This is a genomic window from Streptomyces sp. NPDC058001 (assembly GCF_042886315.1).
In the GTDB taxonomy this organism is placed as follows: domain Bacteria; phylum Actinomycetota; class Actinomycetes; order Streptomycetales; family Streptomycetaceae; genus Streptomyces.
On the sequence record NZ_JBHVQT010000003.1, the window covers coordinates 339,591 to 396,162 of the forward strand.

Genomic DNA, 56,572 nt, shown 5'->3' on the forward strand with positions numbered 1-56,572 from the left:
GGGCGGAATGATCGCCGAGGGCAAGGACACCATCGCGGACTCCCCGCACATGGTCTTCGTACCCTCCCTGGTCATCTTCCTGACCGTCTTCGCGCTGAACCAGACCGGCGACCATCTGCGCCACCGGTTCGACCGCGCCCTGCGCGACTGATCGCCACCCCTCGCTCCCTCTCGAACGCTGCGCTCACGAAGGGCCGACGATGATCCACACAAGGCGCTACAGACATCTGGCGGGGGCCTGCGGAACCGCGCTGCTGCTGCTTCTGACGGCATGCGGCGGGGGAGGCTCCGGCACCGACCCGTCGGACGGGTCCACCACCGCGGGCAAGCCCGTGTCCGGCGGCACCGCCCGCGCCCTGCAACTGAGCGAGCCGGTCAGTGTCGACCCGGCGCTCATGGGCAACGAATGGGTCGTCACCGCGTTCCTCGGCAACGCCCTGTACGGGACGCTGATGGTCAACGACACGAAGACCGGCGAGGTCCGGTACAAGATGGCGACCGCCTTCACCACCGAGGACGGTGGCAAGAGCTTCGAGCTGAAGCTGCGGCCGGGGCTGACGTTCTCCGACGGCACCCCGCTCGACGCCGAGGCGGTGAAGTTCAACTGGGACCGCACCCGTGACCCGGCCACCGGCTCGTACGGTCTGGCGGAGGCGTCGATGATGGCCTCGACCGATGTCGTGGACGCCACCACCCTCAAGGTCACGATGGCGCAGCCGGTTCCGTACTACGCCCAGGCCGTGATCACGACCTCGCTCAACTGGATCGCGTCACCGAAGGCGTTGAGCGCGGGCCGCAAGGCATACGACGCGAAGCCGGTCGGCGCCGGCCCGTACACCCTCAAGAAGTGGGCGCGTCAGGACTCCATCGCCCTGGCCAAGAACCCGAAGTACTACGACAAGCCCAAGCCGTATCTCGACAGCATCACCGTCCGCACCGCGACCGACGCCAAGCAGCGGTACGACACGGTGTCCAGCGGCGGCGCCGATGTGGCCATCGAGACCAACTGGGAGAACCTCTCCAAGGCCGAGACCGCCGGACTCCCCGCCTCCGTCGTGCCGCTCAACGGCGGCCAGGTCCTGACGATGAACACCCGCCGGGCCCCTTTCGATGATGTGCGGGCGCGCCAGGCCATCGCGGCGGCGCTCGACCTCAAGGCCATGAACCAGTCCGTCTACAACGGCACCGGCAAGGCGTCCGACACCCTCTTCGAGAAGACCTCGCCCTTCTACGAGGACATTCCGCTGGCGACGACGGACAAGGCGAAGGCGCAGGGCCTCCTGGACGAACTCGCCGCCGACGGAAAGCCGTTGTCCTTCTCCTTCAAGTCGTTCGCCACCACCGAGAACCGGGCGATGGCGGAGAGCGTCCAGACGCAGCTGAGTCAGTACAAGAACGTCAAGGTCAAGATCGAGGTGATCGACTACGCCGATCTGGCGGCCCTGCGTTCGAAGTTCGACTTCGACATGACCGTCAGCTCCGCCAACTTCATCGACCCCGAGACCCGGCTGCTCAGCGCGTTCTACGGCGAATCCCGCATGAACCTGTCGGGCATAGACGACGACCAGCTGAACACCGCCCTGATGAAGGGGCGTTCCGCGACCACCGACGCCGAGCGCAAGGCCGCGTACAAGACGGTGCAGGAGCGGCTTGCCGAGCTGGTCCCGGCGGTCTTCATGACCCGCGCGGCACCCTCCGCGCTGACCGGCAAGAACGTGCACGGCGTCGTCCAGTACGGCGGCGGTTCGCTGCTGCCGGAAGAACTCTGGATCAAACGGTGACACCCCGCTGATGATCAACGACAGCACTGGCGAGCAGGGAGGCGCGGCATGAGTCGACCCGTACTGGAGGTGCGTGAGCTGCGGGCTCATATCGGCACCCCGCGCGGGACCGTACGCGCCGTCGACGGTGTGTCCCTGACGGTCGGCCACGCCCAGGCACTGGGCGTGGTCGGCGAGTCCGGGTCGGGGAAGTCGGTAATGGCACGGGCCGTGATGGGCCTGCTGCCGCCGACCGCGGCGAGTTCGGGCGCCGTGCTGTTCCAGGGACGCGACCTGCTGACGCTTTCCCGCAAGGAGCGGGCACAGGTGTGGGGCAAGCAGATCGCCATGGTGTTCCAGGACCCGGGCCGCTCCCTCAACCCCGTCGTACGGGTCGAGCGGCAGCTCACCGAGGGCATGCGCAAGCAGTTGGGCGTCGGCCGATCCGAGGCCCGTACCCGTGCGCTCGACCTGCTGCGCGAGGTCGGCGTACCCGATCCGGAACGCCGGCTGCGGGCCTACCCGCACGAGCTGTCCGGCGGTATGCGCCAACGCGTCATGATCGCGACCGCCCTGGCCTGCGAACCGGACCTCCTCATCGCCGATGAACCCACCACCGCGCTCGATGTGACCGTGCAGCGCCAGATCCTCGACCTGCTGCGCCGCGTACAGCGCGACCGGGGCATGTCGCTCGTCCTGATCAGCCACGACCTGGCCGTGGTCGCCGGGCGAACCGACCGCGTCGCGGTGATGTACGCGGGGCGGCTCGCCGAGACCGGCGCCACCCGCAGCGTCTTCGACGCGCCCCGGCACCGGTACACACGCGCGCTCCTTGAGTCCACGCCCACCCTCGGGCACGAGCGGCACACACCGCTGCGGCTGATTCCGGGAGCGCTGCCGGATCCGACCCGGCCGCCCGAGGGATGCCGATTCGCACCACGGTGCGCGTACGCGGCCGTGGACTGCGGCCGACTCGCCCCGCAACTGTCGCCGGCCGGCCCCGACCACCACGTCGCCTGTGTGCACCCCGCCCATGAGGCGACCCCGCCCGCTTCGGCACCCGTCTCGGCACCCCCTTCGACGCTCGCTCCGGGAGGCGAACCCCATGGCCGGTAGCGGCACCGCGCATCTGCGCGGCGAGAAGGCGCTGCTCAGCGTGGAGGACCTGGTCGTGGAGTACCCCGGCGGCCCGTCAGGCGCCGTCGTCCAGGCGGTGTCCAAGGTCAGCTTCGATGTGCTGCCGGGGGAAACCCTCGGCATCGTCGGCGAGTCGGGCTGCGGCAAGTCCACGACCGGCCGCGCCGTGCTGCGCCTGGACCGGCTGACCTCGGGGCGCATCGGCTTCGCGGGCGAGCCCATCGAGGAGGCCGACGAGCGGCACATGCGGGCGCTGCGCCGCCAGATGCAGATGATCTTCCAGGATCCGGTGGCATCACTGAACCCGCGTCGTACCGTCAAGGACCTCGTGGTCGAGGGGCTGGCGGTCGCCAAGGTCCCGGCGGACGAGCGGGCCGCCGCCTCGGCCACCGTCCTGGCCCAAGTCGGCCTGGACGGGGAGCGGTTCGCCGACATGCTGCCCCGGCAACTCTCCGGCGGCCAGGCGCAGCGCGTCGCCATCGCCCGCGCGCTCGCCGTGGGACCCCGGCTGCTGATCTGCGACGAGCCGGTGTCCGCGCTCGATGTGTCGGTACAGGCCCAGATCCTCAACCTTATCGAGGACATGAAGGCCACCTACGACCTGACCGTCGTGTTCATCGCCCACGACCTCGGGGTCGTGCGTTCCGTCAGCGACAACGTGCTGGTCATGTACCTGGGCAAGGTGTGCGAGTACGGGGACGCGGTACGGGTCTACGATCGCCCGGCCCACCCCTATACGCGGGCGTTGCTCGACTCGGTGCCGCTGACCGACCCGGACAAGGGATTCGCCGGACCCGCGTTGGAGGGGGACGTGCCGTCGCCGCTCGCGCCGCCGTCGGGGTGCCGGTTCCGCACCCGTTGCCCGCTGGCGAAGGACCGCTGCGCGGAGGAGGAGCCCGAGGTGCGTGAGGTGCGGCCCGGTCAGTTCGCCGCCTGTCATCTGGCGTGACCCCGATGAGGGCGGTGACCCCGGTGACCCGGGTGAGCCCGACGAGACGCTGAGATTTACATTCTCGCGTGTGGAAATATTCTTCTCCGAAGTGCAGACTGTTGCCTACGGGGCCGAGCTTCCGGCGCCGGTCCGGTGACGAAGGGAGCCGTGCCCACGGTGAAGGACTACGAGGCGGTCGATTTCTTCCGGGACGAGGAACTCGTCACGGACCCCTACCCGTACTTCGACGCACTGCGCGCGCGGTGCCCCGTACAGCGTGAGAACCACCACGACGTGGTGATGGTGACGGGGTACGAGGAGGCGGTGCAGATCTACAACGACACCGACACGTACTCCTCGTGTGTCTCGGTGACGGGCCCCTTCCCCGGGTTCCCCGTCCCGCTGGAGGGCGACGACGTGAGCGACCTGATCGAGGCGCACCGCGACGAACTCCCCATGAGCGACCAACTGCCCACGATGGATCCGCCCACACACACCGACCACCGGGCGCTGCTGATGCGTCTGATCACCCCGAAGCGGCTCAAGGAGAACGAGGCGTCCATGGGGCGCCTGGCGGACGGCCTTGTCGACGCGTTCCTCACCGAGGGTGACGGTGAGTTCATCGACGGCTTCGCGGGCCCCTTCACGCTGCTCGTCATCACCGATCTGCTCGGTATTCCGGAGGAGGACCGTGCGGAGATCGCCGAGGCCCTTCGGCACGGGCCGCCCAGCGGTGCGGGCATCGGAAGCACCGGGGAGGGCAGTCTGGCGCACACTCCCCTGGAGTATCTGTACGGCAGGGTCACGCGATACATCGAGGACCGTCGCCGCTCACCTCGCGAGGACGTCCTCACCGGCCTGGCCACCGCCACCTTCCCGGACGGGCGGGTGCCCGAGGTCGCCGACACGGTCCGCGTGGCGGCCAACCTCTTCGCCGCCGGTCAGGAGACCACGGTCCGGCTCCTCGGCTCCGCACTCAAGGTGATCGCCGAACGCCCCGACGTCCAGCGCCGGTTGCGTGCCGAACCCGAGCGCATTCCCGCCTTCGTGGAGGAGGTGCTGCGGATCGAGAGCCCCGTCAAGGGAGACTTCCGGCTCTCCCGGGTGCCGAGCACGGTGGGCGGCGCCGACCTGCCGGCGGGCACGACGCTGATGGTCCTCAACAGTGCCGCGAACCGCGATCCGCGTCAGTTCGACGACCCGGGCGACTTCGACATGGACCGTGCCAACGTCCGGCGCCATCTGGCCTTCGGGCGCGGCGCCCACACCTGCCCGGGAGCACCACTCGCCCGTGCGGAGGCCCGCGTGGCCATCGAGCGGCTCCTCGATCGCACCACCGACATCCGCCTCGCCGAGGACAAGCACGGCCCCGAGGACGCCCGCCGTTTCCGCTACGTCCCGACCTTCATCCTGCGTGGACTGACCCGCCTGCACCTGGAGTTCACGCTCGACAAGGAGGCGGCCGGCCGATGAGGGTCAGCGTTGACGACGACCGCTGCCGGGGACACGGCATCTGCTGCCTGGCGTGCCCCGAGGTCTTCACCCTGACCGACGACGGCTACGCGGAGGCGACGAGCGCCGAGGTGCCGGCCGCGTACGAGGAGGCGGTGCGCACGGCGGTCGCTTCCTGCCCCGAGCGCGCCATCACCGTCGCGGCGAGCTGATCACCCGGACGACCCGGACGACCCGGACGACCTGAAGGAGACCGACCGATGCCCAAGGCATACGTCATCGTCACCGAGGCCATCAAGGACCCGGCGGGCATGGAAGCGTACGGAAGGGCCGCCGCACCCTCGATGACCGAGAGCGGCGCCCGCGTGCTGGCGGTCGACGCGCGGCCCGACGTCCTGGAGGGCGAGTGGCACGGAGACCGGACCGTCGTCCTCGAATTCGAGTCGGCGGACGCGGCCCGCGCCTGGTACGCGTCGGACTCCTACGCACAGGCGAAGCCCTTGCGTGAGGCGGCGGCCGAGTCCCACGCCGTCATCGTCCACGGCATCGGGCAACCGCCCCGGCGTGACTGACCTCGCAGCGCCAACTCCGCGCCGGTGACCTGGCGTTAGCGGAGGGCAGCCTGGCCCTTTGCCCCTCGCGGACAGCCTCACCGGACCGAGCCCCGTCGGGTCACCGGTGGGGCTGGGCGTCGTGGGCCTTCGGGGCTCGGACCTCGCCAGTCTTGAGGGCCGGCGCCGTTTCGGCGCGCGACCGACTTCTCGCGCTGACTTCTCGCGCTGACTTCTCGCGCCGAGCCCATCCAGCCCGGCGCGAGGAGTCACCCCGACCGGCTTCTCACGCCTTGCGGTTCGTCACCGCGTCCACCGCCTGCCAGTGCTCGTCGGCCACCCACAGCCCCGCGAAGGCGTTCACCGCTTCCTCGGCCGAGGTGCCGCCGATCACGCGTTTGATCTCGCGTGCGGGACGGTTCGCCAGTGATCTGGCGAGCAGGCGCCATCCCTCGTCGAACGAGGCGCGTGGCAGGACCTCGTCCACCAGGCCGATCCGTTCGGCCTCGGCCGCTTCGAGTACGCGACCCGCACCCGCGAGCAGCAGCGCCCGGCCCCGTCCCACCAGGGCCGCGAGGCGTTCGGCGCCGCCCCACGCCGGCATGATGGCGAGGTTCACCTGGGTGAAGCCCAGGCGGATGCCCTCGGCGGCCACCCGGATGTCGGCGGCCACCGCCACCTCGGCCCCGCCGCCCAGCGCATGCCCGTTGAGGGCGGCCACCACCGGAGCCGGGAACGCGGCGATCCGGTCGCAGACCCGCCGCATCCGCCACGCCATCGCCGCCGCCTCCTCGTGGGTGCGCAGCGCGGCCAGCTCCTTGAGGTCGCCGCCGGAGACGAACGCGCGGTCACCCGCCCCCGTGATGACCAGGGCGTCGGCGCCCTCGACGGCGTCAAGGGCTTCCTCCAACTCGGCCATCGTGTCCAGGCCGATGGCGTTGCGGGCGTGCGGGCGGTTGACGGTGATCACTGCGACTCCGGAGTCCAGCTCGACCTCGACCATACGGATCCTCCGTCGGGGATATTGGCATTCTCGCCAGGCGGAAATAGCATATCCGCCACTGGGGCGGGTGAACCGCCCGGTGGACAGCGGCAGGGCCTTGTCGAGCCCTGGAGTCCTGGAGCCGTCGAGTCAGGGGAGCGCTCACCATGCGAAAGATCCCTCCGGATCTGGTCGAACGCTACGAAACCCGGGGCTGGTGGACCCGGGACACCATCGGGGACCTGCTGGCCAGGGGGCTGGTCGCGGCCCCCGACGTAGAGTTCCAGGTCCACTCGGCCGCGAGGCCGTGGTCGGGTACGTTCCGCGATGTCGAGTCGGTGGCCCGCCGGCTCGCCGCGGGGCTGCGCGCTCGGGGCGTGGGGCGCGGCGACACGATCGTGTTCCAGCTGCCCAACTGGATGGAGGCCGCCGCGGTCTTCTGGGCGTCGGCGTTCCTCGGCGCGGTCGTCGTGCCCGTCGTCCACTTCTACGGGCGCAAGGAACTGGAGTACATCCTGCGCGCGGCGCGTCCCAAGGTCTTCGTCACGGCCGAGCGCTTCGGGCGGATGGAGTTCAGGCCCGAGGTGTCCGCCGACGTCCCGGTGGTCGGCGTGGTGGGCCGGGACTTCGACGCGTTGCTCGCCGCCGAACCGCTGACCGGCACCGCCGAGGTGGACCCGTCGGCGCCCGCGCTCATCGCCTTCACCTCCGGAACCACCCGGGACCCCAAGGGCGTGGTGCACAGCCATCAGACCCTCGGCTTCGAGACCCGCCAGCTCGCGGAGAGCTATCCGCCCGACCGCGGCAAACAGCTCACTGCGGCGCCGGTCGGCCACTTCATCGGCATGGTGAACGCCTTCCTGATCCCGGTGCTCGGCGGGACGCCCGTCCATCTGACCGATGTGTGGGACCCGGACGAAGTGCTGAACTTGATGCGGCGGCACGGCCTGCATGTCGGAGGCGGCGCCGCGTACTACGTCACCAGCCTGCTGGACCACCCCCGCTTCACCCCGGAGCACCTGCGGCACATGAGGCACACGGGTCTGGGCGGCGCGGCGGTCCCGGCCGCCGTCACCACCCGGCTCACCGAACTCGGCGTCCATGTGTTCCGCGCCTACGGCTCCACCGAGCACCCGTCGATCACCTCGTCCCGGCACTGGGCACCCGTCGAGAAGCGGGCGTACACGGACGGCGACGCGCTGCCCGGCGCGGAGATCCGGCTGGCCGAGGACGGCGAGATCCTCAGCAGGGGTCCCGACCTGTGTCTCGGTTACACGGACGACGCGCTGACCGAGGAGGCGTTCGACGGCGAGGGCTGGTACCGCACGGGCGACATCGGCGTCCTGGACGAGGACGGCTTCCTCACCATCACCGACCGCAAGTCCGATGTCATCATCCGCGGTGGCGAGAACATCAGCGCTCTGGAGGTCGAGGAGACCCTCCTGGATCTGCCCGCCGTCGCCGAGGCCGCGGTGGTGGCCGCCCCCGACGCGCGCCTCGGAGAACACGCCGCCGCGCTCGTCCGGCTGCGCCCCGGGCAGCCCATGCCCACGCTCCAGGAGATGCGCGCCCACTTCGAGAAGGCGGGCCTGGCCAGGCAGAAGTGGCCGGAGGAACTGCACCGCGTCGACGACTTCCCGCGCACCGCGAGCGGCAAGGTCAAGAAGTTTGTTCTGCGCGAGAGCATTGCGGCCAACGCGGGGCGAGAATAGCATTCTCTGAAAGAGCTAAGGAGGATCTCATGCCCTCGCGTGAGCTGTCGTATCCGCTCTTCGACGCGGACAACCACCTCTACGAGACCGAAGAGGCGCTGACCAAGTACCTGCCCAAGGAGTACGCGGGCGCCATCAGGTACGTACAGGTGGACGGACGTACCAAGATCGCCGTCCGGGGCCAGATCAGCGAGTACATCCCCAACCCGACCTTCGACGTGGTCGCCCGCCCCGGCGCGATGGAGGAGTACTTCCGGGTCGGCAACCCGGACGGCAAGGACCGCCGGCAGATCTTCGGCGAGCCGATGCGCGCCGTGCCCGCCTTCCGTGAACCCGGCCCGCGCCTGGAGCTGATGGACGAACTGGGCATCGGGCGGACCCTGATGTTCCCGACCCTCGCCAGCCTCATCGAAGAGCGGATGCGGGACGACCCGGAGCTGATCCACGCGGTCATCCACGCGCTCAACCAGTGGCTGCACGAGACCTGGTCCTTCGACTACAAGGACCGCATCTTCACCACCCCCGTGATCACGCTGCCCATCGTGGACAAGGCGATCGAGGAGCTGAACTGGTGTGTGGAGCGCGGTGCGCGGGCGATCCTGGTCCGACCGGCTCCCGTACCCGGGTACGGCGGCTCCCGCTCCTTCGGGCTGCCCGAGTTCGACCCGTTCTGGAAGCGCGTGGTGGAGACCGGGGTCCTGGTCGCACTGCACTCCTCCGACAGTGGCTACAGCCGGTACGCCAACGACTGGGAGGGCTCCAAACGGGAGTTCCTGCCCTTCGCGCCCGATGTTTTCCGGATGGTCGGTGAGTGGCGCCCCATCGAGGACTCGGTGGCGGCCCTCATCTGCCACGGCGCGCTGTCCCGCTTCCCCGAGCTGAAGATCGCCGTCATCGAGAACGGCTCCTCCTGGGTGCAGCCGCTGCTCAAGACGCTCGCCGACCTCCACAAGAAGATGCCGCACCAGTTCCTGGAGGACCCGGTGACGGTCCTTCGGCGCAACATCCATGTCAGCCCCTTCTGGGAGGAGGACATGGCCGAACTCTCCGGCCTCATCGGCGTCGACCGGGTGCTGTTCGGCTCGGACTACCCGCACCCGGAAGGTCTCGCCGACCCGATCACGTACGTCGACGAACTGAAGAACCTCAGCGAGCCCGACAAGGCGAAGATCATGGGCGGCAACATGGCCCGGCTGATCGGCACATGAGCTGGGCGGACTGGGGGACCGTCCCCCGTATGGTGCTCAGCGCGGCCGACCGCTTCGGTGACGCCGAAGCGGTGGTCGACGGGCCACTGCGCCTCACCTTCGCCGAACTCGCCGACCGGGTAAGGGTGGCGGCGGGCGCCTTCGCGTCGAACGGCGTCGGCAAGGGCGACCGCGTCGCGGTCTGGGCGCCCAACTCCGCGCAGTGGATCGTCGCGGCCTTTGGCATCCTCACCGCCGGCGGAGTACTGGTCCCCGTCAACACCCGCTTCCGGACGGAGGAGGCCGAGGACGTCGTCCGCCGCAGCGCCGCCAAGCTCGTCCTCGTACAACAAGACTTCATGGAACGGGAGTTCACCGCCCCCGACGGGGTACCGCTGATCGACCTGAGGTCGGACTTCCTCACGACGGGTGCGCCGTACGAGCGTCATGTGGACCCCGACGACATCGGCGACATCATCTTCACCTCGGGCACCACCGGCCGCCCCAAGGGCGTCATGATGACCCACGCGCAGAACCTGCGGCTGTACGAGGAGTGGTGCGACCTCGCCGATCTGCGCCAGGGCGACCGCTATCTGATCGTCAACCCGTTCTTCCACACCTTCGGCTACAAGGCCGGCGTCATCGCCTCGCTGATCAGGGGCGCCACCATTCTCCCGGTACCGGTCTTCGACGTGGACCGTGTCCTGGAACTGGTTGAGCGCGAGCAGGTCACCATGCTGCCGGGCCCGCCGACCCTCTATCACTCGCTGCTCGAAGCGGTGGGCGGGGAACGCGACTTGTCGTCGCTGCGGGCCGCCGTGACCGGAGCGGCCGACATCCCTGTCGACCTCGTCCGCCGGATCAGCACCGAACTGCCCTTCCGGTCGATCATGACGGGATACGGCCTGACGGAGGCGGGCACCGCCACCGCGTCACGCCCCGGCGACTCCTTCGAGGACATCGCGACGACGGTCGGCACACCGTGCGACGGCGTAGAGGTGCGCATCGCCGACGACGGTGAGGTACTGCTGCGCGGCTACAGCGTCATGAAGGGCTACCTGGACGACCCGGCCGCGACCGCCGAGGCGATCGACCCCGACGGCTGGCTGCGCACCGGGGACCTCGGCACCCTCGGTGAACGGGGCCACTTGCGGATCGTCGGGCGCAAGAAGGACATGTTCATCGTCGGCGGCTTCAACGCCTACCCGGCCGAGATCGAGAGTTTCCTGCTCGAACATCCGGCGGTCGCCCAGGCCGCGGTGATCGGCGTGCCGGACCAGCGGCTCGGACAGGTGGGAAAGGCGTTCGTGGTCCCCAAGTCAGCAGTATCGGCAGACCAGTTGATCGAGTGGAGCCGGGGCCGGATGGCCGGGTACAAGGTGCCCAGATCCGTGGAGTTCCTCGCGGAGCTACCGATGAACGGCACCGGAAAGATCATGAAGGACAAGCTCCGGTGAGCGGGAACCCAGGGGCCAAGCTGTCCGGCAAGACGCTGCTCCTGTCCGGCGGCAGCCGCGGGATCGGCCTGGCCATCGCGCTCAGGGCCGCCGCCGACGGGGCGAACGTGGCGCTGCTCGCCAAGACGGCCCAGCCGCACCCCCGGCTCGAAGGCACCGTGTACACGGCGGCCGAAGAGATAGAGAAGGCCGGAGGCACCGCGCTGCCGATCGTCGGTGACGTACGCGACGACGAGGACGTGGCAGCGGCGGTGGAGGCGACCGTACGGACCTTCGGCGGCATCGACATCGTCGTCAACAACGCCTCGGCGATCGACCTTTCGAAGACCGACGCACTGCCGATGAAGAAGTACGACCTGCTCCAGTCCGTCAACGCGCGGGGCACCTTCCTGCTGTCCAAGACATGTCTGCCCTCGCTGCGCGCCGCCGAGAACCCGCACATCCTCACGCTCTCCCCGCCGCTGAACCTGCGCCCCGCCTGGGCGGGACGGCACCTCGGCTACACCATCTCCAAGTACGGGATGAGTCTGGTCACCCTGGGCCTGGCCGATGAGCTGAGGGACGAGGGCATCGCGGTCAACTCGCTGTGGCCGCACACCGTCGTCGCGACGGCCGCCGTGCGCGTCCTGTTCGGTGGTGACACGGCCCTGGCCAGGGCCCGCACACCACAGATCATGGCCGACGCCGCGTACGCGGTCCTGACCCGCGACGCCCGCTCGTGCACCGGGAACTTCTTCATCGACGACGAAGTGCTGGCGGCGGAGGGGATGAGCGCGGCGGACCTCGACCGGTACCGGTACGCCGGGGCGGAGACCGACACCGACCTGGAGACCGACATCTTCCTGGACACCTGAAGACCCCCGGCCGACAAGCCTTGTGGGGCCGGGCACTTGGAGAACGGAGATTCCCGTGACGACGAACGCGGTCGACAGGTTCGAGCAGCGGACCGGCCGGGGTGAGCGGTGTGAGCGACTGGAGCGGCTCGACGAGGACATCATCGCCCTGCTGATGCGACGTCAGGAGCTGGCGGAGGAGCTTGCGGGGGAGCTGCCAGTGCCGCCCGGCCCGCGCGCCACCGATCCCGCCTTCACCGGCGCGGTACGGGACATCACGAGCCGGTACCGCGAACGGCTTGGCGGCGGCGGGGAACTCGTCGCCCGCGCGGTACTCGTGCTGTGCCATCCGGGCGAGCGGACCGCATGACGGGGGTGCGCGGGCCGGCCGCTTCCTGTGTGCGGCGGTCGGCCCGGTGACCTGAGAAATCGAGGAGGAAGACCGACCGTGGACTTCGAACTGACCGAGCAGCAACGGGACATCAGGGCGGGCGTCCGCGACCTGGCGCGTTCCTTCGACCCGGACTACTGGGCCGAGCGGGACCAACACGCAGAGTTCCCCTGGGAGTTCTACGACGCCTTCGCGAAGGCGGGCTGGCTGGGCATCGCCGTCCCCGAGGAGTACGGGGGCGGTGGTCTCGGCGTTCTGGAGGCATCGCTGCTGCTCGAAGAGGTGGCGGCGTCGGGCGCCGGAATGAACGGCTGCTCCACCATGCACCTCACCATCTTCGGGCTCAACGTCCTCGCCAAGCACGGCAGCGAGCACCTGCGGCGCGAGATTCTGCCCCGGGCGGCCACCGGCGAACTGCACGTCTGCTTCGGTGTGACCGAACCGGACGCGGGCACGGACACCACCCGTATCTCCACGTTCGCGCGCCGGGACGGCGATCACTATGTCGTGCACGGCCGCAAGGTGTGGATCACCAAGGCGGGCGACTCGCAGAAGATGGTTCTCCTCGCCCGCACCACGCCGCGCGAGGAGGTCGCCAAGCCGACCCACGGCCTGTCCGTGTTCCTCGCCGACGTGGACCGCTCCGCGATGGACATCCGGCCGATCCCCAAGATGGGCCGCAACGCGGTGGCGTCGAACGAGATCGTCATCGACGGACTCAAAATCCCGGTGAGCGCTCGGATCGGCGAGGAGGGCCAGGGCTTCCGCTATCTGCTCGACGGCCTCAACCCCGAACGCATCCTGCTCGCCCACGAGGCCCTCGGCCTGGGACGGGCGGCGCTCGACGTGGCGACCCGCTACGCCGGCGAACGCGTCGTCTTCGACCGCCCCATCGGCCAGAACCAGGGCATCGCCTTCCCGCTCGCCGAAGCGCTGACACGGCTGGACGCGGCCCGTCTGATGGCCCGTAACGCCGCATGGCGCTACGACCGCGGACTGGACTGCGGCCGGGAGGCGAACATGGCCAAGTACCTCTGCGCGGACGCCGGGTTCCAGGCCGCCGACCGGGCGGTGCAGACGCTCGGCGGCATGGGGTACGCCCGCGAGTACCACGTGGAGCGCTACTTCCGTGAGTCCCGGCTGCTGCGGCTGGCCCCCGTGAGCCAGGAGATGGTCCTCAACTATGTCTCCCAGCACGTGATGGGCCTGCCGCGCTCGTACTGAGCGCGCCGGCTCGGCGCCGTGGATCACTCGTACTCGACCGTCACCGACGGGGTCTTCGGCACCCCCTGGCAGGTGAGGACGTAGCCCTCCGCCACCTCGTCCTCGGTCAGCACGTCATTGGCGCGCATCGTGACGGAGCCCTCCGTCACCCTGGCCATGCAGGTGGCGCAGTTGCCCGCCTCGCAGGAGAACGGCGGGGCGAGCCCGGCCCGGCGGGCGGTCTGGAGCAGGGTCTCGTCCGGGTGACGGGGGACCGCGACCCGCTGGGTGCCGAGCCGGATCGTGATGGTGCCGCCCGGCTCGGCGGCGGGGGCGGAAGTGGGTGCCGGTACGGATTCGGCTGCGGGTCGGCGTGGTGCCGCGCCGCCGAACCGCTCACTGAAGACCTGCCCGCCCCCCGGCAGCGCTGACTCCACCAACGCCATGAAGGGCTCGGGCCCGCACACATACGCGTCCGCCTCGCCGTCCGCGCCGACGAACTCCTTGATGCCGGCCGGGTCCAACAGGCCCTTCTCGGCGTCGAGATGGCGAACGACGGTCAGTCGGCCGGGGTAGCGCTCGATCAGCCCGCTGAGTACCGAGTCGAAGAGCACCATGTCCCTGGTGCGGTCGGCGCACAGCAGCCGGACCCGGCGCCCGGTGCCCGCCAGGGCGCTCTTGGCAAGGGACAGCACCGGAGTGATACCGCTGCCGCCGCTGAACCCAAGGAGCGGAATCTCGGTCTCGCGCAGGCAGAACGTGCCTCGCGGTTCGGTGAGGTCGAGTTCGTCCCCCTCGCTCACATGGTCGTTGAGCCAGTTCGAGACCTTGCCGTCCGGGACCCGCTTCACGGTCGTCATCAGCTCGCCGTCCGTCTCAGGGGCGCTCGACATGGAGTAGGACCGCAGCAGGACCCGGCCGTCCACCTCGACCCGGAACGTGCAGAACTGGCCGGCGCGATAGGAGAAACCCCCGCCGTGCGGGGCGAGCACGAAGGTGCGGGTGTCGGCGTTCTCCCGGACGATCCGCGTGACGGTCGCACGACGGAACAGCGAGGGGGTCGGCACAGGCGGCCTCCTTCTGGTATGAAAGTTCTAGCTACTAGAGAATACTGTTCTCGCCGTCGAGATGGGACCCTCTCACATGTACTCGTGCGACTCCGGGGAATCCGACGACACAGGCACCGGCATCGACACCGACGCAGGAACCGGCATCGGCACCGGTACCGATAAGGGCACGGGCACGGCGACCGATACCGACATCGCCCTCGTCTTCGAGGACGAGGAATACAGCCCGGCGCGGCTCGACACCCTGTCGACCGGCCTCGCCGCGACGCTCGCCCGCCGCGGTGTGCGGGCGGGCGAACGCGTCGCGCTCATGTCCTCGAACCGGCCGGAGTTCGTGGTGGCCGTGCGCGCCGTCTGGAAGGTCGGCGCGGCCGTCGTCCTCATCAGCCCCGCGTGGAAACACGGCGAGGTCGAGCATGTCCTCGCCGTCACCCGCCCCGCCGACGCCCTCGGCGACCAGCGGGTGCTCGCGGACCTGATGCCGATGCTGCACCTGGACGAGCCCGTGTCCCCGGCGGACCGCGCCTTCCCCGCCCCCGACCCGGCCGCCGACGCGGTCCTGGTCTTCAGCTCCGGCACCACCGGCCTGCCCAAGGCCGTACGCCACACACACGCCTCGTTCGCCGTCGCCGTCGACCACTGGCGGCACGCGCTCGGGCTGACCGACCGCGACCGCATCCAGGTCACCACGCCGCCCTCGCACATCCTGGGCCTGCTCAACATCGAGACGGCGCTGCGGGCCGGCGCCCGGGTGCGGCTGCACCGCCGCTTCGACCTGGACCGGTTCCTTGAGCGCATCGAGAAGGACCGCGTCACCATCGAGATGGCCGTCGCGCCGATCGCCCTCGCGATGGCATCGCACCCGGGGCTGGAGTCGTACGACCTGTCCTCGCTGCGCTACATCATGTGGGGCGCCACGCCGGTCACGCCGAGCGTCGCCGAGGAGGTCACCCGGCGCACCGGCGTCGGCTGGGTCCCCGCCTACGGGGCCAGCGAACTGCCCGTCATCGCCTGCAACCCCCTTGACGGCGCCCGCCTCGACAGCGTGGGTCGCCTGGTGCCCGGAGTGCGCGCACGCGTCGTCGACCTGGAGACGGGCGCGACGCTCGGACCCGGCGAGACCGGTGAGATCGAACTCAAGTCCCTCTCGCTGATGGCCGGTTACCTGCCCGCCGACGCCACCCACGACGCGTTCCGGGACGGCTGGTACCGCACCGGAGACGTCGGACACCTCGACGCGGACGGCTGGCTGTTCCTCACCGACCGCTCCAAGGAGATGATCAAGGTCAAGGGCTTCCAGGTCGCCCCCGCCGAGGTGGAGGCAGTACTGCTCGGACACCCGGCCGTCGCCGACTGCGCCGTCTACGGAGTGCCCGACGCAGCCGACGGCGAGGCCGTGATCGCCGCCGTCGCACCCCGTACCCCGGCCGAGAAGCCCCCCGCAGCCGTCGGGGCCGACCTCGTCGCGTACGTCGGCGAGCGCCTGGCCACGTACAAAAGGCCGCGCCACGTGGTGTTCGTGGACGAGATACCCCGCCTCCCCTCCGGGAAGGCGCTGCGCCGAGTCCTGAAGGAGCGTCATGGACGCACGACTGACGAGTGAGCAACGGCAACTGCGGGACGCCGCCGCCAAGCTCGCCGACGACCTGGGGCCCCGCTCGGTCCACGATCTGCATGACTCCGACCGTGTCGCACGGCTGGAGCGTGCCGTCGCCGCGACGGGCTGGCGGACCCTGCGCTCGGACGGCGCGTCGGGCGTCGAAGTCGCCCTCGTCGCCGAGGAGTTCGGACGCGGCCTGATCGACGTGCCCTACCTCGGTCCGGTACTCGCCGACGACCTGCTCGCCCCCGGCACCGAGGAGCGCGACACCTGGACCCTCGCCGTGGACGATGAGGCGGTTGACGCCCGCGCCATGCGCCGCGCCGTCGAACTGCGCGGCCGAATCCCCTACGCGGCAACCACCGGCGACCCGGTCCTCACCGCCGACCTCACCCGCGCCCGCACGGAACTCGTGGGCGACCCGGCGCCCCTGCCGGAGCTGACGGAGGACGAGTCCGGCCGCTGGCGGGCCCTCGCCACCGTCGCCACCTGCGCGGACCTCCTCGGCGCCGGCCGCGCCGCGCACACGCTCGCCTGCGACTACGCGAAGCTCCGCGAGCAGTACGGGCGGACGATCGGCTCCTTCCAGGCCGTGTCGCACCCGCTCGCCGAGGGTCTCGCCCTGATCGAGGGGTCGACCAGCGTCCTGCGCTACGCCGCGTGGGCCGTGGACGAGACGGAGCCCGCCGAGGCGCTGCGCGCCGCCCGCGTCGCCAAGGTGTACTGCGCGCGCGCCGCCCGCACGGTGTGCGAGACCGCGATCCAGGTGCACGGCGGCATCGGCAACACCTGGGAGTGCCTGGCCCATGTCTGTCTGCGCCGCGCCCTGACGTCCACCGAACTGTTCCCCGTACGGCTGGAGGAGATCGACCGTGGACTTTCGTGACGCACCGGAAGAAGCCGCGTTCCGCGAGCGACTGCGCGCCTGGCTCGCCGAGAACGCGGGGAGGTTCCCCACCTCGTCGGCCGCGGGCGACGACTACTGGGCCCGCCAGGGTGACTGGCACCGCGCCCTGCACACGGCCGGATTCTTCGGCCTGTCCTGGCCGCGCGCGTACGGCGGGCACGCGCTGCCGCCCGTCTACGACGTCATCCTTGACGAGGAACTCGCCCTCGCGGGCGCCCGCCCGCGTCCCAGTCTCGGCTATCTCGTCCAGGGGCTCGGCCGACACGGCAGCGAGGAGTTGCGGCAGCGCTTCCTGCCCGGACTCGTGGACGGCACCGAACGCTGGTGCCAGGGGTTCAGCGAACCCGGCGCCGGATCCGACCTCGCGTCCCTGACGACATCGGCGACCCGGGACGGCGACAGCTACGTCCTGAACGGCCACAAGATCTGGACCAGTTACTCCGATGTCGCCGACTGGTGCCTCCTCCTCGCCCGCACCGACCCCGACGCACCGCGCCACAAAGGCATCTCCGCGTTCGTCGTGTCCATGGGTCAACCCGGCGTCGAACAGCGCCCGTTGCGCATGATGAACGGCGTGACCAGTGAGTTCGGGCAGGTCGTCCTCGACGGCGCCCGGGTCCCCGCGGACCGCATGGTCGGCGCGCCCGGTGAGGGCTGGGCGCTGGCCATGACCGTCGTCGGCCACGAACGCGAACCCGCCGAACTCGGCTTCTCGGCCCGCTACGGCAAGCTCGTCCGCGACCTCACCGCCCGTACCGAGGGCACCTCACTCCCCGCCGAGCTGGCCTGGGCCGCGGTGCAGACCGAGATGCTGCGGCTGCATCTGCGCAGACGCCTGTCCGAGCGGCTCGACGGGGTACGCCACGGGCCCGAAGGCTCCCTGGACAAACTCCTGATGACCTGGGTCGAGCAGGACGTCGGCCACGCGGCACTCGCCGTCGGGACCACCCGCGACGCGGAGCTGTTCTCCGACTACCTCTACAGCCGTTCCCAGAGCGTGATGGGCGGCACCTCGCAGATCCAGAAGAACATCATCGCCTCGCGGATCCTGGGATTGGGAGCCTGACGCCATGGCAGACACGAGCCGCCTCTACGACCTGCCCGCCGAGATCGACGTCAGCGCCGACGGACCCCTGCGCGTCATCACCCTCAACCGCCCCGACGCCCTCAACGCCGTCAACGACGGACTCCACACCGGACTCGCCCGCCTGTGGCCCCAGTTGAACGACGACCACGAGGCGCGGGCCGCCGTGCTCACCGGCAGCGGCCGGGCGTTCTCCGCGGGCGGCGACTTCACCTACCTGGACCAACTGAGCCGCGACGACGAGCTGCGCGCCCGCACCATCGCCCACGGCCGCGACCTGGTCCTCGGCATGGCACGCTGCCGGGTGCCGGTGATCGCCGCCGTCAACGGTCCCGCGGTGGGCCTCGGATGCAGCCTCATCGCGCTCAGCGACATCGCGTACATCGACGAGCACGCGTACCTCGCCGACCCGCACGTACAGATCGGACTCGTCGCCGCGGACGGCGGACCGCTCACCTGGCCCCTGCACACCAGCCTGATGTTCGCGAAGGAGTACGCGCTCACGGGCGCCCGTATCCCCGCCGAGAAGGCCGTCGCGATGGGCCTCGCCAACCATGTCACCAGCGACCCCCTCGCCGACGCCCTCGGCTGCGCCCGGCGGATCGCCGAACTGCCCCGGCAGGCCGTCGAGTCCACTAAACGCCTCCTCAACCTCCACCTCGAACGCGCCGTCCTCGCCACCCTCGACTTCGCCACCACGGCCGAGTACCAGTCCTTCCAGACCGACGAGTTCCGCGCCACCCTCGCGGGCCTCCTCGCGAAGGGCTCCTGAGCGACGACGAGTGCCGATCGTCCCTGGCCGACGCCGGACGGCGGACCCGCCGCCACGTCACCGCCGCCATGTCCTTGGTGCTTCCCGTCAGACTGGAGATTTCCTGTGCGAAAGATCCCCCCGGAACTGGTCCAGCGTTACGAAGCCGCCGGCTGGTGGACGCCACAGGGCGTAGGGCAGTTACTGGCGGCCGGGCTCGACGCCGCGCCGGACAGCCCCTTCCGCGTGCACTCAGAGGTGCGCCCGTACGACGGGACATTCCGGGACGTCGAACGTGTCGCGCGCCGGCTGGCGGCCGGGCTGCGCGCGCGAGGTGTCGGCCCCGGGGACCGTATCGCCTTCCAGCTCCCGAACTGGATGGAGGCCGCGGCCGTCTTCTGGGCGTCGGCCTTCCTCGGCGCGGTGGTGGTGCCCGTGGTGCACTTCTACGGCCGCAAGGAACTGGGCTACATTCTGCGGGCAGTTGAGCCCAAGGTGTTCGTCACCGCCGAGCGCTTCGGCCGGATGGAGCACCAGCCGGACCTCTACGCGGGCGTCCCCGTGGTGGGTGTCGTGGGCCGGGACTTCGACGCGCTGCTCGCCGATGAACCGCTGTCCGGCACCGCGCCCGTCGACCCGGCGCGCGAGGTCCTCATCGCCTTCACCTCCGGCACCACACGCGACCCCAAGGGTGTCCTGCACAGCCACCGGACCCTCGCGTTCGAGACCCGGCAGCTCGCCGAGCGCTATCCGCCCGAGTGGGGCCGGTTGCTGACCGCGGCGCCCGTGGGGCACTTCATCGGCATGGTGAACGCGTTCCTCGTCCCCGTACTCGCCGGAAATCCGGTGAACCTGCTGGACGTCTGGGACCCCGCCAAGGCGCTGGAACTGATGCTGAGCGACGGGCTCGTCACCGGTGGCGGCACCGCCTACTTCGTCACGAGCCTCCTCGACCACCCGGCCTTCACGCCCGACCACCTCCGGTACATGCGGTACGCGGGCCTGGGCGGCGGCACCATCCCCTCCGTGGTCGTGGACCGCCTCGCGGACCTCGGGATCAAGGCGTTCCGCTCGTACGGCAGCACCGAGCACCCCTCGGTCACCGCGTCCCCGCACACCGCGGCCGAGCACCTGCGGACGCGGACCGACGGCAAGGCCCTGCCCGGCGTGGAGATACGGCTCGCCGAGGACGGCGAGATCCTCAGCCGGGGGCCCGACCTCTGCCTCGGCTACACCGACGCGGCCCTGACGGAGCAGGCGTTCGACGGGGACGGCTGGTACCGCACCGGCGACATCGGCGTACTCGACGAGGACGGCTACCTCACCATCACCGGACGCAAGGCCGACTTCATCATCCGCGGCGGCGAGAACATCAGCGCACCGGAGGTCGAGGAGGCCCTGCTCGCGATGGACGGGGTCGCGGAGGCCGCGGTGGTCGCCGTCCCCGACGCACGCCTCGGAGAGCGGGCAGCGGCCGTCGTACGGGTCAGGGCCGGAAGCCGTATGCCGACGCTCGACATCATGCGGGCCCACCTCGAACGGACCGGCCTGGCCCGGCAGAAGTGGCCGGAACAACTGCACGAGGTCGAGGACTTCCCACGCACCGCGAGCGGCAAGATCCAGAAACACCTGGTCCGCCGGGACGTCGCGGCCCGCGCGTGAACCCACCGCCGGCATCCGGCCCGCGTATGCCCCCACCCGGCCACCGCGAGAACCCCGAGGAGGACCACATGCCCACACCCCGTGCCCGCCGCTCGGAGCTTGCCACCCCCGCCAGCAGTGAGCGGATGTGCGAGAAGGCGGCCAAGTCCGGAGCCGATCTCGTCTTCCTCGACCTGGAGGACGCCTGCGCGCCGTCGGCCAAGGAGGCGGCGCGAGGGATCGCCGTGACCGCGCTGAGGGAGCTGGACTGGGGACGCACGGTCCGTTCCGTGCGCGTGAACGGCCTCGACACCCCCTGGTGCCACGGCGACATCATCGACGTCGTCACCGGCGCCCGCGACGCGCTGGACGTGCTCATCCTGCCCAAGGCCCGCTCGGCGCGCGACGTCTGGTGGGTCGACGTCCTGCTCACCCAGCTCGAAGCGGGACTCGGACTGACCCGCCCCATCGGCCTGGAGGTCCTCATCGAGGAGGCCGAAGGTCTCGCCAACGCCACCGAGATCGCCCGGTCGAGCCCGCGCGTCGAAGCGGTGATCTTCGGCGCGGGCGACCTCTCGGCGTCGCTGCGCGCACGGGTGGACGGCAATTTCGACCCCGTGGGCGCCTACCCGGGCGACTTCTGGCACTACGCGCGCTCCCAGGTACTGGCCGCGGCCCGTGCCGCCGGTGTCGACGCGATCGACGCGCCCTTCCCCGACTACCGGGACACCGAGGGATACCGGACCGCCGCCGGGCACGCGAGCCTCATGGGCTTCGACGGTAAGTGGGCCATCCATCCCGCGCAGGTGGCCCTCGCCAACGAGGTGTTCGCGCCCACCGTCCAGGAGGTCGCCGAGGCTTATGAGGCGATACGGGTCTACCGCGCCGCCGAGTCCGACGGCGTGGGCGCGATCGGCCGCGACGGCAGACTGGTCGACGCCGCCCATATGCGCCTCGCCATGAACGTGCTGCACCGGGCCTCGCTCACCGGCGCGGAAGCGTAGGAGGAATCGGCATGGGCTGGTTCGAGGAACGCGCGGGCCTGGCGGGCACGGTGGCGGTGGTCACGGGCGGGGCCGGCGGGCTCGGTGCGGCGGCGACGCTGGACCTGGCGGCCAACGGTGTACGGCCCGCCCTCATCGACATCGACCACGCGGCGGTGCGGGACATGCGCCGTACTCTCGCCGCACGCGGCTGCGACGCGATCGTGCACCACGGTGACGCCCGTGAACCCGCCGCCCTGGCCGCCCTGTTCGAGGCCGCCGACGAGCGGTGGGGCCGCCTCGACACCCTGGTCAATGTCGTCGGCGGCACCTTCCGGGCCCCGTTCACCGACACCTCTCCCAAGGGCTGGGACGCCCTCTTGCGCGCCAACCTGCTCCATGTGCTGCACGCCTGCTCCCTCGCCGTGCCCAGGATGCGGGCGGGCGGACGCGGCGGCAGCATCGTCAACCTCACGACGGTCGAGGCACATCGGGCGGCGCCCGGCTTCGCCGTCTACGCGGCGGCCAAGGCGGCCGTCGAGCACTTCGCCCGCACGCTCGCCGTCGAGGTCGCCCCGGACGGCATCCGGGTCAACAACATCGCCCCCGATTGCACCCCGACACCCAACATCGCGAAGTTCGCCCAGGACGACGGAGCACTGTCGGACCCACGAGGGGTGGGCGCCGCGATCCCCATGGGTCGGGTCGGCGAGGTCGAGGACGTGTCCGGGTGCGTGGTCTTCCTCGCGTCGCGCCTGTCCGCGTACGTCACCGGGACGACGCTGCATCCGGACGGCGGCACGTTCGCGTCGTCGGGCTGGTTCAACTGGCCGGGGTCGGGGTGGGCCAACCACGTCCCGGCGGCCCTGCTGGAGCATCTCGATGAGTGAGGGAGTGGTACCCCGATGAGTTCGATGAGTGAGTCCCTGGACGCGTCCGGCCGTGCGCCACGGCTCGCGGGCAAGGTCGCGGTGGTCACCGGCGCCGGCTCGGGCATAGGACGCGCGACCGCCCGGCTCTTCGCCGAGGAGGGCGCCCAGGTCGTCTGCGCGGACCTGAGCGGCAAGGAGAAGGAGGCGGCGGCGTCGATCGGCGCCGCCGCCGTCCCTGTCCATGCCGACGTCTCCAGTGCCGAGGACGTGTCCCACATGATCGACACGGCTGTACGGGAGTTCGGCCGACTCGACGTGCTCTTCAGCAACGCGGGCTTCGGCGGTCCCCACCAGTCACTGGTCGACACCAGCGAGGAGTCCTTCGACCGGCTCGTCGCGGTGAACCTCAAGGGAGTCTTCCTCGGCCTCAAGTACGCCATCCCCGCGATGCTCCGGACCGGCGGCGGCTCGGTCATCAACACCGCGTCGGCGGCCGGTCTCGTCGGCTGGAAGGGCCTGGCCGCGTACTCGGCGGCCAAGGGCGGTGTCGTGCAGCTCACCAAGTCGGCGGCGCTCGACTACGCCACGGCAGGGATCCGGGTCAACGCCATCTGCCCCGGGATGACCTGGACGGGCCTGGCGGGTTCCCAGGACATCGACTCCGAGCCCCCTGCGGGCTCCGGCGACAGGCTGCCGATGCCGATGAAGCGGTTCGGCCTGCCGCGCGAACTGGCAGCCGCCGTACTGTTCTTCGCGAGCGACGAGTCGTCCTTCGTCACCGGAACGGCCCTCCCCGTCGACGGCGGCTACGTGGCCCGCTGACACCGTACGAAGAGGGCCGGGCCCGAGCCGATCGACGGCTCGGGCCCGGCCCTTCGTACGGCCTCCGTCAGGTGTTGCGTCCGCCGTTGACGCCGATCACCTGCCCGGTGACATAGCCGGCCTCCTCGGACATGAGGTACGAGCAGGCCGCCGCGATGTCCGCCGGCCGTCCCGCGCGCCGTACCGGTGACAGCCGGGCGTGTTCGTCCACCGAACCGCCGAGCAGTCCGCGCCGCTCCGAGCCGCGCAACATCGGGGTGTCCACGAAGCCGGGCGGGATGGTGTTCACCGTGATGCCCCGCGGGCCGAGTTCGAGCGCGAGGGACTTGGTGAGGCCGACCAGACCCGACTTCGCCGCGACGTAGTGCGCCATGTACGGCTGCCCGGAGTGTGTGCTGGACGAGGAGATGTTGACGATCCGCCCCCACCCGGCGTCGACCATGTCGGGCACGGCCGCCTGGCAGCAGTAGAACGGGCCGCTGAGATTCACGGCGAGCTGCCGGTCCCAGTGCTCGTCGGTGATCCTCAGGAACTCCTTGAACCCGGTGACGCCCGCGTTGTTCACGAGCCCAAGCACGGGGCCCAGCTCCGTACGCACGCGCCGCACCGCGGCGTCGACCTGTGCGCGGTCGGACACATCGACGCCGCCGACCGCGATCGCCTCGTACCCCTTGTCGTCGCACTCCCCGGCCACCCGCTCGGCCGCCTCCGTGTCCAGGTCGAGGACGGCGGTCGCGAAACCGTCCTCCGCCAGACGCAGGGCGATGGCCCGTCCGATGCCCGATCCGCCGCCCGTGACGAGCGCGGCGCGCCGCCGGCTCACACGACCGGTTCGACGACGGTGTCGAAGAACGCGGCGCCGGAGTCGGGGATGCGGGGCTGCTTGAACACATTGACCGGGTACGACACCAGGACCATCGCGTACATGAGGTGCAGCAGACGGGTGGCGTCCTCGGGCAGGTCGTTCAGCTCAAGGCGGTCGAGGTAGGCGATGGCGTCCTCGGCCAGCGGGGCGATGGTGTCGTAGAACTCCATCAGCTCCTCGATGGTCTTCGACAGCCGCATGTCGTACCGCTGTTGGCGGGTGGGCAGCGCCCAGTCGCGGACGTACGGCTCCAGGGCGCGGAAGGGCTCGGGCAGCAGGGCGACGGAAGTCGTCATCGCCGCTCCTCCTTGCTGTCGGCGTGGGCCGCGCCGGTGCCGGCCGGCCGGTGGGCGGCCACCGCGTCGCGGATGACCTTGTGGAAGTTGCGGATGAGCAGTTCCTGGTCGGAGAGGTGGAACTGTTCGTTGGCGCGGGTGGCCAGCGCGGAGTACGTCGCCTCGACGGTGTTGGAGTCCTGCATCGCGAACTCGACGGTGCTGTCGGCCACCAGTTCCTGCGCGAGGCGCTGCTGGGCGTTCGCCGGCTCCGGGAAGTAGATGTCCAGCTCATAGCTGTGCGAGTCGACGGACTCCGGCCAGTACTGGTAGGTGATGTAGAAGTTGCGCGCCCACAGTTGGACGGAGAAGTTGGGGAACAGCCAGAACGAGTCGTTGCCCCAGGAGCGGATGTCCCCCTTGTTCAGCGCCTCGGGCAGCGGGCCCAGGTCGGGCACGTCGTCGGGTCCGAACAGGCCGGCGCGGAAGAGCCGGTACACCCACTTCTGGTCGCGGCGCGCGGGCCCGAGCTGACCTGGTTCGCGGGGCGGCAGCGGGCTCGGACCCGGTACCGAGGTCAGCATGTGCGGGTCGAAGATGTCGTAGTGGTAGGCGTCGACGGGCGGTACCAGCTTCTCCGCCTTGGCCACGTCCGGATCGATGAACCGCCCGTGCACGTACGGCGGGTGGTACCACTCCAGGACGGCGTCGATCGACAGCTTCCAGTTGCCCTTGATACGGGTCCGGTAGCCGAAGCGCTGGGTCATCCTGTCGAACGGATAGCTCTCCAGCTCCAGCATGCGTTCGCCGAGGAAGCTGCGCAGCGGTTCGGCGTCCTTGCCGAAGTTGACGAAGATGAATCCGGCCCACATGTCGCAGTGGACGGGCGGCATCCGCAGGCTGTCCTTGTCCAGGCCGAAGAACTGGTCCTCGTTGGTGACATGGCTGACCTTGCCGTCGAGGCCGTAGCGCCAGCCGTGGTACTTGCAGGTGAAGGCCCGGCAGGTGCCCTTGCTCTCCTCCTGCGGGTGCTCCTGCCAGACGAGTTTGTTCCCCCGGTGGGCACAGACGTTGTGGAAGGCGTTCACGGTGTCGTCCGTGGAGCGCACCACGACGATCGAGCCGAGGCCCGGCAGCTCCCGGGTGAAGTAGCTGCCCTTCTTGGGCAGTTGCTCGATCCGGCCCACCTTGAGCCAGGACCGCCGGAACACGGCGTCCCGCTCGGCCTCGAAGAACTCCTGGGAGACCGAGTCCTCGTAGTCCACGGGGGCCGTGCCCAGATACGGGTACTGGGTGGTGAACTTCCCCTTCCCCGTGGCCAGCCGTTCCTGAATACCCGGCATACTCATGCCCTTCTCTCATAGGTGCAACGTCGTGATGGGATGCGGAGAACGGCTCTTCCTAGATGATCCCGGCCGCGCGCAGCCCCGCGATCTCCTCGGGGGTGCGGTCCAGGACCTCCCTGAGCACCTCCTCCGTGTCGGCGCCGAGTTCGGGTCCGAGCCAGCGGATCTCACCCGGGGTCTCGGAGAGCGAGGGCAGGACGCCGGGTACGGCCAGCGGGCCGATCCGTGAGTCGTGCAGCGCGATGTTCCCGCGGTGCGCGTACTGGGGGTCATCGAAGATGTCGGCGATCGAGTTGAGCGGTCCCGCCGGGACCTCGGCCGCCCCGCACCGGTCCAGGACGTCGCGCCGGGAGAGCGACCCCACCCAAGCGGCGACGAGCGCGTTCACCTCGTCCCGCGCGGCGAGCCTGGCCCCCTTGGGACCGAAGCGCTCCTGGTCGGCGAGTTCCGGGCGGCCCATGGCGCGGGCGAGCCGGGCGAACATGTCGTCGCTGGAGCACGCGATGGCGATCCAGTGACCGTCCTCGGTCCGGTAGTGGCTGTGCGGGACCACGTTCACCGTGTCGGTGCCCATGCGCTCCCGGACGAACCCGAACGTCTGGTAGGCGGGGGCGAGTTCGTCCAGGAGGCGGAACATCGTCTCGTACAGGGCCAGCTCCACGCACTGGCCCCGGCCGGTGGCGTCGCGGGTGCGCAGGGCCATCAGTACGCCGATGACCCCGTACAGCCCGGTCGTGTAGTCGGCCAGGGCGGTGGAGCCCGGGGTGACCGGCGGGCCGTCGGGCTCGCCGGCCAGATAGGCGAGACCGGAGAAGGCGTGGGCGACCCGGGCGAAGCCGGGCAGATCGCGCATCGGGCCGGACTGTCCGTAGGCGGAGACCCGGAGCAGGACCGCTCGGGGGTTCAGCTCCTGGATCGCGGTCCAGCCGAGGCCCCACCGCTCCATCACACCGGGGCGGAAGTTCTCCACGACCACATCGGCGGCGGCGATGAGTTCCTTGAGGAGTCCGATGCCCTGGGGGGTGCCGAGATCGAGTGTCACCGAGCGCTTGTTGCGGCTCTCACTGAGCCACACCAGCGTGTCGCCGCACTCCGTGTCGGTGCCGAAGCGGCGCAGGCTGTCCCCGGTCCCCGGCCGCTCGACCTTGATCACGTCGGCGCCGAACTCGCCCAGGACGGTGGCGCAGAACGGCCCGGCGATGAACGTACCGAGGTCCAGCACGCGGATGCCTTCGAGCGCGTGCACCGGCCTCAGCCCGACCAGGGCTGGTCGTCCCACGGGCGGTCCAGGGGCTCCATCTCGCCGCCGAAGGGGAAGAACGCGCGCTGGGCGTAGGTCTCGCGGGCGAGGCCGTGGCCGAGTTCGTTCAGGAAGACCCGCTTGAGGTCCTGCGTGAACAGTTGGCGGGTGTACCGCAGTACGAGCGGTGGCCGCTTCGCCAGCTCACGCGCCAACTCCCAGGCACGGTCGAGAAGGTGTTCCTTGGGGAGCACCTCGGCGACAGCGCCCCAGTCCAACGCCTCCTGGGCGCTGAGCTTCTTGCCGGTCAGCAGCAGATACCGGCCGCGGTTGTGGCCGACGAGGAAGTTCCAGATGACGTGCTGGCCGTCGCCGGGCACCTGGCCGCGTGGGAAGTGCGACACATCCTGGAACCAGGCGTCGTCGGACGCGAGGACGATGTCCCCCATCAGCGGGACCTCGGAGTGGATGTTGCACGGGCCGTTGACCGCGCTGATCATCGGGACGTCCACATCGAGCACGTTGAAGATCAGATTGCGGGAGTACCACGCCTTCTCGTCCAGCTTGTGGAGCCCGCGCTCGCCTTTCATCAGCCGGTACTCGGGCCGCTCGGGATGCTCGCCGTTCGGCAGCCGGCCCCAGTCGGCGTTGTAGTTCTCGCCGGTGCCGGTGTGGATGAGAACCTTGATCTCACGGTCGCCCGCGATGTCGGCGAAGACGTCGGCCATGTCGTCGTGCGCCTGCCAGTCCCACACCAGGCTCTTGCCGTTGGTGTGGCACTGCATGAACAGGATGCCCTCCTCGCTCAGCTCGAAGCGGTAGTTGGCATACCGGTTCTCGTACTCGGCGAACCTCGTCCTCTTGGCCACCCTCGTGTCCCTTCGGTGTCCGGTCTGTGGTGTCCGGCGCTGTCCCGGTCCTTGTAGAAGAATGCCCTCTCTCCATTAGGAGAACCATATATCCGTCAGTCAAGACCTAGGTTGTCGATTATCGCGCATGTTATTTTCATCGGATGCAGACGAGGACCGTACGACCCTTCCGCTTCGCCGTGCAGGCGACCAGGGCGACCTCGGCCGCCGAATGGCGTGACCTGGCGCGAAGGGTGGAGGGCCTGGGCTACTCCACCCTGTTCACGGCCGATCACTACCTGGGACCCGGACCCGCGAGCCGTGCGGCGGGCCAGCCCCCGCAGCACCTCGCGCCGATCGCGGCGATGGCGACCGCCGCCGCGGTCACCGAGCGGCTCCGCGTCGGCTGCCGGGTCTTCTGCGTCGACTACCACGTGCCCGCCGTCCTCGCGAAGGAGGCGGCGACACTCGACCTGCTCTCGGACGGCCGGCTGGAATTCGGCGTCGGAGGCGGCTGGAGTGCGCCCGAGTACCGGGCGATGGGCCTGGAGTTCGCGCCGGCGCCCCAGCGGATCACCAAACTCGCCGAGGTGGTCGCCCTCGTGAAGGCCCATGGAGCGGGCCACGAACTGGCCGAGAAGGGCGAGTTCGTCCAGGTGTCGGGCTACTCGGGACTGCCGCTCCCGGCGCAGCGCCCGCACCCGCCCATCATGATCGGTGGCGGACGCAGAAGGGTGCTGTCGCTCGCCGCCCGCGAGGCCGACATCGTCAGCATCTCCAACGTGCCGTTCCAACCCGTGAACGCGGACGGCCTGACACCGCGCGAAGAGGCCCGCCGCAGACTGGGCTACGTCCAGGAAGCGGCGGGCGACCGCCTCGGCACCCTCGACATCGAGAGTTCCCCGTACTTCACGGAGATCACCGGCGACCCCCGGGCCGCCGTCGCCCGGATCGCCCAGCGGATGCGCGTACCGGCCGACGGTCTCCTCGACCACCCGAATGTGCTCATGGGCGATGTCGACGGCATCGTGGAGCGTCTGGAGGAGCGCCGCGAGACACTGGGCGTGAACTATGTCAGCGTCCAGCAGGCACAGGTCGACGCCTTCGCACCGATCGTGGACCGACTGAGTGGCCGCTCCTGATCCGTCCAGGGGCCGGGCCGCGCAGGTCAGGCCGCCGCGCCCATCGGCGGGCCGCCAATTTCGGTTGCCGGTCCCGGTGCCGTACGCCACCATGCGGGCATGCGCTTCTCGGTCAACATTCCGAACTTCGGTGACTTCGCCGACCCCAGGACCGTGGCGAAGGTGGCCGTGGCGGCGGAACAGGCAGGGTGGGACGGGCTGTTCGTCTGGGATCACGTGCTGCACCGCACCCACGCGGGCAGGCCCTTCGGGGATCCCTGGATGCTGTTGACCGCCGCCGCGCTGGCGACCTCCCGGATCAGGCTGGGCACGCTGGTCACCCCGGTCGCCCGGCGGCGCCCGGAGCAACTCGCCCGCCAAGTAGCCACGTTGGACGCCGTGAGCGGCGGCCGGGTCACCTTCGCCACGGGTCTTGGCGGACCCGTCGAGGACGAGTACGCGAGTTTCGGTGACACCGCCGACCCGAAGGTCCTGGCCGAGCGGCTGGACGAGGGCCTGGGCCTGTTGGAGCGCTACTGGTCGGGCGAGCCGGTGAACCACAGCGGGCGGCACTACCAGGCGTCGGACGTGACTTTGCTGCCCGCCACCGCGCAGCGCCCCCGGCCGCCGGTCTGGGTCGCCGGCTTCTGGCCCCACCGCCCGCCCATGCGCCGGGCCGCCCGCTGGGACGGCGCGGTCCCGTTGTTCACCGACGCCAGGCACGGCCATGTGCCGCCCGTCGATCAGGTCCGCGACCTGGTCGCCTACGTCCGTGAGCAGCGCGATGACCGGTCCGGCACACCCTTCGAGATCGTCCTCGGCGGTGCCACTCCGGGCGGTGACGCCGCCGCGACCCGCGATCTGATCGGCCCGTTGGCCGATGCGGGGGCCACCTGGTGGGACGAGCGACAGATCCAGACCGGCCAAGCGCTCGACCGGCTCACCCCGGTGCTGCGCCGCGTCGAGCAGGGCCCGCCGGTCCTGTAACGGCCCCTGGTTCCCGATACATTCAGAGGCTGACCGGCCTCGCCGCGGGTTCCCGCGCTCCCCCTGCGGCCGGGGTGAACGGCAGGCCCCGCCGACCGGCTCAGCCGAGCGGTTCCCCGCCCAGGGCGCCTCCCGAGATCGCCGCGCGCCGCTCGTTCAGGAACTCGTGCGGGTAGCCCGGTCTGACCCGTGCGGCGGCGTCGAGCCGTTCGAGCTGTGCGCCGTCCAGCCGTACGTCCCGGGCGCCGAGGTTGTCGCGGATCTGCGTGACGGTACGCGCGCCCAGCACCGGCACGATTCCCTGGCGCAGGACCCAGGCGAGGGCCACCCGCGCGGACGTGGTGCCGAGTTCGGCCGCCACGTCCGCGGCGACCGCCGCCGCCCGCTGTCCCGGCGGCGAGACGGTAGCGAGGGACGTACGGCGGCGCGTGTCCGGTGTGCCCGCGCCGCCCGCGTACTTCCCGGACAACAGTCCGGCCGCGAGCGGACTCCAGGCGGTCACCGCGAGCCCGAACTCCCGTGCCATGGGCAGGAGTTCACGCTCCGCCGACCGGGCCGCCAGCGAGTACTCGACCTGGAGGCCGCAGAAGGCGGTCCAGCCGCGCAGCTCGGCGATGGCCTGGGACCGTGCGACGACCCACGCGGGTGTGTTGCTGACACCCACGGCGAGCACCTTGCCGGTCCGCACGAGGTCGTCCAGGGCCCGCATCGTCTCCTCGGCCGGAGTGCACTCGTCCCAGGCGTGCACCCACAGCACGTCCACGTAGTCCGTGCCGAGGCGGCGCAGACTCGCCTCGACGCTGCGGCGCAGGCTCTTGCGGTGACTGCCCCCGGAGTTGGGATCGTCCTTGTCCGACGGCAGCGTGTACTTCGTACCGAGCACGACGGCGTCGCGTTCCGCCGCGACCAGACGCCCCACGATCGTCTCGCTCGCACCCGATGTATAGACGTTGGCGGTGTCGACAAAGGTGCCCCCGGCCTCGCGGAACGCGCCGTAGATCTCCCGGCAGGCCGACTCCTCCGCGCCGAATCCCCAGTCCGTGCCGAACGTCATCGTGCCGAGGCACATCTCGCCGACGCGAAGTCCGGAGCGGCCGAGTACCCGCACCCGCATGCTCATCCCGTCACCCCGTCCCCGCATCCATACGTTGCCCGATGAAACCCGACGTAGTGTCACGCATCGTCGTCCACCACCCAGTTCACGAAGCGGTGCAGCGGATACATGGCGTCGTGCGGGTTGCCGATGCTCCCGGTGAGGGCGCTGCCGAGCTTCACCACGCGCTGCACGCCGGCGGTGGCCAGACGGTCCCGTACCTCGGCCTTGCGGTGCGCCGGGTAGACACCCACGGTCTGGGTCGCCACCGTCGCGTACGCGGCGGCGTCGGTCATCGCGGTGACGGGTACGACGTTGACCGTCTTGTGCGTCGGGTGGAAGTCGACCGGCTCCGGCGACCGCACCACCAGACCGCGACCGTCGTAGGCACCCCAGACCCGGTAGTCCGGCGCGAGGAAGCGCACACCGTCGACGGCCTCGCGGATCTCGCCCGGGGGCTTCGGACCGGTCCCGGAGGCGAACTCCCGGTCCACACCGAGCCGTTCACAGAGCAGCGCGCAGAAGCGGTCGACCTGCTCGATGCCGCCCTCCACACAGATGTGGCGGGCCGCGACACAGGCGTCCTGGTTGAAGACGGTCGCGTCCGCCGCCGCCAGTTCCGCCGCCTCCGCAAGGCTCAGCTCGGACGCGAAGGCTTCCCTGCCGATGACCGACATCGAGACCTTCGGGTCGAACGCGATCAGCTGGAAACCGGGCCCGACGTACTTCGCGGCGTTCGCGATGGCGTCACCGCCGCCCCAGGCGACCAGCTTGTCGAAGTACTGGGAGCGGTACAGCACGCCCTCGACCGTCGCGTCACCGCCACGCCAGTACACGGCCGACATGGACCGCAGGACCGGATGGTCCGGGTCGACGTCGGCCATGGTGCGAAGCACCGCGACGGTCGTGAACGGGTCCGCCGACGGCATCTTGAAGACGTTCACCGCCTTCACCAGCGCGGCGTCCGCGATCGACGTCATGGCCGCGCTCGGCGAGTTCCCCGCCAGCATGTGCACCAGGCGGGGCGGAAACGCGCGGACCCGGCTGCGCCGACCGCCCGGGTCGGTGTGTTCGACCCACCCGTCGAGGACGTCGGCACCGCCGAAGGTCCGCTCGATCCGGTACTCCAGCGCCTCCCGGGTCAGAAACTGCCCTGGCCGCTTGTAGGTGTTCTCGATGATGCGGCGCGGCAGCGCGCTCACCCGCAGGGTCATCTCCAGCGACTCCTGGAGGTACGGGTTCTTCGCGAGCGTGAGCCGGCTCCCCGCCTCGACCAGGTAGTCGATGATGTCGGCGACCGGGACGTCGAAGGCCGGCCCCGGTTCGGTACGGGGTGCGAACAGTTCGTCGAGCCTGAGCTGTGGCGTCACGAACGGCACGCCGAAATCGCGGGAGAGGTACGCGGTGTCCTCGCCCGAGATCAGGCGCCCGCGGACGAAGTGGGGGACTCGGATCGTGGTGGCCGTCGAAGTGGCGGCGGTTGCGGGGCTCATCGCTCCTCCTCTTTCCATGGCGATGTCCTTGGCCGGTCTTATGACTCGATGAAGCCGCGCACATAGGCGTCGATCGTTCCGGCGCAGGTGATCTTGTCGCCGTCCGGCAGATCGGAGTAGCGGGTGATGTCGTCGAAGACGGTGGGCCCCGGCCGCCCGCAGGGGCAGGTGCCGAGGTCGGCGAGGATCCTGTCGCCGGAGATCGTGCCGCCCCACCGCCCGTCGATGGTCAGGTCGAAGAAGCCGGCGCGGCCCTCCACCTGGCCGTCCGAGACCGGCGCGAGCGTCTCGCCGTCCTTGTCGAGTACGAAGAGGACGACCTGCGGCGGCACGTGGTAGCGGCCTTCGCGGCACTTCGGGAGGCGCAGATTCAGGTCCTGCATCGAGTAGTAGTGCAGGAACCGGTCCGGCGTGATGTTCAGCAGGGTGAAGATCTGCGACCGGTGGTCGGGCGGCAGGGCCATGCCCTTGAGGCCGCCTCCGGTGTTCAGCGCGTTCTCGCCCGAGAGGTCGCCGGGCGAGGCGCCCAGCTCGCGCAGGATCTCGCACAGCCGGAACAGCAGCGGGAACATCGCGTGGAACAGCAGGCGTTCGTGGCGGCGTTCGAGGATGTGCTCCGCGAAGTGACGCAGACGCTTCTCGACCTCCTGCCCGCGCCGGGCGGCCTCGGCCTCGAACGCGGCGACCTCGTCGGGCCGCGCCGTCCCGTCGGCCATGGCCCGCCGTACGGCCGCGAGGCGCGCCATATAGGCGTGGTGGCCGCCGGTCGCCGTGCCGGGCGGCAGCGGGATGGCGTCGGGACGGCCGTAGTGGTCGATGATCAGGTCGCGCATGACACCGTGGGCGTGGACACCGGTGTCCGGGCCGATGGGCAGCACGTGCCACACCGGCTCGGGCGGCAGGCCCAGCGCGGTCAGGCAGTGCAGCATGTCCCGGGTCGAGGCGTCGCGGTCGTACGGCGACTTGTTGAGGAAGGACGCCTTGCCGCTCGTACCGCTCGAACTCGACACGAGATGCCCGGCGGCCTCCAGACGCTCGATCCAGCCGTCGACGTCCTCGACACCGGACACGTCGACACCGCTCACGCGATGTGTCGACAGCGAGTCGAGCCACCGGTTGAGCTGGGACCACCGCCCCTTCGCGACCAGCGACTCCGGATAGCTCTTGTACGTCGTGTGCGGGAACAGCAGCGGGACCATGTCCTGGCTCGCCCCGATCGCCGTGATGCCCTGCGCCTCGGCGCGCCGGGCGAGTACGGGAACCTGCCGACGCCGCTCCTGGAAGCGCGCGTCGAGTGATGCGAGGGTGTTCCGCTGATCCGTGATGGACGACATCTCGCCTCCGGTCAAGGTGGGAACGGGAACGCGATACTCGAATCCGAATAACTAGACTCGTGAGTATGGTTATTGCGTTCCGGAGTGTGGCAGGCTTTCGCAGATGACGCCACCCCCTCGACCGCACCCGGCTCCGCGCGACCCCCGGCCCCGGCGGGGCGGCCGGCCCACCCTGGAGCAGGCCGCGCGACTCGACGGGGACATCCGCGAGGCCGCTCTCCGGCTCTTCCTGGAGCAGGGGTACGAGAGCACGTCGATGGACGCGATCGCCGTGGCGGCGGGCACCACCAAGGCATCGCTGTACGCGCGCTTCCGGGGCAAGGAAGCCGTCTTCAGCTCGGTCCTTGAGTGGGCGGTACAGCGTCCTGACTGGCCCGTGCCGGAGCCGCCCGCGCCCGATCTCGATGACCTGGAAGGCGCGTTGACCGCCATTGCGACCACTGCCGTACGCCGGGCGCTGCATCCGTCGATGGTCCAGCTCGGGCGGATCGCGATCGCGCACGCGTCACGCTTTCCCGAGATCGCCCGGGGCACGTACGGGGCCGGGTTCTGGCCGCGGCGGCAGCTCCTGGTCGACCTGCTGAACCGGCACGCGGCCACGGGGGCGATCGTCGCGGACGACCCGGAGATGCTCGCCGAGCACTTCCTCGGCATGGTCTCGGGCGCACCGGCGCGCCTCGCCTCCTACGGCATCGTCCGCGACGCCGCCGACCAGGAACGCCACACCCGCACGGCGGTACGGCTGTTCCTGCGGAGCCTGCGCCCCGACTGAGCCGAGATGAGGGCGCCGAGGGTCGGCGGTCCGCTCGGCGCCGTCGCCGGGGCGCCGAGCGGGTCAGCGCAGGACGGTTCCGCCGTCGACGTTGATCACCTGGCCGTTGATCCAGGCCCCTTCGTCGGACAGGAGGAAGGCGACCATGCCGGCGACGTCGCCTTCCTGACCGTGGCGGGGGCTGCGGGTGCGCGCGAGCATGTTCCGCAGCATCTCGGGCGGTGCGCCTTCCTGGATCGCCGGGGTCAGGATCAGCCCTGGCGCGACGGCATTGGCGCGGATGCCCTCCCTGCCCCAGCGCGAGGCGACATGGCGGGCGAGGGCGTTGATGCCCGCCTTGGTCGCGGCGTAGGCGGGGCGTTGGGGTTCGCCCGTGAAGGAGGCGATGGAGGAGGTGTAGACGATCGCTCCGCCGCCGCGCGCCAGGAGTTCGGGCACGGTGTGGCGGGTGACGAGCATGTGGCCGCGCAGATTGACGGCGAGGGTGCGGTCCCACACCGCGAGATCGATGTCGACCACGTCGGTGTCGTGACGGACCGCGCCCATGTCACCGGCGTTGACGTGGACGGCGTCCACACCTCCGTAGGTCCGCACGGCGTACCCGACCAACTCCCGCACGGACGCGTCGTCGGAGATGTCGAACTCTGCCGCGACCGCCTGACCGCCGGTGTCCCGGACGGCCGCGGCCGTCCGTTCGGCCCCCGGAAGGTCCAGGTCACCGACCACGACCCGGGCGCCCGCCCGCGCCAGCCGGTGTGCCGATGCGGCGCCCAGTCCGGTGGCCGCGCCGGCGACCAGGACGACCTTGCCCTTCACACCCTCCACGTCGTCGCCCTTCCCCGAAGGGGTACGGGGTGCCGCCGCGCGTGAGCGGCACCCGGGCCGCCGCTCATCCCGCGTACCGTGTTGTCCCGGCCAACTCGGCGGCCGATCGCATGAGATCGAGCACCATCGGTCCGAACGCCCGTAGCCTCGGGTTGTCCCCGGCTCGCTGGAAGCCCTGTTCGAGCACGATGGCGAGTTTCCACTGCGCGAGGACGTCGTAGTAGTCCATGTCGTCCACCTGTCGGCCCGAGACCTCGGCGTAGTGCGCGATGAGTGCCGCGCGGGACGGCATGCCGGTCAGGTCGACGTAACTGGCGTCCGCCGCCTCGGGTTCACTGGTGTCCTCGGGCCAGCCCCGCAGCATCCAGGCGAGATCGAGCTTGGGGTCGCCGACGGTGCCCATCTCCCAGTCGACGATCGCGGCGAGCCGGGCCGGTGCTCCATGACGGAACATCACATTGGCGAACTGGTAGTCACCGTGCATCAGTCCGGGGACGTAGTCGAGCGGCCGGTGTGCGCGCAGCCATTCGGCGGCCACGTCGAAGCCCGGCAGCTCACGGCTCTTGACCCGGGCCAAGTAGCCGCTCCAGCGGTCGACTTGACGCTCATGGAAGCCGTCGGGACGACCGAGGTCGCCCAGTCCCTTCGCCCGCCAGTCCACCCGTGAGAGCAGGGCGATCCCTTCCGTCATCCGGAGTGCCAGCCCCGCCCGCGCGGACAGGTCCGTGTCGAACGGGGCGGGCCAGCCGCCCGGGTCCATCGGGGACCAGCCGTCGACGAAGCCCATCACATAGAAGGTCCGGCCGAGGACACCGGGATCGGTGCAGACGGCCAGCGCCTCGGTGTGTGGCACGTCGGTCCCGTTCAGTGCCTCGATGATCCGCCACTCCCGGAGGATGCCCTGGTCCCGCGCGGCCGGTGCGGTGGGCGGCGGGATCCGCAGGGCGCCATGGAGGTCACCGCGCCGGATCTCGTAGATCTCGTTCTGGGCGCCACCCGATACATGGCGGTGCTCGATCGGCTCTCCCTTCCCGGGGAGACCGGACTCGTCCAGCCAGTCGGCCAGCCGCTCGATGTCGATCACCGGCTCGCCCCTTCGTCGGGCAGGAACTCGGCGTACTTGGCGCGCGCCGCGGCGAGCCGCTTCGGGAGGTGCCCGCTCGGCCACAGGTCGTCGCTCGCGCGGTGGTCGCGCAGCACCTGCCGGGCGACGGTGACCTTGTGCACCTCGGTCGGCCCGTCGGCCAGACCGAGGACACTGGCTCCCAGAAGCATCCGGAACAGCGGCATCTCATTGCTGACGCCGAGCGCCCCATGGACCTGGATCGCCCGGTGGGCGATGTCGTGCAGCACGACGGGGAGTTGGGTCTTGATCATCGAGATGTCCTTGCGGACCTTGCGGTAGTCGTTGTGCTTGTCGATCGACCACGCCGTGTGCAGCACTGCCAGCCGGAACTGCGTCAACTGCGCGTATGAGTCGGCTATGTACCCCTGCACGAACTGCTTGTCGGCGAGGACCGTGCCCTGCGTCTCCCGGCTCAGAGCCCGCTCGCACATCATGTCGAACGCCTTGCCTGCCAGCCCGATCGTCCGCATGGCGTGGTGGATCCGTCCGCCGCCGAGCCGGGTCTGAGCGATCGCGAACGCCTGACCCTCACCGCCCAGGACGGCGTCCGCCGGGACCCGTACATCCTCGTAGTGGACGAGTGCGTGCGAGCCCTCGGCCTGCGGCTCACCGGCGAGAGCGACATTGCGCACGATGTCGATGCCCGGTGTCTCCGCGGGCACCAGGAACATCGACATGCCCTTGTACGGGTCGGCGTCCGGGTCCGTGACCGCCATGACGATGAAGAAGGCCGCCGTCTTCGCGTTCGACGAGAAGTACTTCCAGCCGTTCACCACCCAGTCGTCGCCGTCCCGTACGGCCCGGGTCTCGAACATCTTCGGATCCGCGCCCGCCTGCGGCTCGGTCATCGAGTAGCAGGAGAAGATCTCCCCGTCGAGGAGCGGGCGCAGAAATCGGTCCTTCTGCTCCGGTGTGCCGTAGTGGGCGAGGATCTCCGCGTTGCCCGTGTCGGGTGCCTGGCAGCCGAAGACGATCGGCGCCCAGGAGGAGCGCCCGAGGATCTCGTTGAGCAGGCAGAGCTTGACCTGTCCGTGCCCCGCGCCGCCCAGCTCCGGGCCGAGGTGCGTCGCCCACAGTCCGTGCCGCCGTACCTCCTTCTTCAGCGGGTCGAGGACGCGGCGGAGGTTCTCGTCGGGTGGCGTGAACTGGAGGCCGTCCCAGAGGAGATCGAGCGGCTCGACCTCCTCCCGTACGAACGCGTCCGCCCAGTCGAGCTGTGCTTGGAATTCCGGCTCGGTCTCGAAGTCCCACGACATTGTGTCTCCTTCCGACAGGTGGCAGAATAACCTTCTCATGAAGGAGAACGCAATTCCCTCACCTCGGAACGACGTTACGGACCGGATCGCACGGCGAGCGTTGGAGCGGCGCGGCGCCCACTATGTGAGCGAGGTCCGCGGGCTGCTGGACGCGGCGCTGGACGTCATGCGCGCCCGTGGAACCGCATCGCGGCCCCGCGTCGCCGACATCGTCACGGCCGCCGGAGTGTCGAACGAGACGTTCTACCGGCACTTCCCCTCCAAGGACGCGCTGGTCGCCGCGATCCTGGAGGACGGGACGGAGCGCCTACGCGGCTATGTCGCCCATCAGATGGGCAAGGAGTCCGCACCGCAGGGCAAGGTGCGGCGGTGGGTCGAGGGCATCCTGTCCCAGGCCGCCGACGACGACATCGCCGCGACGACCCTCGCCGTCCTCTGGAACGCCGGAAGCGTGGGGGAGGGGTTCATGTCCGGCCCCCCTTCGGCGGGCGGAGCACTGGCACCGCTCCTGCGGGAACCCTTCGCCGAACTGGGCAGTATCGACCCCGGACTTGACGCCTCGCTCGCCGCCCACGCCACCTTCGGCACCCTCACGGACCACCTCTGGCGGCGGGCCCGGCCGACCGACGCGCACGTCGACCACGTCGTCGCGTTCTGCCTGCGCACCGTCACGGCGGGGCGCACCCCGAGGAACCCGGACACCGACCATGACTGACCGACCATGAAGGAGACGGTGCACCTGTGAAAGCCACCGACCAGTTCCATGTAGGCGTCGTCGTGGACGACTTCGAAGCGACATCGGACGAACTCGCCGAGGTGTTCGGCTACACGTGGTGCGAGGAGATCGGCGGGCCCACAGCGGTGACCCTGCCCACCGGTGACACCGTCCTCGACTTCCGGTCCACGTACTCGATGTCCACACCCCGGCTGGAGATCATCCAGAGCATCCCCGGGACCGTGTGGACTCCCGCCGCGGGCTCCGGCGTTCACCACCTCGGCTACTGGTCCGACGACGTCGCGGCCGAATCTGCCGCACTCGCCCGGCGCGGCCACACCGTCGAGGCCATCGGCAGACGCCCCGACGGCACCCCTTACTGGGCGTACCACCGCGCCGGATCCGGCCCCCGTATCGAGCTGGTGACCCGGGCGCTCCAACCGAACCTGGAGCAGTACTGGGCCAACGGAAGGAAGCCGTCATGACGACCGTGGGCATCGCGACCGGGGCCGGCCGGGGGATGGGCCTGGCGTGCGCGGTACGGCTGAACGGCATGGTGGACCGACTGGTGCTGGTCGACCGGGACGAGGCGTCCGTGACCGAGGCGGCGCGTGATCTCTCGGCGACGGGACGCGGCGCGGTCGTGGAACCGTTCGTTCTGGACATCACCGACCGCGACGGCCTGGCCCGGCTCGCGGACCGCGTCTCCGCACGGGGAACACTTCGGGCCGTCTCCCACGCCGCGGGTATCTCCCCGACCATGGCCGACTGGCGCCGCATCCTGACCGTCGACCTCGTCGGTACGGCGATGCTGGCCGAGGCGCTTCGCCCGCTGGCCACCGAGGGCACCGCGACGGTGTGCTTCGCTTCGATGGCGGCGCGGCTCGGGGACACCGGGCCCCATCCCGCCGCCGACGCCGCGCTGGCCGACCCGCTCCACGAAGCGTTCCTCGACCGCCTCCACGACGCGATCGGGCCCGCGCTGGAGGACACGGGGGTCGCCTATGCCTGGGCGAAACGGGGAGTGCAGCGGTTCGTCCAGCGGGAAGCGGTGCGGCTGGGGGCGGTCGGGGCTCGGGTGTGTTCGGTGTCGCCCGGTATCGTCGCCACGCCGCAGGGGCGTCAGGAGGCGGCGAACCATCCGTCGATGGCGGAACTTGTGCGGCGGTCGCCGGTGGGCAGGGAGGGGCGGCCTGACGAACTCGCCGCCGTCGTGGGCTTCTTGCTGTCGGACGAGGCGAGTTTCGTCACCGGTACGGATGTTTTGGTGGACGGGGGTGTCTGTGCGACGGTTCTTGACCCGGCCGATCCTTCGTGAGCCTTGCATTGGGGGGCACCCGGCACCTGGGGCTGTGCCCACCCGTCCCGCCCTGCGGGACGCCTGCCCACAGCGGGGGGCGGGGGCGGGTACGGGACGGGGGGCGGAGGGCGGGGTAAGGCTCAGCCCACGTTCCCCACGCTGATCGAGCGGGTGGGGCAGGCTTCTGCCGCGTTACGGATGTCGTCCGCCGCGTCGGCGTCGCCCGTCAACACCCGCACTTTCCCCGTCTCGTCCAGCTCAAAGGTGTGCGAGGCGTAGAACGCGCACACCCCGGTTCCGGCACACGTCTCCCGTGTGACCCTGATTTGAGGCCGCCCGTCCCATGTCATCCGAACATCACCGGGAGTTCGTTCGGTCCCCGCATGTGTAGTCCCAGCAGGACCGGCCGGCGCGCCTCGGGGTCCCAGTGGAGATCCGGCAGCCTGTCGAGGATCGCGTTGAGCGCGACGGACATCTCGGCCCTGGCCACGTGCATGCCGAGGCACACATGCGGGCCACCGGCGAACGACAGATGCGGACGGACCCGCCGGAAGATGTCGAAGCGCTCCGGCTCCGTCCATCTGCTCGGGTCGTGGTTCGCCGCCGTCAGACACAGGGACACACGTGAACCCGCCGGGATGTGAACCCCGCCCAGGTTGGTGTCCCGGGCCGCCGTACGGAAGAAGGTCGGGTCGGTGACCTCCCAGCGCAGGGACTCCTCAATGGCCGGTCGAACCAGCGACCGGTCCCGCCGTACCGCTTCGAGTTGGTCCGGATGGTTCAGCAACGCCCAGAGCGTGATGCCGAGTTGGCGCCACGTCGTACCCGAACCCGCCGTCAGCAGAAGCCGCGCGTACCCGAGTACCTCCTCGTCGGTGAGTCGGAACTCCGTCCCGTCCTCGTCGCGGATGGTCTGCTGGATCAGCTTGCTGATCAGGTCGTCCCGTGGGTTCGCCCGCCGGTCGGCGATGACCGGCAGCAGGATCTCGCCGGCGGCGGCCGAGGCCGCGAGCTTGACCTCGCGCGGCTCGATGCCGCTGATCATCTGCTCGATCAGTACGCGCAGCCGCAGCGCCTCGTCCATGCGCACGCCGAAGCTGCTGGTGATCGTGAGCAGCGGGAGCAGGGCGCAGAACTCCAGGTTGAGATCGGCGCGCCCCCGGCCCTCGATCCGGTGCAGCAGGGTGTCGGTGATGTCGGCGATCCAGCGGTCGATCCACCACTGCGTCATGTTGCGGGCGAACGACGGCTGGGCGATGGCCCGGTAGCGGGCATGCTCGGACCCGCCCATGCCGAGGATGTTCCTGCCGAAGGTGTCGAAGGTGCCCCGGAGCGCGTCCGACGTGAAGGTCTCGGGGTCGCGGAACACGGTGTTGACGGTGTCGAAGCCGAACACGGAGAAGACCGGTTCCGGCTGTGGCCGTGTGTACGCGGGGGTGGGGTGGAGTGCGGTTGCGGGTGTGCCCAGTACCTCTTCCACGCTGCCCGCGTGGACGGGTCCCGTCTCGCGTGCCCGCTTGAGGTCGGTATGGAAGTTGTCCCGGTAGTCCCCGCCCGACATGGCCCGGCGGTAGTCCCCGCCCGTGTCGAAGAGGGTACGGATCATGTCCGGATCGAGCTGAGCGATCTCGTGGAGCATGGGTTCTCCGTAAGGTCAGAGGCTCATTGCCGTGATGTGCTTCGCCTGCTGGTACGCCCGGATGCCCTCGCGTCCGCGCTCCCGCCACTCGCCGCTGTGTCGCCAGCCGCCCGACGAGGCGTACGCGCCGAAGTAGCCGCCGTTGACGAGCACCGTGCCCGACCGGATGCGCCGGGCGACGCCCAGCGCCTCGTCCGGGGCACCGAACACCGCACCGGACAGCCCGTACACGGTGTCGTTCGCCAGCTCCACGGCGTGATCGAGGTCGCGGTATCCGATCACCGAGACGACCGGCCCGAACGTCTCTTCCTGGGCAAGGGGGTTGGTCGTGTCGCCGAGGTCCACGACCGTCGGCTCGAAGAAGTGGCCACCGAGGTCGGGCCTGGCCCGGCCGCCGGCCACCACCCGGCCGCCGTGCTCCCGCGCGACCGCGACATGCTCGACACACCGCCGCACCTGGGCGGCGCTGATCAGCGGACCCACCTCCGTCGCCGGATCCCGAGGATCGCCAAGCCGCAAGGCGGCGACAAGGCTCGCGGCCTGGTCGAGAACGTCCCGCTTTCGCGCTTCCGGTACGAGCACCCGGGTCTGGAGCACACACCCCTGGCCCGCCATCGCACGCATGACACCGGTGATACCGGCCGGGGCCCGCCCCACGGCGTCGGGCAGATAGATCGCGGCGGACTTGCCGCCCAGCTCCAGCATCACCCGCTTGAGCGTCGGCGCGGCCTGCGCCCTGATCGCCGCGCCGACAGCGGTGGATCCGGTGAACGAGACCGCGTCGACCTCAGGCGCGCGCGTCATCAACTCGGCGCCCGAAGTCCCTTCCTCCACCAGCACGTTGACCACACCGGGCGGGAACCCGGCCTCGTGCGCGGCACTGCCGACCGCGAGTACCGTCAGCGGCGCCAGCGGGCTCGGCCGCAGCACCACCGTGTTGCCGGCCAGGAGGGCCGGGACGATCTTCCACAGGGCAAGGAACAGCGGCACGTTGTAGGCGGGGATGGCGCAGACGACGCCGAGTGGCTCCCAGCTGAGGGCACTGAAGGCGACGCGGCCTCCGGTGACGAGGTCGTCGAGCGGCACCGGGTTGTGCTCCTCGGCCGGTAGTGACGCGTAGATCCCAACGGCCTTGCGGGCGTGCTCGATCGCGCCGCGGACGTGCAGCGTCCGACCCGAGCCCAGGAGCGCCCCGGTCTCCGCGACGACGGTGTCCACCAGGAGTTCCTGCCGCGACTTCAGCGCCGTCAGGAACCGTGTGACGATGGCGGTCCGCTCGGCGGCGGACGTCCTGGACCACTCCCCGTCGAAGGCGCGTCGTGCGGCCCGTACGGCGCGCTCGAAATCGGCGACCTCCGCCGTGGCCACCTCGGCCACCGTCTCCAGGTTCGCCGGATTCGTGACCGTGAGGGATCGTCCCGTACCGACGTGTACGCCGTCCGCGTAGGACCGTACGAGGGTGTCCGCAGGGGGCGCGGACTGTGCGAGGTCGTCCGCGGGCGTCGCGCTGATGGTCATGGCATCTGCTTTCGTCACCTCGCCGCGGCGGATCACGCCAGGCTCACTCCGCTGTCCAACGGCAGCGACACGCCCGTGACGGCGTGACCCGTGTCGGACACCAGCCAGAGGATCGCCTCGCTGACGTCGCGCGGCTCCAGCCGGTCGACGGGCAACACCCGTTTGACCTGACCGAGCCGACCGGAGTCCGCCATCGGCGAGTGCGGATTGTTGATCATGAAGGTGTCCACGGCCGTCGGGTGCACCACGTTCACCCGCACGTTGTGCTGACCGAGCAGCTTCGCCCAGCCTCGCGCCAGACCGACCACACCGTGCTTCGCGGCGGTGTACCCGGACATGCCGCCGGAGCCGTCGGTCATTCCCGCCAGACCGGCCGTCGACCCGGTGATCACCACCGCGCCGCCGCGCCCCTGATCGATGAGCGGACGCTGAGCCACCTTCAGCGTGTTGAAGACGCCACCGAGCATGATGCCCACCGCGTCGGCCCAGTTGGCGGCTGCTTCTTCGAGCGTCTCCTCCGGTGGCCCGCTGTGCAGGACCCCGGCGTTCGCCAGGACGATGTCCACGCCGCCGAGTTCGGCGATGCCGTGGTCCAGCGCCTTCTGGAGCGCGCCGATGTCGCGGACGTCGGCCATCGCGGTCACACAGCGCCGCCCGGTCGCCTCGACCAGGCGCGCGGTCTCGGCGAGGTCGTCCGCCGTGGCCATCGGATAGGGAACGGTCGGGATGTCGGCGCCGATGTCCACGGCGATCACATCGGCTCCGTGCTCGGCGAGGACCACCGCATGCGATCGCCCCTGACCACGGCCCGCTCCCGTGATGAACGCGACCTTGCCGTCCAGTTGCCCCATGATGTCGGCGCCTCCTCAGCGTTGTTCTGGTACCGGGGGATGGTGTCGTTCGGCCCAACTGGCCGATGACTCTTTATAAGTCACACTCTCCACGCAAACAAGAGAATGAGCTTCTCCATAAAACTTCGGACGTCCCTGAAGCCTTGTCGATCTTCCATGCATGGCATTCCAGCATATGTGCTTCTCCCGTTGACATACGTGCTTCTCCAGTTACGATAAGATCGTTACCGTGGTGCTGGGTGCGAGAGAAGGGGAGGCCCTTGTCGTGTCCGAAGGACCGGCTGATCCGACGCCCGTCTTCGACGGCGTCCAAGTGCTCGAAGTGGCCCAGTGGACGTTCGCGCCGGCCGCCGCTGCCGTGCTCGCGGACTTCGGCGCATCCGTGATCAAGGTCGAGGACCCGGTCACCGGAGACCCGCAGCGCGGTCTCGCATCGGCGGGCATCGTGCCGGCGGTGAACGGGGTCAACCTGGTCACCGCCCAGACCAACCGGGGCAAGCGCAGCGTCGGACTGAACCTCCGCGAACCCCGTGGCCAGGAGATCCTCATGCGACTTGTCGACCGGGCGGACGTCCTGGTGACGAACTTCCGGGGCCCCGCCAGGGCCAAGCTGGGCATCGACGAGGACACCGTCCGGTCCCGTAATCCACGCATCGTCTACGCTCGGGCCACCGGTCAGGGAGTGCGCGGCCCGGACGCCGACCGAGGCGGGTACGACTACACGTCCTTCTGGATACGGAGCGGCATCGCGTCCGCCCTCACCGCCGAGAACGCGGACCGACCCCTCAACCAACCCCCCGCCTTCGGCGACAAGGTCGGCGCGATGAACCTCGCCTTCGGTATCGCCGCCGCCCTGTTCCGCCGTGAACGGACAGGGCAGGGCGCGACCGTGGACGTATCGCTGCTTGGCTCCGCGCTGTGGCAGCACTCCAGCGCGATCCTCTACAGCTGGGGTCTCGGCCGGGAGTTCCCCATCCTGACGGGGCGTTCCACGAACCCCCTCGCCCGGGGCTACCGCACGGCGGACGGTCGCTGGATCGCCCTGATGATGATCGAGTCCGACCGTTGGTGGGCCGATCTGTGCCGTCACCTCGACCGCGCGGATCTGATCGCGGACGAGCGATTCCTGGACGCGGCCACACGGTCCGCGCACCACGCGGAGTGCGTGGCCGAACTCGAACAGGTCTTCTCCGCAAGGCCGTTGGCCGAGTGGGAGCGACGGTTCGCCGACCTCGCGGGACCCTGGGCCGCACTGCGGTCGATGCTGGAGACCGCCACGGACCCGCAAGTGGTCGCCAACGGATACAGCGTCCCGGTCGACCACGACGGAACCGAAGCACGGCTGATGAGCGCCCCCGTGCAGTTCGACGAGCACGTACCCGAACTGCGCCGGGCCCCCGAACACGCGGAGCACTCCGAGCAGGTCCTCCTCGAACTCGGCTACGACTGGGACGCGATCACGGCACTCAAGGACTCAGGGGTGGTGTGAGCCCGGCGTACCCCCGTACCGCCCTGCCCCGCCCCGCGCACCTCCGCCTCCATGGAAGGGACGAACCACCATGACGGGAAGCACCCTTGACCTGAACTGGCTGATCTCGGTGGACGACCACGTCATCGAACCGGGACACCTGTGGCAGACCTGGCTGCCGCAGCGGCTGCGCGAGAGGGGACCCCAGCTCGTCATCGACGACGACGGCATGGGAGTCTGGCACTACCTTGGTATGAAGTCCCAGGCCAGCGGATTGTCCGCGGTCGTCGGCCGGGACAAGAGCGAGTTCAGCCCGGAGCCGTTGGGCTACCAGGAGATGCGCCCCGGCTGCTACGACGCCAAGGCCCGGGTCGAGGACATGAACCAGGCCGGAATCCTCGCCTCGATGACGTTCCCCACCTTCCCCGCCTTCTGCGGGCAGACCTTCTACCGGGGCGAGGACAAGGAACTCGGGCTCGCCTGCATCGTGGCGTACAACGACTGGATGATCGAGGAGTGGTCGGCGACGGCCCCCGGCCGCTTCATCCCGCTCACACTCATACCGCTGTGGGACCCCGAGGCCGCGGCCACCGAGGTCCGGCGGGTGGCCGGACGCGGCGTACGGGCGGTCGCGTTCAGCGAGAACCCCGAGCCGCTGGGCCTGCCGACGATCAACGACCCCGACCGGTACTGGGACCCCTTCTTCCGCGCCGCCGAGGAGTGCGGCGTGGTGATCTGCATGCACGTCGGATCCTCCTCACAGATTCCGGCGATCAACGCCAACACCTCGTTCATGGCCAACCTGTCGTGGGGCGCGGTACGGACCTCGGGCACCATGCTCGACTGGCTGTTCAGCGGCGTGTTCGAACGCTTCCCCCAGCTGAAGATCTCCCTCGCGGAGGGCAACATCGGCTGGATCCCCTACTTCCTCGAACGCGCCGAGCAAGTGATCGACAAGCAGCGCTACTGGGTGCAGCGCGGCATCGACTACGACCCCAACGCGGGTAGCCGCCAGGCCAGGAAGGACGCCGGCACCCAGACGATCGACTACCTGAACTTCGACATCCGGCAGTCCTTCCGCGACCACATCTACGGCTGCTTCATCGACGACATCGCCGGAATCCGCAACATCGACCTCATCGGCGAGGACAACGTCATGATCGAGACGGACTATCCGCACTCCGACTCGACCTGGCCCAACTCGATCAAACTCGCCACCGACCGCCTGGCCGGACTGGATCCCGAACTGCGCTACAAGATCCTTCGGGGCAACGCGGAACGGCTGTTCCAGTTCACCGCCGCCGACACGACGACCCTGCCGGTGCCGGGCAGCCTTTCGTGACCAGCGGCGCGACCGTCGTCGGGCTCGGGATGAGCCCGCAGGGGCGCCGACTCGGTATCTCCTCAAGGGAGTTGCGGCGACAGGCCATCGACGCGGCGCTGCTCGACGCGGGGCTCTGCCGCACGCAGATCGACACCTGTATCTGCTTCGGCGTACAACCCGAGGACCTGCGCTATGCCGGGCTGTCCCCGCGGATGTCGTTCGCGCTGAACTCGGGCGGTGCCTCGCCTGCCCTGTCGGTGGTGGTCGCCGCCGCGCTCATCGCCACCGGCCGGGCCGAGTACGTCCTGAGCGTCTACGGCGAAGCCTTCACCGGCGACGCACCCAGGATGGAACCCCACCACGACGGCGCCGACCGGTCCGACATCGGCGGGTACAGCTACGGCTACCCGTATCTGTACGGGCTGGTCGGCCCGGCCGCGGTCTACGCGATGGCCGCACGGCGCTACCTCGACACCTTCGGAGCCACCTCGGAGGACCTCGCCGCCGTCGCCGTGGTCGAACGTGCCTACGGAGCCGTCCGGCCCGGCGCGGTCGGCTACGGCCGGCCCATCACGGTCTCCGAACACCAGGCGTCACGGATGATCGTCGATCCGCTGCGGCTGCTCGACTGCTCGCGCCCCACGGACGGTGGCGTCGCCGTCGTCCTCACCTCGGCGGAGCGCGCCGCCGACTGCGCGGGTGACCCGGTCGAGGTGCTGGGCTCCGGATGCGGGCACAACATCGCCAACTGGTGGGACGGGACGATGCCCGGACGGTTCGGCGCCGCACCGGACGCGGCACGCCTGGCATTCGGCGAGGCCGGCATCGGACCGGACGACATCTCCGTCGCCCAGCTCTACGCGCCGTTCACCATCGCCACCCTCATGCAGCTTGAGGAGTACGGGTTCTGCGGGCCCGGCGAGGCCCCGGACTTCGTTCGGGCGGGGCATACCGGACCCACCGGCTCGCTGCCGACCAACACCGGCGGCGGGCAGCACTCGGGCTTCTACGCCACTGGGTTCACACCGCTGTCGGAGGGGATCCTCCAGATGCGCGGCACGGCACCGACACACCAGGTGCCCGACGCGGAGGTGTGCCTCGTCAGCGGCAGCGGGGGCAACGGTGGTGTGCAGGGTTCCTGGGCCCATGTGACGCTCGTCCTCGGCAGGCCGCGGTGAGTGCGCCGCGCCCGTTCCCCGGAGACCTCGCACCGGACCGGGTGGACGAGGAGTTCTGGCGCGCGTGCCGCGAGGGCCGATACCTGCTGTTCCGCTGCGGGCGCTGCGACCGGGCGGTGTGGCCCGCGGGTGGCTGCCCCGAGCACGGCATGGCGGACATGGAGTGGTGTGAGGCGAGCGGTCGGGGCACCCTTCACACCTGGACCGTCGTGCACCAGCGGTACGCCACCTCGTTCGACGACCCACCCGCCAACGTCGCGCTCGTGGAGCTGGACGAAGGCCCGCTGGTCCACACGACCGTGGTCGACGCCGACCGGCTGCGGATCGGTATGCGGCTGGAGGTCGCGTTCCAGGAGATCGGCCCGGATGTCGTCCTGCCCGTCTTCCGGCCGGTCAGGGAGGTCGGCGGGGACGGCGGCACGGGTGATGGTGGGGACGGCGGCGGGGTCGGCGATGGGGTCGGCGACCCGCCTGGTGCCGGTAATCTGAGCACGTGACGGTTGAGCCGGGATGGGCGGAGCACATCGCCCGCCATGCCACAGCGGGGCCCGACGGAGGCACCTACATCGGGCCGACGAAGAAGCTCGTCACGGCCGGACAGCAACTGCTGTTCGAACGCGGAGACACCTCGTACACGATCGGGGAACTCGTCCGCCGGGCCGGCGTCGGGCTGAAGACGTTCTACGCGTGCTTCCCCAACAAGGAGACGTTCCTGGCGACGGTCTTCACGCAGTCCGTCGCCGGGGCGACCCCGGAGATCCGGGAGCGCATCCTCGCGTACTCCGACGATCCGCTGCTCCGTCTGTGGCGCGCCGTGACGTGGCCGCTGGAGTGGCGCGAGGAGAACGCGGCGCTGCACCGCGTGATCGCCAACGAGCACATGCGCATCGCGATCACCAGCCCGGAGACCATCGCCGAGACGAGCCGGTCCTACGAGGCACTCATCCGGGAACTGGTGGTCGACGCGACCGCCGCCGGGCTGGTGCGCCCCGCCGACCTGGACTGGGACGTCCACATCGTCACCTCGCTGGTCACGACGTCGTTCCACACGCTGATCCTCGGGCTCGGTGAGCCCGATCGCGCCGTACTCGCCGAGAACGTCTGGCGGTTCTGTCTGTCGGCGCTGGGCGGGACGGCGCGGGGAACGACGCCCCCCGGACCCGCCGACGGGCCCGGGGTCCGAGCGCCCGGGGTATGAGCGCCTGGGGCATGAGCCCCGTTCGCGGCGCGGGCGCGCCTACTTCTGGATCCACAACTCCTCGGGCAGCAGCGAGCCGAGGCCGTACTGCTTGACACCGTGGACGTTCTTCGCGGACACGGCGCTCGGTGCGCCCCGGCCCGTGAAGACGGCCGGGGCCAGCGCCAACAGCCGCTCCTGCACGGTCTCGTAGGCCGCCTTGCGCGCCTTGACCGAGGTCGCCCGCCGACCGGCGAGGAGGGCGTCGTTCAGCTCCTTGTCGTCGATCCCGGACATGTTGGAGCGCGAGTCGCCGTGGAACGCGGTCCACAGCGTCGGCTCCGGGTCCACGAACAGCGCGGACGAGATGAGCATGTCGAAGTCGTGCGTGCTGCGCAGCGTCGCGATCTCCGTGTGATCGGCGATCTTGACCTTCACCTCGACATTGCGGAACGCGCTGAGCTGGGTCTGCACACTCTCCGCCGTGGCCCGGCTCTCCGGCGACGGGAAGCTCTTGAACGTGAACGACACCGGCTTGCCCTCGGCGGCCAGTTCGTCGAAGAGCCGCTGCGCGGTGCCCCGGTCGGCCTTCGCCAACTCCTTGTCGGCGTAGAACGGCGACGACTCGGTGAACAGCGTGTGCACGGGCTTGCCCTTGCCCTTGTACACGGTCTGGTCCATCGCGCCGAGATCGAGCGCCGCCGCCACGGCTTGCCGCGCCCGGATGTCGTCGAACGGTGCCCTGCGGGTGTTCATGGCCAGGTACTGCCCGCCGTTCAGAGGCATGGTGTCGGTGTCGAAGCCGGCCGCGCGTGCGGTGGCCAGCGTCTCCCAGTTCGTGTCCACGGCCACGTCGGCGCCGCCGCTCGTGAGGGTGTTGACGCGCTGCGTGGAGTCGTTGGCGGTACGGAGTGTGATGCGGTCGAGGTAGGGCTTGGGGGCGTCCCAGTAGCCGGGGTTCTTCACCAGCTCGATGGTGTCCTGGCGGGTCCAGCTCTTCAGCGTGAAGGGGCCCGCGCCGATCGGACGGGCGTCGAACTGCTGCCGGGTCGACTTGAGCGCCTTCGGCGAGGCGATCCAGTTCATCGAGGTGGAGAGCACGGCCTGAGCGTAGTTCGGGACCGGCGAGACCATCGTGACCTTGAGCGTGGTGGCGTCCACCACCTTGGTCGAGGCGATCACCGACGCCTCCTCACGGGCCGAAGAGCCGGTCTCCGGAACCTTGATGCGGTCCCAGTTGACCTTCACGGCCTCGGCGTTCAGGGGGCTGCCGTCGGAGAAGGTGAGCCCTGGGCGGAGCTTCAGCTCGAAGGTGGCGCCGCCGTCGCGCGTGACAAAACTCTTGGCCATCCTGAAGTGGACGGCGCCCGTGTCGGGATCGTTGACCATCAACGTCCCGTACAGGGCGTTGCCCAGGAAGGCGTTGACGGCCCACGCGTTCCCCATGACGGCGGGGTCCAGGTTCCGGGGCTCGGTGATCTGGAGGACGCGGGCGGTACCGCCCGCCACCGGAGGGCCGGCCGAATGTCGTGAGTCGGTGGACGCGTCGGTGCCCGTGCCACCGCACGCGCCCAGGACGAGGGCGGTGGCGCACGTCACCGCGATGATCGGGAAACGCCTGTTTCGGATCACGGTTGACCTTTCGGAGCGGCTCAGCTGGGAAGGGACTCGGTCCGTTTGGAGAACTGTATTCTCCATAATCAGAAATGAGAATTCTAAGGACGAGAATTATTCTTCGACGGGGTGTCGACGCGTACGGTCGGCTCGCTCGCCACCCGGAGGGGGCCGTGCGGGGCTACCGCGTGAAAGGGAGGTGAGAGTAAGGTTCTCGCAGGCGGAATGGCGATTCTTGACGCTCCGGGCGCCCGGCCGTCCCACCCCTGGAGCCGGTTCGCCGCCCGATCCCGCCACCTACTCGACGAGGTGACGATGCGCTTCATCTTTCACTACCCGGAGACGAACGGGCCCGACGGCGATGTCCTCGACGCGGGACCGCTGCGTGACGTGGCCGTCGCGGCCGAGCGGTCCGGGTTCGACGGCCTTTCGCTGAGCGAGCACCCGGCACCGGGCGCCCGTTGGCTGGCCTCGGGCGGCCATCAGACGCTGGACCCGTTCGTGGCGCTCGGCTATGTGGCCGCCGCGACCGAACGGCTACGGCTGCTCACCTATCTCGCCGTCGCCCCCTACCGCAACCCCTTCCTGCTGGCCAAGACGGCGGCGACGCTGGACAAGCTCTCCGGAGGGCGCCTGGTCCTCGGGCTCGGCGCGGGGTACCAGAAGAGCGAGTTCCACGCCCTCGGCGTCGACATGGCGGAACGCAACGCCCTCTTCGACGAGACGCTCGACGTGCTTGCGCCGCTCTGGACCGGCGAGCCGTTCAGCTACCAGGGCCAGCACTTCAGCGCGCGCGACGTGATCGCCCGGCCCCGGCCGGTCCAGGAACCCCTCCCGATCTGGATCGGCGGCAACGCGAAACTCAGCCGGCGCCGCGTCGCCGAGCGCGCCCAGGGGTGGATGCCGATGTCAGGCGGCGCCGAACTGAGCGCCACCGCCCGCACACCCGCTCTGGGATCGCTCGAAGAACTCGCCGCCGCCATCGCCGAAGTACGGGACGCGGCAGCCGCGGCCGGGCGGTCCGAGCGGATCGACGTACTGCACTCCTACCAGGGCGCCGGGATCCACACACCGGCCACCGACCCGGACCGCCACCGAGAGGCGTTCGCCGCACTGGAGAAGGCGGGCGTCACCTGGGTGGTGGTGTCCTGCCCCGGTCACGCGCCGTCCGCCACGCTGGAGTTCCTCGACGCCTTCGGGGCGACGTACCTGCGGTCGTGAGCGGGGCGCGCGACAAAGTTGCCGCCCGGGGCTTCCGGGTACCCCATGGTGAAAGTATGGTTCTCGCATTCGGAAGGGAGATTCTTGTGATCCGCACAACGGCGCTCAGCCCGCATCTGGGAGTGGAGGTCACAGGCATCGACGACCTGCTCGACGACGCGCTGATCAGCCGGTGCGTCGAGGCACTGGGATGGCGGGGCGTCCTGCTCGTCCGGGGCCTGCACCTGGACGACGACGCGCAACTCGCGTTCAGCCGCAAGCTGGGCCAGGTGGTGACCCTGGGCGGGAGACAGATCTTCACGGTCTCCCTCGACCCGGCCAAGAACCGCACGGCCGAGTACCTCAAGGGCACCTTCAACTGGCACATCGACGGCACCACCGACGAGGTCCCCGTCAAGGCGACCACCCTCACGGCCCGGCATGTCGCCACGGTCGGCGGTGGCACCGAGTTCGCCAGCACCTACGCCGCGTACGAGAACCTGCCCGAGCAGGAGCGCAAGCGGTACGAGGGCCTGCGCGTCGTGCACAGCTTCGAGGCGAACCAGCGCTGGGCGCATCCCGATCCGAGCGAGGCCGACCTCGCGTCCTGGCGGACCGTACCCACGCGGGAGACCTCGCTGGTCTGGAAGCGCCGCGACGGCCGCAGATCTCTAGTGATCGGCGGCACGGCCGACCACATCGTCGGCATGGACCCCGGGGAAAGCCGGGCGCTCCTGGACGAGTTGCTCGCCTGGTCCACCCAGGAGCGGTTCCGCTACACGCACGACTGGGCGCCCGGTGACCTGGTGGTCTGGGACAACACGGGCATGCTGCACCGCGCCCTGCCGTACGACCCCGCGTCGGAACGGACCCTGCACCGCACCACGATCGTCGGCGACGAGGGCTGGTCGTGAAGACCGCGCTCGTCACCGGTGGCGGCTCCGGCATCGGGCAGGCCGTGGCCCACCGACTCGGCGCCGACGGCTACCACGTCGCCACACTCGACCTGCATCCGTCCGACGCCCCCTTCGCCCACACCGCCGACGTGACCGACCGCGCCCAGGTGGACGAGGCCCTGGCCGCCGTCAGGGAGGCGCTGGGGCCCGTGACCGTCCTGGTCAACGCGGCCGGCCTGGACGGCTTCGCACGCTTCACCGACCTGACGTTCGAGACCTGGCAACGCGTCCTCGACGTCAACCTGAACGGTGTCTTCCACTGTGTGCAGGCGGTACTCCCCGACATGCTCGAAGCCGGCTGGGGACGGATCGTCAACATCTCCTCGTCCAGCGCGCATTCGGGCCAGCCCTTCATGACGCACTATGTCGCGGCCAAGTCGGCGGTCAACGGACTGACCAAGGCGCTCGCCCTGGAACTCGGCCCCCGCGGCATCACCGTCAACGCGGTGCCGCCCGGGTTCATCGACACCCCGATGCTGCGCAGGGCCGAGGCACGCGAACGCCTCGGCGGCACGGTCGAGGACCACATCGGGCGGACCCCCGTACGCCGTGTCGGCAGACCCGAGGACATCGCGGCGGCCTGCGCCTTCCTGGTCTCCGACGAGGCCGGATACATCACCGGACAGATCCTCGGCGTCAACGGAGGGCGGAACACATGAACCATGTCCGGACGGGGGCGACATGACGCGCGTCGGAGTCATCGGCGCCGGACGGATGGGTCGGCCGTTGCTGCGCAGACTCGCCGACGCGGGCCACGACGTCCGGGTCCTTGGCCGCTCCGCCGAGGCACGCGGCACCCTCGCGAAGGAGGGCGCCCGGGTCGTCACCGATGTCGCCGCCGTCGGCGACGGCGTGGATGTCGTGCTGGTGTGCGTGCACACCGACGCGCAGGTCCGTGATGTCTGCCTCGGCGGCCCGCTGCTCGACACCATGCCGGACGGGTCCGTCGTCGCCCTGCACACCACCGGCAGCCCGCACACCGCCGAGGCCGTCGCCGCCCGTGGCGCGGCCCGCGGCATCGATGTGATCGACGCCCCCTTCAGCGGCGGCCCGCCCGATGTGGCCGGCGGTACGGTGACCCTCTTCGTGGGCGGAGCGGACGCGACCGTGGCCCGGATCCGACCCGTGCTGCGCAGCTACGGCGACCCGGTGCTGCATGTGGGCCCCCTGGGCGACGGGCAGCGGGTGAAGCTCGTCAACAACGCCGTGTTCGCGGCCCAGATCGGCCTGCTGTCCCACGCGGCCCGGCTCGCCGCCCGATGGGGCGTGGACGAGACGGTCCTCCTGGACGCCCTCACCCACGGCAGCGCCGCGAGCCGTGCGCTGGCCGGCGTCGTGAGAAAGGGCTCGGTCGCCAAGTTCGCCGATGCGACACGGGAGTTCCTGGGCAAGGACGTCGCCGTCGCCCGCGAGGTCGCCGGTCAACTCGGCGGAGACCTGGGCGCCTTGTCCGCCGCACTCGACGCCCTGTCCGCCGCGGCCCCGCCCACCGGCTCGGGGTGAACGGCGGTCCGAGAGACCAGGGTTCGGGCGAAACGGCAGACCACCCCGCACATCCGCACACGAAGGGACCCATCCATGGGACGAGTTGAGGGAAAGGTCGCGTTCGTCACGGGCGCGGCGCGTGGCCAGGGACGCAGCCACGCGGTACGGCTGGCCGAAGAAGGGGCCGACATCATCGCGGTGGACCTGTGCCAGGACATCGAGTCGCTGAAGTACCGGCTCTCCGGACCCGAGGACCTCAAGGAGACGGTCCGCCTGGTCGAGGAGCGGGGCAGGCGGATCGTCGCGGTCCAGGCCGATGTCCGCGAGAGCGCGCAACTGCGGGACGCGCTGGACCGTGGCATGGCCGAACTGGGCGGCCTGGACATCGTGGTGGCCCAGGCCGGGATCGCCGCGATGAAGGGAGAACCGCCGCTCCAGGCGTGGTCCGACGTCGTGAACGTCAACCTGGTCGGCACGATCAACGCCATCCAGGTAGCGCTGCCGCACCTCTCCGAGGGGGCGTCGATCATCGCGGTCGGCTCGACCGCCGCGCTCATGAACCACGGCGTCGTGGCGACCCCGGGTTCCGACCCCGGCGGCAGCGGATACGTCTTCGCGAAGCGCGCGCTGTCCGAGTACGTCCACGAGCTGGCGCGGAACCTCGCCCCGCGCGGCATGAGGGCCAACGTCGTCCACCCCACCAACGTCAACACACCCATGTTGCAGAGCGAACCGATGTACCGGTCGTTCCGCCCCGATCTGGAGAATCCGACGCGGGAGGACGCCGAACTCGGGTTCCCGGCGCAGCAGGCCATGCCGATCCCGTATGTCGAGCCCGTGGACATCAGTAACGCCGTTCTCTTCCTCGCGTCGGACGAGGCCCGCTATGTGACCGGGCTCCAACTGCGGGTGGACGGCGGCGGATATCTCAAGTGGTACGACTGGCAGCGCTGACAGGGAGAGACGTCGTGAAGGTTCGGGTCGACCCGGAGCGCTGCCAGGGCCACACGCTCTGCGCGATGATCGCTCCCAAGGTGTTCCAGCTCGATGACATCGACGGCCACTCATCGGCCGTGGACGAAGACGTACCGGCGGATCAGGAGGAGCAGGTCGGCGAAGCCGCCCACTCCTGCCCGGAACGAGCCATCTCCATTTTCTGACCACCCAGGGAACGGGAGGGACGATCCATGAGTGTGGAGCAGGCCGTCGGCGACGACGACCGCAAGAGGAACACCTACGATTTCGACCGGCACACCCCCGAGTACCGGCACCAATTCGAGTCCATCACCGAGGAGATGCAGAGCCGGTGCCCCGTCGCCTGGTCGGACACCCACGGTGGCCACTGGGTGGCGTCGGGCCACCATGAACTCTTCGAACTCGCCCGATCCGCCGACGTACTCTCCAACGACCACGACGTGAAGGGCGAGCGACGCGGCTACCGGGGCATCAACATCCCCTCGGCCCCACGCGGCAAGGGTTTCCGCGGCGGATTCCTCGAAATGGATCCGCCGGAACAGCGCTACTACCGGCAGACACTCAACCCGTATCTGTCCCCGGCCGCCATCAACCGCTGGGTGCCGCTGATCGACGAAGTGGTCCGCGCGTGTATCGACGAGAAGATCGAGGAAGGCCGGATCGACTTCGTCGACGATCTCGCCAACATCGTGCCGGCCGTTCTCACCCTGGCCATGATGGGAATTCCGCTCAAGCACTGGACGATCTACAACGAGCCCGCGCACGCCGGGGTCTACACACCGCCGAACTCGCCCGACATGAAACGCGTCGTGGAACTGCACAAGGCGATGATGGGCGACCTCGCCCGGCAGATCGCCGAGGTCCGGCAGAACCCCCGGCCTGGCTTGGTGGACGCACTCGTCCGGGCCGACATCAACGGCGAGAACCCGACGGACGACGAACTGATCGGCGTGCTGGCCCTGCTGATCGGCGGCGGCTTCGACACGACGACGGCCCTCACCGCGCACGTACTCGAATGGCTCGCGCAGAACCCGGGGGAGCGCGACCGCCTCAGCCGCGAACGCGACACCCTCCTCGACTCGGCGACCGAGGAGTTCCTGCGCTACTTCACCCCCGCCCCGGGCGACGGACGCACCTTCTCCGACAGCTGTGAGATCGCCGGAACCCGGTTCGAGGAAGGCGAACGCCTCTGGCTGTCCTGGGCGATGGCGAACCGGGACCCCTCGGTGTTCCCCGATCCGCACACGATCGACCTCACCCGTAAGGGC

At 70.0% G+C, this 56,572-nt stretch carries 57 protein-coding genes (2 of these 57 only partly in view); 39 read left to right on the forward strand and 18 right to left on the reverse strand.

Annotation, left to right across the window (positions count from 1 at the left end):
• From ACFVT5_RS08150 to ACFVT5_RS08180, 7 genes are all read left to right on the forward strand, one after another.
• Positions 1–151 carry the final stretch of an ABC transporter permease gene (locus ACFVT5_RS08150; protein WP_389882721.1) on the forward strand. The gene continues 737 nt to the left of window position 1, outside the view, so the window shows 151 of its 888 coding nt (coding positions 738–888); its start codon lies off the left edge, out of view; it ends in the stop codon at positions 149–151.
• A 49-nt stretch (positions 152–200) separates the two neighbouring features.
• Positions 201–1,781: an ABC transporter substrate-binding protein gene (locus tag ACFVT5_RS08155; protein WP_389882723.1), complete on the forward strand. Its 1,581-nt coding sequence runs from the start codon at positions 201–203 to the stop codon at positions 1,779–1,781.
• Positions 1,782–1,829: 48 nt separating this feature from the next.
• Positions 1,830–2,876, forward strand: coding sequence for an ABC transporter ATP-binding protein (locus ACFVT5_RS08160; RefSeq protein WP_389882725.1), 1,047 nt, complete (start codon positions 1,830–1,832; stop codon positions 2,874–2,876).
• Positions 2,866–3,846: an ABC transporter ATP-binding protein gene (locus tag ACFVT5_RS08165; RefSeq protein WP_389882727.1), complete on the forward strand. Its 981-nt coding sequence runs from the start codon at positions 2,866–2,868 to the stop codon at positions 3,844–3,846. The genes ACFVT5_RS08160 and ACFVT5_RS08165 overlap by 11 nt, the downstream gene beginning before the upstream one ends.
• Positions 3,847–3,996: 150 nt before the next feature.
• Entirely contained in the window at positions 3,997–5,301 is a 1,305-nt protein-coding gene (locus ACFVT5_RS08170; protein ID WP_389882729.1) for a cytochrome P450, read from the forward strand.
• Positions 5,298–5,492: a ferredoxin gene (locus tag ACFVT5_RS08175; RefSeq protein WP_389882731.1), complete on the forward strand. Its 195-nt coding sequence runs from the start codon at positions 5,298–5,300 to the stop codon at positions 5,490–5,492. The genes ACFVT5_RS08170 and ACFVT5_RS08175 overlap by 4 nt, the downstream gene beginning before the upstream one ends.
• Before the next feature lie 48 nt (positions 5,493–5,540).
• Positions 5,541–5,852: a DUF1330 domain-containing protein gene (locus ACFVT5_RS08180; RefSeq protein ID WP_389882733.1), complete on the forward strand. Its 312-nt coding sequence runs from the start codon at positions 5,541–5,543 to the stop codon at positions 5,850–5,852.
• Between the two features lie 265 nt (positions 5,853–6,117).
• On the opposite strand, the gene ACFVT5_RS08185 is transcribed toward ACFVT5_RS08180, so the two are convergent.
• On the reverse strand, positions 6,118–6,834 hold the full coding sequence (locus ACFVT5_RS08185) for an enoyl-CoA hydratase/isomerase family protein (RefSeq protein ID WP_389882735.1): 717 nt from the start codon (positions 6,832–6,834) through the stop codon (positions 6,118–6,120).
• 146 nt (positions 6,835–6,980) lie between these two features.
• On the opposite strand from ACFVT5_RS08185, the gene ACFVT5_RS08190 reads away from it, so the two are divergent.
• The 6 genes from ACFVT5_RS08190 to ACFVT5_RS08215 all read left to right on the forward strand — a co-directional run bounded on the left by ACFVT5_RS08190 (position 6,981) and on the right by ACFVT5_RS08215 (position 13,617).
• Entirely contained in the window at positions 6,981–8,525 is a 1,545-nt protein-coding gene (locus tag ACFVT5_RS08190) for an AMP-binding protein (RefSeq protein ID WP_389882737.1), read from the forward strand.
• Positions 8,526–8,554: 29 nt separating this feature from the next.
• The gene (locus ACFVT5_RS08195; protein ID WP_389882739.1) at positions 8,555–9,733 is read left to right on the forward strand and encodes an amidohydrolase family protein; all 1,179 of its coding nucleotides are present in this window, start codon (positions 8,555–8,557) and stop codon (positions 9,731–9,733) included.
• 29 nt (positions 9,734–9,762) lie between these two features.
• The gene (locus ACFVT5_RS08200) at positions 9,763–11,169 is read left to right on the forward strand and encodes a FadD3 family acyl-CoA ligase (protein WP_389882740.1); all 1,407 of its coding nucleotides are present in this window, start codon (positions 9,763–9,765) and stop codon (positions 11,167–11,169) included.
• Complete coding sequence (locus tag ACFVT5_RS08205) at positions 11,166–12,023, forward strand: SDR family oxidoreductase (RefSeq protein ID WP_389882742.1); 858 nt, start codon at positions 11,166–11,168, stop codon at positions 12,021–12,023. Before ACFVT5_RS08200 ends, ACFVT5_RS08205 begins: the two co-directional genes overlap by 4 nt.
• Before the next feature lie 55 nt (positions 12,024–12,078).
• Positions 12,079–12,372 (forward strand): hypothetical protein, encoded by a 294-nt coding sequence (locus ACFVT5_RS08210; RefSeq protein WP_389882744.1) that lies wholly within the window; start codon positions 12,079–12,081, stop codon positions 12,370–12,372.
• 78 nt (positions 12,373–12,450) lie between these two features.
• Positions 12,451–13,617: an acyl-CoA dehydrogenase family protein gene (locus ACFVT5_RS08215; RefSeq protein ID WP_389882746.1), complete on the forward strand. Its 1,167-nt coding sequence runs from the start codon at positions 12,451–12,453 to the stop codon at positions 13,615–13,617.
• A 23-nt stretch (positions 13,618–13,640) separates the two neighbouring features.
• On the opposite strand, the gene ACFVT5_RS08220 is transcribed toward ACFVT5_RS08215, so the two are convergent.
• Entirely contained in the window at positions 13,641–14,663 is a 1,023-nt protein-coding gene (locus ACFVT5_RS08220) for a 2Fe-2S iron-sulfur cluster-binding protein (RefSeq protein ID WP_389882748.1), read from the reverse strand.
• 76 nt (positions 14,664–14,739) lie between these two features.
• Here ACFVT5_RS08220 and ACFVT5_RS08225 point away from each other — a divergent pair, with 76 nt between their 5' ends.
• The 8 genes from ACFVT5_RS08225 to ACFVT5_RS08260 all read left to right on the forward strand — a co-directional run bounded on the left by ACFVT5_RS08225 (position 14,740) and on the right by ACFVT5_RS08260 (position 23,323).
• The gene (locus ACFVT5_RS08225) at positions 14,740–16,266 is read left to right on the forward strand and encodes a class I adenylate-forming enzyme family protein (RefSeq protein ID WP_389882749.1); all 1,527 of its coding nucleotides are present in this window, start codon (positions 14,740–14,742) and stop codon (positions 16,264–16,266) included.
• Positions 16,244–17,149 carry an acyl-CoA dehydrogenase family protein gene (locus ACFVT5_RS08230; RefSeq protein ID WP_389882751.1) on the forward strand — a complete coding sequence of 302 codons (906 nt, stop codon included), beginning with the start codon at positions 16,244–16,246 and terminating at the stop codon, positions 17,147–17,149. The genes ACFVT5_RS08225 and ACFVT5_RS08230 overlap by 23 nt, the downstream gene beginning before the upstream one ends.
• A complete protein-coding gene (locus ACFVT5_RS08235; protein WP_389882753.1) occupies positions 17,136–18,236 on the forward strand; it encodes an acyl-CoA dehydrogenase family protein in 1,101 nt (366 codons plus the stop codon). Before ACFVT5_RS08230 ends, ACFVT5_RS08235 begins: the two co-directional genes overlap by 14 nt.
• A 4-nt stretch (positions 18,237–18,240) precedes the next feature.
• Positions 18,241–19,026: an enoyl-CoA hydratase/isomerase family protein gene (locus tag ACFVT5_RS08240; RefSeq protein ID WP_389882755.1), complete on the forward strand. Its 786-nt coding sequence runs from the start codon at positions 18,241–18,243 to the stop codon at positions 19,024–19,026.
• A 105-nt stretch (positions 19,027–19,131) separates the two neighbouring features.
• Positions 19,132–20,667 (forward strand): AMP-binding protein, encoded by a 1,536-nt coding sequence (locus tag ACFVT5_RS08245; RefSeq protein ID WP_389882757.1) that lies wholly within the window; start codon positions 19,132–19,134, stop codon positions 20,665–20,667.
• 68 nt (positions 20,668–20,735) lie between these two features.
• Entirely contained in the window at positions 20,736–21,650 is a 915-nt protein-coding gene (locus ACFVT5_RS08250) for an HpcH/HpaI aldolase/citrate lyase family protein (RefSeq protein WP_389882759.1), read from the forward strand.
• Between the two features lie 11 nt (positions 21,651–21,661).
• Entirely contained in the window at positions 21,662–22,519 is an 858-nt protein-coding gene (locus tag ACFVT5_RS08255) for an SDR family NAD(P)-dependent oxidoreductase (RefSeq protein ID WP_389882761.1), read from the forward strand.
• A gap of 15 nt (positions 22,520–22,534) precedes the next feature.
• Positions 22,535–23,323, forward strand: coding sequence for an SDR family NAD(P)-dependent oxidoreductase (locus ACFVT5_RS08260; protein WP_389882763.1), 789 nt, complete (start codon positions 22,535–22,537; stop codon positions 23,321–23,323).
• Between the two features lie 67 nt (positions 23,324–23,390).
• Here the strand turns inward: ACFVT5_RS08260 and ACFVT5_RS08265 are convergent, their stop codons facing one another.
• The 5 genes from ACFVT5_RS08265 to ACFVT5_RS08285 are packed head-to-tail and all read right to left on the reverse strand — an operon-like array spanning position 23,391 to position 27,918.
• Entirely contained in the window at positions 23,391–24,146 is a 756-nt protein-coding gene (locus ACFVT5_RS08265; RefSeq protein WP_389882765.1) for an SDR family NAD(P)-dependent oxidoreductase, read from the reverse strand.
• Positions 24,143–24,484, reverse strand: coding sequence for a hypothetical protein (locus ACFVT5_RS08270; RefSeq protein WP_389882767.1), 342 nt, complete (start codon positions 24,482–24,484; stop codon positions 24,143–24,145). The genes ACFVT5_RS08265 and ACFVT5_RS08270 overlap by 4 nt, the downstream gene beginning before the upstream one ends.
• Positions 24,481–25,806: an SRPBCC family protein gene (locus ACFVT5_RS08275; protein WP_389882769.1), complete on the reverse strand. Its 1,326-nt coding sequence runs from the start codon at positions 25,804–25,806 to the stop codon at positions 24,481–24,483. The genes ACFVT5_RS08270 and ACFVT5_RS08275 overlap by 4 nt, the downstream gene beginning before the upstream one ends.
• A gap of 58 nt (positions 25,807–25,864) precedes the next feature.
• Positions 25,865–27,088: a CaiB/BaiF CoA transferase family protein gene (locus ACFVT5_RS08280; RefSeq protein WP_389882772.1), complete on the reverse strand. Its 1,224-nt coding sequence runs from the start codon at positions 27,086–27,088 to the stop codon at positions 25,865–25,867.
• Positions 27,061–27,918, reverse strand: a complete 858-nt coding sequence (locus ACFVT5_RS08285; protein ID WP_389882775.1) for an enoyl-CoA hydratase/isomerase family protein — start codon at positions 27,916–27,918, stop codon at positions 27,061–27,063. The genes ACFVT5_RS08280 and ACFVT5_RS08285 overlap by 28 nt, the downstream gene beginning before the upstream one ends.
• 143 nt (positions 27,919–28,061) lie before the next feature.
• On the opposite strand from ACFVT5_RS08285, the gene ACFVT5_RS08290 reads away from it, so the two are divergent.
• Both ACFVT5_RS08290 and ACFVT5_RS08295 read left to right on the forward strand, forming a co-directional pair.
• Positions 28,062–29,039: a TIGR03621 family F420-dependent LLM class oxidoreductase gene (locus ACFVT5_RS08290; RefSeq protein ID WP_389882778.1), complete on the forward strand. Its 978-nt coding sequence runs from the start codon at positions 28,062–28,064 to the stop codon at positions 29,037–29,039.
• Between the two features lie 99 nt (positions 29,040–29,138).
• Complete coding sequence (locus ACFVT5_RS08295; RefSeq protein WP_389882781.1) at positions 29,139–30,005, forward strand: LLM class flavin-dependent oxidoreductase; 867 nt, start codon at positions 29,139–29,141, stop codon at positions 30,003–30,005.
• Positions 30,006–30,105: 100 nt separating this feature from the next.
• On the opposite strand, the gene ACFVT5_RS08300 is transcribed toward ACFVT5_RS08295, so the two are convergent.
• The 3 genes from ACFVT5_RS08300 to ACFVT5_RS08310 are packed head-to-tail and all read right to left on the reverse strand — an operon-like array spanning position 30,106 to position 33,925.
• On the reverse strand, positions 30,106–31,125 hold the full coding sequence (locus ACFVT5_RS08300) for an aldo/keto reductase (RefSeq protein WP_389882784.1): 1,020 nt from the start codon (positions 31,123–31,125) through the stop codon (positions 30,106–30,108).
• Positions 31,126–31,178: 53 nt separating this feature from the next.
• Complete coding sequence (locus tag ACFVT5_RS08305; RefSeq protein WP_389882787.1) at positions 31,179–32,591, reverse strand: acyl-CoA reductase; 1,413 nt, start codon at positions 32,589–32,591, stop codon at positions 31,179–31,181.
• A 38-nt stretch (positions 32,592–32,629) separates the two neighbouring features.
• Positions 32,630–33,925 carry a hypothetical protein gene (locus tag ACFVT5_RS08310; protein ID WP_389882789.1) on the reverse strand — a complete coding sequence of 432 codons (1,296 nt, stop codon included), beginning with the start codon at positions 33,923–33,925 and terminating at the stop codon, positions 32,630–32,632.
• 103 nt (positions 33,926–34,028) lie between these two features.
• On the opposite strand from ACFVT5_RS08310, the gene ACFVT5_RS08315 reads away from it, so the two are divergent.
• Entirely contained in the window at positions 34,029–34,697 is a 669-nt protein-coding gene (locus ACFVT5_RS08315) for a TetR/AcrR family transcriptional regulator (RefSeq protein WP_389882792.1), read from the forward strand.
• Between the two features lie 63 nt (positions 34,698–34,760).
• Here ACFVT5_RS08315 and ACFVT5_RS08320 read toward each other — a convergent pair whose 3' ends face one another.
• The 3 genes from ACFVT5_RS08320 to ACFVT5_RS08330 all read right to left on the reverse strand — a co-directional run bounded on the left by ACFVT5_RS08320 (position 34,761) and on the right by ACFVT5_RS08330 (position 37,904).
• Positions 34,761–35,522, reverse strand: a complete 762-nt coding sequence (locus ACFVT5_RS08320) for an SDR family NAD(P)-dependent oxidoreductase (RefSeq protein WP_389882795.1) — start codon at positions 35,520–35,522, stop codon at positions 34,761–34,763.
• Positions 35,523–35,586: 64 nt separating this feature from the next.
• Positions 35,587–36,606 carry a phosphotransferase family protein gene (locus ACFVT5_RS08325; RefSeq protein WP_389882798.1) on the reverse strand — a complete coding sequence of 340 codons (1,020 nt, stop codon included), beginning with the start codon at positions 36,604–36,606 and terminating at the stop codon, positions 35,587–35,589.
• A complete protein-coding gene (locus ACFVT5_RS08330) occupies positions 36,603–37,904 on the reverse strand; it encodes an acyl-CoA dehydrogenase family protein (protein ID WP_389882800.1) in 1,302 nt (433 codons plus the stop codon). The genes ACFVT5_RS08325 and ACFVT5_RS08330 overlap by 4 nt, the downstream gene beginning before the upstream one ends.
• A gap of 37 nt (positions 37,905–37,941) precedes the next feature.
• On the opposite strand from ACFVT5_RS08330, the gene ACFVT5_RS08335 reads away from it, so the two are divergent.
• The 3 genes from ACFVT5_RS08335 to ACFVT5_RS08345 are packed head-to-tail and all read left to right on the forward strand — an operon-like array spanning position 37,942 to position 39,937.
• On the forward strand, positions 37,942–38,619 hold the full coding sequence (locus tag ACFVT5_RS08335; protein ID WP_389882803.1) for a TetR/AcrR family transcriptional regulator: 678 nt from the start codon (positions 37,942–37,944) through the stop codon (positions 38,617–38,619).
• Positions 38,620–38,645: 26 nt separating this feature from the next.
• Positions 38,646–39,104, forward strand: a complete 459-nt coding sequence (locus ACFVT5_RS08340; protein WP_389882806.1) for a VOC family protein — start codon at positions 38,646–38,648, stop codon at positions 39,102–39,104.
• On the forward strand, positions 39,101–39,937 hold the full coding sequence (locus ACFVT5_RS08345) for an SDR family oxidoreductase (RefSeq protein ID WP_389882809.1): 837 nt from the start codon (positions 39,101–39,103) through the stop codon (positions 39,935–39,937). The genes ACFVT5_RS08340 and ACFVT5_RS08345 overlap by 4 nt, the downstream gene beginning before the upstream one ends.
• 122 nt (positions 39,938–40,059) lie before the next feature.
• Here the strand turns inward: ACFVT5_RS08345 and ACFVT5_RS08350 are convergent, their stop codons facing one another.
• From ACFVT5_RS08350 to ACFVT5_RS08365, 4 genes are read right to left on the reverse strand one after another with little or no spacing between them, the layout of a single operon-like run.
• The gene (locus ACFVT5_RS08350; protein ID WP_389882812.1) at positions 40,060–40,269 is read right to left on the reverse strand and encodes a ferredoxin; all 210 of its coding nucleotides are present in this window, start codon (positions 40,267–40,269) and stop codon (positions 40,060–40,062) included.
• Entirely contained in the window at positions 40,266–41,558 is a 1,293-nt protein-coding gene (locus tag ACFVT5_RS08355; RefSeq protein WP_389882815.1) for a cytochrome P450, read from the reverse strand. Before ACFVT5_RS08355 ends, ACFVT5_RS08350 begins: the two co-directional genes overlap by 4 nt.
• Positions 41,559–41,573: 15 nt before the next feature.
• Entirely contained in the window at positions 41,574–43,076 is a 1,503-nt protein-coding gene (locus ACFVT5_RS08360; protein WP_389882818.1) for an aldehyde dehydrogenase family protein, read from the reverse strand.
• A gap of 32 nt (positions 43,077–43,108) precedes the next feature.
• Positions 43,109–43,927 carry a mycofactocin-coupled SDR family oxidoreductase gene (locus tag ACFVT5_RS08365; protein ID WP_389882821.1) on the reverse strand — a complete coding sequence of 273 codons (819 nt, stop codon included), beginning with the start codon at positions 43,925–43,927 and terminating at the stop codon, positions 43,109–43,111.
• A 265-nt stretch (positions 43,928–44,192) separates the two neighbouring features.
• Between ACFVT5_RS08365 and ACFVT5_RS08370 the strand changes: the two genes are divergently transcribed.
• The 5 genes from ACFVT5_RS08370 (at position 44,193) to ACFVT5_RS08390 (ending at position 49,095) form a co-directional block, all read left to right on the forward strand.
• Entirely contained in the window at positions 44,193–45,416 is a 1,224-nt protein-coding gene (locus ACFVT5_RS08370) for a CaiB/BaiF CoA transferase family protein (RefSeq protein ID WP_389882824.1), read from the forward strand.
• Positions 45,417–45,486: 70 nt separating this feature from the next.
• On the forward strand, positions 45,487–46,737 hold the full coding sequence (locus ACFVT5_RS08375; protein WP_389882827.1) for an amidohydrolase family protein: 1,251 nt from the start codon (positions 45,487–45,489) through the stop codon (positions 46,735–46,737).
• A complete protein-coding gene (locus tag ACFVT5_RS08380; protein ID WP_389882830.1) occupies positions 46,734–47,897 on the forward strand; it encodes a thiolase family protein in 1,164 nt (387 codons plus the stop codon). Before ACFVT5_RS08375 ends, ACFVT5_RS08380 begins: the two co-directional genes overlap by 4 nt.
• The gene (locus ACFVT5_RS08385; protein ID WP_389882833.1) at positions 47,894–48,394 is read left to right on the forward strand and encodes a Zn-ribbon domain-containing OB-fold protein; all 501 of its coding nucleotides are present in this window, start codon (positions 47,894–47,896) and stop codon (positions 48,392–48,394) included. Before ACFVT5_RS08380 ends, ACFVT5_RS08385 begins: the two co-directional genes overlap by 4 nt.
• On the forward strand, positions 48,391–49,095 hold the full coding sequence (locus tag ACFVT5_RS08390) for a TetR/AcrR family transcriptional regulator (protein WP_389882836.1): 705 nt from the start codon (positions 48,391–48,393) through the stop codon (positions 49,093–49,095). The genes ACFVT5_RS08385 and ACFVT5_RS08390 overlap by 4 nt, the downstream gene beginning before the upstream one ends.
• A gap of 39 nt (positions 49,096–49,134) precedes the next feature.
• On the opposite strand, the gene ACFVT5_RS08395 is transcribed toward ACFVT5_RS08390, so the two are convergent.
• The gene (locus tag ACFVT5_RS08395) at positions 49,135–50,706 is read right to left on the reverse strand and encodes an ABC transporter substrate-binding protein (RefSeq protein WP_389882839.1); all 1,572 of its coding nucleotides are present in this window, start codon (positions 50,704–50,706) and stop codon (positions 49,135–49,137) included.
• Between the two features lie 207 nt (positions 50,707–50,913).
• Here ACFVT5_RS08395 and ACFVT5_RS08400 point away from each other — a divergent pair, with 207 nt between their 5' ends.
• The 7 genes from ACFVT5_RS08400 to ACFVT5_RS08430 form a co-directional block, all read left to right on the forward strand.
• Entirely contained in the window at positions 50,914–51,909 is a 996-nt protein-coding gene (locus ACFVT5_RS08400) for an LLM class F420-dependent oxidoreductase (RefSeq protein ID WP_389882842.1), read from the forward strand.
• A gap of 86 nt (positions 51,910–51,995) precedes the next feature.
• Entirely contained in the window at positions 51,996–52,802 is an 807-nt protein-coding gene (locus ACFVT5_RS08405; RefSeq protein WP_389882844.1) for a TauD/TfdA dioxygenase family protein, read from the forward strand.
• Complete coding sequence (locus ACFVT5_RS08410; RefSeq protein ID WP_389882846.1) at positions 52,799–53,503, forward strand: SDR family NAD(P)-dependent oxidoreductase; 705 nt, start codon at positions 52,799–52,801, stop codon at positions 53,501–53,503. Before ACFVT5_RS08405 ends, ACFVT5_RS08410 begins: the two co-directional genes overlap by 4 nt.
• A 22-nt stretch (positions 53,504–53,525) precedes the next feature.
• A complete protein-coding gene (locus tag ACFVT5_RS08415) occupies positions 53,526–54,347 on the forward strand; it encodes an NAD(P)-dependent oxidoreductase (protein ID WP_389882848.1) in 822 nt (273 codons plus the stop codon).
• 75 nt (positions 54,348–54,422) lie between these two features.
• On the forward strand, positions 54,423–55,283 hold the full coding sequence (locus ACFVT5_RS08420) for a mycofactocin-coupled SDR family oxidoreductase (protein ID WP_389882850.1): 861 nt from the start codon (positions 54,423–54,425) through the stop codon (positions 55,281–55,283).
• 14 nt (positions 55,284–55,297) lie between these two features.
• Positions 55,298–55,489 carry a ferredoxin gene (locus ACFVT5_RS08425; RefSeq protein WP_389882852.1) on the forward strand — a complete coding sequence of 64 codons (192 nt, stop codon included), beginning with the start codon at positions 55,298–55,300 and terminating at the stop codon, positions 55,487–55,489.
• Positions 55,490–55,516: 27 nt separating this feature from the next.
• Positions 55,517–56,572 carry the 5' portion of a cytochrome P450 gene (locus ACFVT5_RS08430; RefSeq protein ID WP_389882854.1) on the forward strand. The gene runs 315 nt beyond the window's last position, so 1,056 of the gene's 1,371 nt are visible here — the first part of the coding sequence; the start codon lies at positions 55,517–55,519; its stop codon lies off the right edge, out of view.

Coding starts and splice junctions, on each gene's coding strand:
- ACFVT5_RS08335 (WP_389882803.1), top strand. CDS start 37,942: ATGAAGGAGAACGCAATTCCCTCACCTCGGAACGACGTTACGGACCGG.
- ACFVT5_RS08165 (WP_389882727.1), top strand. CDS start 2,866: ATGGCCGGTAGCGGCACCGCGCATCTGCGCGGCGAGAAGGCGCTGCTC.
- ACFVT5_RS08270 (WP_389882767.1), bottom strand. CDS start 24,484: ATGACGACTTCCGTCGCCCTGCTGCCCGAGCCCTTCCGCGCCCTGGAG.
- ACFVT5_RS08190 (WP_389882737.1), top strand. CDS start 6,981: ATGCGAAAGATCCCTCCGGATCTGGTCGAACGCTACGAAACCCGGGGC.
- ACFVT5_RS08155 (WP_389882723.1), top strand. CDS start 201: ATGATCCACACAAGGCGCTACAGACATCTGGCGGGGGCCTGCGGAACC.
- ACFVT5_RS08360 (WP_389882818.1), bottom strand. CDS start 43,076: ATGACCATCAGCGCGACGCCCGCGGACGACCTCGCACAGTCCGCGCCC.
- ACFVT5_RS08330 (WP_389882800.1), bottom strand. CDS start 37,904: ATGTCGTGGGACTTCGAGACCGAGCCGGAATTCCAAGCACAGCTCGAC.
- ACFVT5_RS08225 (WP_389882749.1), top strand. CDS start 14,740: ATGTACTCGTGCGACTCCGGGGAATCCGACGACACAGGCACCGGCATC.
- ACFVT5_RS08310 (WP_389882789.1), bottom strand. CDS start 33,925: ATGTCGTCCATCACGGATCAGCGGAACACCCTCGCATCACTCGACGCG.
- ACFVT5_RS08365 (WP_389882821.1), bottom strand. CDS start 43,927: ATGGGGCAACTGGACGGCAAGGTCGCGTTCATCACGGGAGCGGGCCGT.
- ACFVT5_RS08180 (WP_389882733.1), top strand. CDS start 5,541: ATGCCCAAGGCATACGTCATCGTCACCGAGGCCATCAAGGACCCGGCG.
- ACFVT5_RS08230 (WP_389882751.1), top strand. CDS start 16,244: ATGGACGCACGACTGACGAGTGAGCAACGGCAACTGCGGGACGCCGCC.
- ACFVT5_RS08350 (WP_389882812.1), bottom strand. CDS start 40,269: ATGACATGGGACGGGCGGCCTCAAATCAGGGTCACACGGGAGACGTGT.
- ACFVT5_RS08295 (WP_389882781.1), top strand. CDS start 29,139: ATGCGCTTCTCGGTCAACATTCCGAACTTCGGTGACTTCGCCGACCCC.
- ACFVT5_RS08300 (WP_389882784.1), bottom strand. CDS start 31,125: ATGAGCATGCGGGTGCGGGTACTCGGCCGCTCCGGACTTCGCGTCGGC.
- ACFVT5_RS08345 (WP_389882809.1), top strand. CDS start 39,101: ATGACGACCGTGGGCATCGCGACCGGGGCCGGCCGGGGGATGGGCCTG.
- ACFVT5_RS08355 (WP_389882815.1), bottom strand. CDS start 41,558: ATGCTCCACGAGATCGCTCAGCTCGATCCGGACATGATCCGTACCCTC.
- ACFVT5_RS08290 (WP_389882778.1), top strand. CDS start 28,062: ATGCAGACGAGGACCGTACGACCCTTCCGCTTCGCCGTGCAGGCGACC.
- ACFVT5_RS08260 (WP_389882763.1), top strand. CDS start 22,535: ATGAGTTCGATGAGTGAGTCCCTGGACGCGTCCGGCCGTGCGCCACGG.
- ACFVT5_RS08420 (WP_389882850.1), top strand. CDS start 54,423: ATGGGACGAGTTGAGGGAAAGGTCGCGTTCGTCACGGGCGCGGCGCGT.
- ACFVT5_RS08185 (WP_389882735.1), bottom strand. CDS start 6,834: ATGGTCGAGGTCGAGCTGGACTCCGGAGTCGCAGTGATCACCGTCAAC.
- ACFVT5_RS08315 (WP_389882792.1), top strand. CDS start 34,029: ATGACGCCACCCCCTCGACCGCACCCGGCTCCGCGCGACCCCCGGCCC.
- ACFVT5_RS08275 (WP_389882769.1), bottom strand. CDS start 25,806: ATGCCGGGTATTCAGGAACGGCTGGCCACGGGGAAGGGGAAGTTCACC.
- ACFVT5_RS08200 (WP_389882740.1), top strand. CDS start 9,763: ATGGTGCTCAGCGCGGCCGACCGCTTCGGTGACGCCGAAGCGGTGGTC.
- ACFVT5_RS08250 (WP_389882759.1), top strand. CDS start 20,736: ATGCCCACACCCCGTGCCCGCCGCTCGGAGCTTGCCACCCCCGCCAGC.
- ACFVT5_RS08415 (WP_389882848.1), top strand. CDS start 53,526: ATGACGCGCGTCGGAGTCATCGGCGCCGGACGGATGGGTCGGCCGTTG.
- ACFVT5_RS08175 (WP_389882731.1), top strand. CDS start 5,298: ATGAGGGTCAGCGTTGACGACGACCGCTGCCGGGGACACGGCATCTGC.
- ACFVT5_RS08240 (WP_389882755.1), top strand. CDS start 18,241: ATGGCAGACACGAGCCGCCTCTACGACCTGCCCGCCGAGATCGACGTC.
- ACFVT5_RS08305 (WP_389882787.1), bottom strand. CDS start 32,591: ATGAGCCCCGCAACCGCCGCCACTTCGACGGCCACCACGATCCGAGTC.
- ACFVT5_RS08375 (WP_389882827.1), top strand. CDS start 45,487: ATGACGGGAAGCACCCTTGACCTGAACTGGCTGATCTCGGTGGACGAC.
- ACFVT5_RS08400 (WP_389882842.1), top strand. CDS start 50,914: ATGGCGATTCTTGACGCTCCGGGCGCCCGGCCGTCCCACCCCTGGAGC.
- ACFVT5_RS08160 (WP_389882725.1), top strand. CDS start 1,830: ATGAGTCGACCCGTACTGGAGGTGCGTGAGCTGCGGGCTCATATCGGC.
- ACFVT5_RS08255 (WP_389882761.1), top strand. CDS start 21,662: ATGGGCTGGTTCGAGGAACGCGCGGGCCTGGCGGGCACGGTGGCGGTG.
- ACFVT5_RS08195 (WP_389882739.1), top strand. CDS start 8,555: ATGCCCTCGCGTGAGCTGTCGTATCCGCTCTTCGACGCGGACAACCAC.